The sequence below is a fragment of the Flavonifractor sp. AGMB03687 genome, assembly GCF_017811815.1.
GTDB lineage: Bacteria > Bacillota > Clostridia > Oscillospirales > Oscillospiraceae > Flavonifractor.
In genome coordinates this window covers 57,672-114,592 of record NZ_JADKZI010000004.1, presented here as the reverse complement: position 1 = coordinate 114,592, position 56,921 = coordinate 57,672, and the positions used below count along the sequence as shown (strand labels likewise).

Genomic DNA, 56,921 nt, shown 5'->3' with positions numbered 1-56,921 from the left:
GGTCTCAAAGTTGAAGGCGGCCAGAGCGCCCTGGGCCTCCTGCTGGAGCACCTGCTTTGCGTTGGAGAACATGTGCAGGTTCTCCTCGTCACCGGCAAAGACGCACTTGATGGGGCGCTCCTTCCAGCCGGCGGCGGCCAGAGCACGGATGGCAAACAGGCCGATGACCAGGCCGGGCTTCATGTCCAGCACGCCGGGGCCGTGGGCAAAGCCTTCCTCGTCCACCCGGAAGGGGTTTTTTGCCACGGTGCCGTCGGGGAATACCGTGTCCATGTGGCCCAGGAAGATGAGGGGAGCCTTGTCACTCTCCCAGTTCCACTCGCCCACCAGCACACCGGCGGCGTTATCTACCGGCAGCACCTTGGTGCGCATGCCGGTGGCCTCCATCTCCCGGCGGAGGATGTCGGTGACGGCGGCTACGCCCTCCAAGTTGCGGGAGCCGCTCTCGGTGTTGACCAGCTCCTCCCACAGCTTGAGCATGGCCTCGTGCTGGCCGTCGATGTACGTGTGAATGGTTTCAAAAATCGGTTCCATTTCAATGACCTCCTTGTGTTGGATCACAGCAGGCGCACCGCAACACCGGCCAGGATGACCGAGGCGATGGTGACGGTGACAAAGCCCGCCATCAGCATTTTAGGCAGCAGATAGTTGAGAATCGCGGTCTTCTCTTCCTGGGTGGTGCCCACAGCCTCGGCCACCTCCTGGGGGATGAGCATGGTGGTGGGGAAGCCGAAGGTGCAGCTGATGCCCAGGGACACCGCCAGGCCGAAGGGCAGGCGGAGGAGCTTGCCGCACACAAAACCCACGACCACCGTGCCGGCCACGCCGCCCACCGCCGCGATGAGCAGGGGGCCGATGACCGATACCACCTGGGCGGGGGTGGTGGTAGCCAGGTTGGAGAAGATGAGGATGGTGACAAAGAAGGTGATGAGTCCGGAAGACTGGGTCTTGTTCAGGATGTTCTTGTCCAGGAAGCCTAGGGCGAAGAAGAGGGCGCCCATCACCAGGCACATGACAAAGTAGTGGATGACGCCGCCGGTGAGGACGGAGGCGTAGTGGGCGACCACCGCCACCAGGCCCAGCTTGGCCAGGTAGACCGAGGGCCGGGCGAAGAGGGGAGGCAGTTGGAGGGGACGGCGGTGGCCGCCGGAGGAAGAACTCTGGGTCTCAGTCTGGCTGCCGTACTGGGCCACCAGCTCGGGCCGCTGGATGAACTGCCGGGCGGTGCGCCGCAGCAGCAGAGAGGCGATGGGTACGCCGATGAATTTCTGAGTCACATAGAGCGCGATGCAGAAGGTGCTGGCCAGAGCCAGTCCTTTCTCATTGAGAGCCGTGGTCATGATGAGGGTGGCGGCGCTGCCGCCGGCGAAGATGGGGGCGCTGGACAGGGCCATCTGGGGTCCCATGGTGGGGATGCCCACCAGGATGATGACCAGCACCGCGCCGCACACGCACAGGAAGGCGGTGACCACCACACGCCACTGCTGCTTGAGCTCCTGGAAGTCGATGGTGGTGCCCAGGGATACGATGAGCAGTCCCGCGATCACGTTGCCGAAGCCGGTGATCTGTGCATCCTCGATGATGGTGGCGGGAAGCAGTCCGCTCCAGAAGCCGGCCAACAACAGGATGGCCATACTGAGAACAGAGGAGAAAATGGCCTTTGTCTTTTGGGCGATGAGTTCGCCCGCGGCGTAAATACACAGTAAAACCGCCAGTGCAGCAACAGCGATCATGCACGGCACCTCCTTACGGGTGCAAGAATAGCGGTTTTAGCTATAAATGTCTAAGCTGAAAAAATTATAGCTGAGTTATAACCAGACGGAATGGCACTTTCCTACAACTGGACTGGGTGGTTTTTTGTGAGAATCCAACAAGAAGAATGCAAAAAAATCCACCTCCGACCGGATTGGTCAGAGGTGGATTTCCAATAACTAGTAAATATTCGTCAATTTATACAATTAAACGGGATAAAGTTTTTCTAACTCTCCCACGAAGGCCTGGGCCTCCCGGCTGAGCAATTCCCGCTTGCGCTGGATCCAGCCCACGTTGATCTGGACCTTGCAGTTGCGGATGGGGATGGTGCGGATGCCGTAGCGGGCGAAGTCGGGGGCGCTGAGGCCGGGGCCAAAGCGGAATACATCCGTACTTTGGAGCAGGGAGAGAATGGCGGCGGAGTCGCTGACATAGACCACCCGGGTGAACCGGTTGAGGGGTATGCCGTCAATCTCCAGGTAGAAGGTCAGGTTGGAGAAGTAGTCGTCGGGAAGCCGGACAAAGGGGTAGTCCAGCAGCTCGGTCATGGTGACCTCCTCCCGGTCGTACAGGGGGTGGTTGGGGCCCACGTTAACGTACCAGGTGTCGGTGCCCAGAGGATTGAATTTCAGGTTCTTATAATTGAGGGTGTGGCGCAGCTCCTTGACCTGTACGTTGTTGCTCATGATGAAGCCGATCTCGGCCTCGCTGTTTTCCACCCGCTCAATGACCCGCTGAATGCGGCACTCCAGCATTTTCAGGCTGATATTCTCGTCCCGGTGGTCCAGGTAGAACTGGCTCACCAGCCGCCCCATGGTCAGGATGGGGTAGGAGGCGATGGACAGCAGCCGGGGCGGCTCCTTGGGGGCCATGTTGTTGATGAGCTCGATCTGGTTGAGGATGGTGCGGGCGTACTGATAGAGCTTCTTGCCCTCTTCGGTGAGGGCCACGCCCTTGTTGGTGCGCAGGAAGATCTCCACATTGAGTTCCGCCTCCAGATTGCTGATGGCTTTGCTCAGATTGGGCTGGGTGACGAAGAGGGCCTCGGCGGCCTTGTTAATGCTGCCTCGCTCGGCGATCTCCACGAAATAGGTCAACTGCTGCAGCTGCATAGCGGCTCCTTTCCCCCTCTGCCGTTGTGATGCCTAGGCAGAGAAGCTTATTTTGACATTTTAGTATCTGCCTTGGGGGATGTCAATAAAAAGAAAAAAGGCGCGCCGCACACTGCGGCGCGCCCGGTGGTTGCGAATTAGTTGACAAACAGGGAAGCGCGCTTTTTAAAGTAGAGGTTGTTGACCAATATCATCACCACGGAGAGGATGGTATTGGTGGCGTACTGATTGATCGTATCGGAGGAGAGGAACCAGTCGCCTACGATAGCGGTGGCCAGAAGCAGATAAAGCAGGGAGACCACGGTGCTGGCCGCATAGAGCATCAGCAGGGAGCGGGGGCCGCTGCGCTGGAAGTGAGCCAGCCGCTGGCGGACCACGATATCAAACACAGCCAGAGCGATCATGGCAATGCCGATGATCAGGTCCACGATCCGCAAACCGCCGAATACCAGATAGACCAGCTCACGCCCGTCGCCGTAAATCAGGCCGGTCACCAGGCCGAGGCCGGAGAGGGCGTTGAGAACGCAGGAGGCGAACAGAGCGAAGTAGATCAAAAACTTGTACCAGCGCATGGAGTAGCCACCGAAATTGGGGGTATTTTTCGGGGTATAGTAGCCGCCGGTGGGCTGATAGCCGCTGGTGGGTGGGGGCGTGATGGGGGTGTAGTTGGGGTAGCTGCCCGGCTGGCTGGGAGGTACTTCCTGGGCGGAATCCAGGCGTTTTCCGCAGTTGGGGCAGAACACACTGTCCTCTGCCGCTTGATGGCCGCAATGCTTACAGAACATGATATGACCTCCTGTCCCTCACGAAATCGTCCCACATTGGGACTGTTATCATTTTAAACAATTTGACGAACTTTGTAAATAGGTGGGGAATAGGTTTTCGGAACGGGGGGAGGGGAGAATGAGCGTTGCCACGGCTGAGCGGCTGCGGTATAATAACCACAAGATAAACAGCGGTACAATAAATCTGTATCGAACGGGGAGGAAGGGCTATGAAGCTGGAACTGGTCCAGGGGGATATCACCACCCTGAAGGTGGACGCTATTGCCAACGCTGCCAACAGCACCCTGCTGGGCGGCGGGGGCGTGGACGGTTGCATCCACCGGGCGGCGGGGCCGGAGTTATTGGCCGAGTGCCGCACCCTGGGCGGCTGCCCTACCGGGGAGGCCAAAATCACGGGGGGATATCATCTGCCCAGCAAGTATGTGATCCATACCGTGGGCCCCGTGTGGCACGGCGGCAGCCACGGCGAGCGGGAAGCCCTCGTCAGCTGCTACCGCAACAGCCTGGCTTTGGCCAAGGAGCATGGCTGCGAAACGGTGGCCTTCCCTCTCATCTCCGCCGGGGTGTACGGCTATCCCAAGGAGGAGGCCCTGGAGGTGGCCATCACCAGCATCCGCAAGTTCGCCGGGGCGGACATGACGGTCTATCTGGTGGCCTATGACGCCCCCACCTTCCGGCTGGCACAGCAGGTGCTGGCCCGCCTGGACCAGGGCTGAAAAGTGACCTGGACCCGGTCGGAAAAGCGGCCACCACCCGGTCGGAAAACCGACCTGGACCCGGCCGGAAAAGCGACCCCTAACAACCTAAGGGAACAACAAGAGAGAACAACCTTTTGAACGAAGGACCACGAGAAAGCAGGAGAAGAAAAGACATGGCCAACATCATTGAGATCACCGACTATTCCGACCCTCAGCTGGACTGCTACGCCCGGCTCACCGAGGCCCAGCTGCGCAACCGGCTGGAGCCGGAGAAAGGCATCTTCATCGCCGAGAGCCCCAAGGTGATCCTGCGGGCCCTGGACGCCGGGTATGAGCCCCTGTCCCTGCTGATGGAGCGCAAGAAGATCGACGGCCCCGCCAAGGAGGTGGTGGCCCGGTGCGGCGACCTGCCCCTTTACACCGCCGACCGGGCGGTGCTGGAGGGCCTCACCGGCTATGAGGTGACCCGGGGCGTGCTGTGTGCCATGCGGCGGCCGGTGCTGCCCACGGTGGAGGAGCTGTGTGCCAACGCCCGGCGGGTGGCGGTGCTGGAGGGCATCGTGGACTCCACCAATGTGGGAGCTATCTTCCGCTCCGCCGCCGCCCTCCATATGGATGCGGTGCTGGTCACCCCCACCTGCTGCGACCCCCTGTACCGCCGGGCGGCCCGGGTGAGCATGGGCACTGTGTTCCAGATCCCCTGGACCCGCATTGGGGACGATCCCTCCCAGTGGCCCCAGCCGGGGCTGAGCCGCCTCAACGCCCTGGGCTTCAAGACGGTGGCCATGGCCCTCAGCGATACCGCCATCAGCATTGAGGACCCCCGGCTGCGGCAGGAGGACAAGCTGGCCATCGTGCTGGGCACCGAGGGAGACGGCCTGTCCGACCATACCATCGCCGCCTGTGACTACACCGTGTGCATCCCCATGTCCCACGGGGTGGACTCCCTCAACGTGGCGGCGGCCAGCGCCGTGGCCTTCTGGGAGCTGCGGGCCCGGTAAGAAATAAAAACGCCTGTGACCATCGGTCACAGGCGTTTTTTGAAGTGTCGATCCTTCAAGATGAGCCCTTTACCAGTTCTTTACCAATTCCTCAAAATGGTCGGATAGAATGCAGAGGGGGAAAAGAGTATCCTCCTATTAAAATGTGACGGTATTTTAATGAGGAGGGATATGGTGTGACTTCCTTCCGGCTGAAGCTGATAGCTCTGATTCTCATGGTCATAGACCATTTAGGGTATTTCTGGTATGACTTTTTCCCTATATGGTTCCGGTGGCTGGGCAGAGCGTCCGCCCCGATTTTTTTCTTTTGTATGGTCCACAGCTTCGATAAGACCAGTTCCCAACGCAGGTTTTTGCTGCGATTATATCTCTTCGGGCTTGGTATGGCGGCGGTCAGTACCCTGCTGATGTGTCTCGGTTATGTATGCATCGGAGACGGCGTTGCCAGCCTGGATGTGCGGTCGTTTTGTATCTTCAACACACTATTTGTGATCGCATTCATCATCCGTATCCTGAACATCAAGAATGTGAGGAAGAAGATGGTCCTGCTGGTTTGCTTCCTGTTGTGGCAGGTTGTGTGGTCGATCTTCCTTACCTATGCTGCGGCTTATCCGATACCTGGGCTGGAGCGGACTCAGTCTGGAATATTGGCCCTGTTTGTGCCGCTGCTTGCTTGCGCTACAGGTAATGTGCTGTGGGCCGAAGGTTCGATCGTCTATGTATTGTTTGACGTTCTGCTGTACCGGGCAAAGGAGAGCAGACGCAAGCTGATTCTTGTTTTTGCAGGATTCTCCCTGTTTTATTTCATATGCAGCCTGACAGACTGGAGCATGTATGCGGAAGCAGCCGTGGCAAACACAGTGCGGCTGCTGACGGGATCGGAGCTGTGGATGGAGCTGACCTACAATGCTCTTTATGCCGCTCAGCTGATCTTCACGGGGCAGGGGATCGAGTCGTTATTTTTCCAGGATTTCAATTGGATGATGTTAGGTGCGCATCCCCTTGTCCTGGCCTATAACGGCCAGCGGGGACGGCCCGTCAAGTACGGGTTTTATTGGTTCTATCCACTCCACATCTATCTGCTTTGGCTGCTGCGTCTGCTGACAAAATACGGCTAGATCCGGTGACCCTCCAGCACAAACTGCCCCATGCCCAGGGCGGTGGGGAGGGAGAAGGGCTTTACTGTGCCGTCGTCAAAGCGGACGGTGATCCGGTCCCCGTCCCGGGTGAGGAGCAGGCCGGAGCCGTAGCGGGCGTGGCGTACCCGGGTGCCGGGGATGTAGTCCTTGGCGGCAGCGGTGAGCCGGGCGGACAGGACCGCCGGATCGGGACTCTTCCGGGCGGGCGCCTTTTTCTTCTCCGGGGCCTCCTTCGGAGGGAAGAGGAAGGAGGAGAAGGTGGAGGCCAGCTCCGGGCGGCGGAAGGTCATGACCCACAGCTCGTGTCGGGCCCGGGTCATGCCCACGTAGAAGAGCCGCCGCTCCTCCTCCCGCTGGCTGATCTCCTCCTCGGTCTCGTCCTCCTTGGGGGTGGGGGGCAGCTTGGGCAGCAGACCGTCGGCCACGTCCATCAGAATCACCCGGTCGTACTCCAGACCCTTGCTGGAGTGGATGGTGGACAGGATGAAGGAGCGGTCCGGATGGGTGGAGCCACGGCGCACCACCTCCTCCAGCTCCTCCAGCCGGTTGAGTAGCCCGGCGGGGGTGGGCTCGTTGGCCCCCAGGGCCTCCAGAATGGCCAGCTTGCTGTTGTCCGCCCCTCGATCCTCCAGGTAGGCCCCGTAGCCCATGAAGTGGACAATGCGGTACACCGCCTTGCCCGCCCCCTCCTCCAGCAGGTTGTTCATGTGAGTCTGAAGGGCTTTACACTGCTTGCGGCTCCAGGGGGAGAGGGTTGAACAGCCCGCCAGATATTCCAGCAGGGTCTCCCCAGTGGGGGAGCACTGATTGACTGCCTCCTGGGCGGCGGCACGGCTGATGCCCGCCCCCAGCTTGTAGTAGAGGTCCAGGAACAGATCCCCGTTCCAGGGATTCTGGGCCAGCCGGATGATGTTGGTCACGTCCCGCACCACCCGGTGGGTGAAAAAGCCGCTGTCCACCTGACGGCAGCGGTATGGGGTGCCGGCGCGCTCCAGCAGGTCCATGAGAGGGAGGGCGCTGTCGTTGTCCCGGTAGAGCACCGCCGTCTCTTTGTCGCAGTTTTCCGCCACCTTGGCCAGATACTGATATTGCCGCTGCCGGTCGTATACCTCCACCTGCCGAATGGCGGGGCCGTCGCCCCCGGCGGCATGCATGGTCTTGGGGCGGCGTTGGGTGTTGAGCCGGATGAATTTGTCCGCCGCTGCCACGATTTGGCGGGTGGAGCGGTAATTCTGCTCCAACAGCAGTACCCGGGCGCCGGGGTAGGTGTTCTCAAAGGAGTGGAGGGCCTGGGGACAGGCGGCCCGGAAGCTGTAGATGCTCTGATCCTCGTCGCCTACCATGAAGAGCTGGACCTGGTCCCCCGCCAGCAGGCGGATGATGGCGTGCTGGATCTGGGAGGTGTCCTGGGCCTCGTCCACGCACAGGTAGGGGTAGCGCCCCTGCCACTCCTGAAGGATCTGGGGGTAGCGCCGTAAAATCTGCCAGGCGTAGCCCAGCTGGTCGTCGTAGTCCATGAGCCGCCGCTGCCGCAGAGCCTGGTTATAGGCCTTGTAGACGGCGGGGAACTCCACGCCCTCCACCTCCACCTCGTTCAGGTCGGTCTGGCCGGGGAGCCGGTTTTTCACGTAGGTGATGGCGGTCTGAATGGCCTTGATGGTGGCCTCCGGGGCGTATTCTTGGGTGAGATTGCGGCAGATCTCCCCGATGAGGGCGGCCTGCCGGCCGGTGTCGTCCAGCAGATCGAAGGCCTTCTGGCCCACCAGCTGTTCGCACCGGCGGATGATGGAGGAGCACACCCCATTGATGGTGCGGAAGGCCAGCTTTTCCGCCAGCTCCGGGCCGAAGAGGGCGGCAAAGCGCTGGCGCATATCCCGGGCGGCGGAGACGGTGTAGGTCATGGTGAGGATGCGCCGGGGGTCCACCCCCAGCCCCAGCACCAGGTAGCCGATGCGGCTCACCAGCACAGTGGTCTTGCCACTGCCGGGCACCGCCAGCAGTAGCACCGGGCCGTCCACGGCCTGGACAGCGGCCTCCTGCTGGGGATCCAGACAGAGGCCGTAGGTCTGTTTGAATTGGGCGAAGGTCATAGCGGTTTCTCCTGTGGCAGGTAAGGGATTTCCACGAAAAATGGCCGCCATCGGCGGCCATTTTTACGCGATAACAGGGGTACTCAGGGCTGGGAGATTCCGCCCTTGCCCATGGCGTGCTCCTTGATCTTCTGAAAGGTCTCCTCGCTGAGATCGTGCTCGATCTTGCAGGCGTCGGCGGCGGCCACCTCGGGGCTCACCCCCAGGAAGGTAAAGAACTGGGTGAGCAGCTGATGGCGCTCGTAGATGCGGCGGGCGATCTCCTCCCCGGCAGGGAGCAGGGAGATGAGCCCGTCCTTGTCCATCTCGATATAGCCGCTCTCCCGCAGCTTCTTCATGGCCACGCTGACGCTGGGCTTGGAGAAATGGAGCTCATTGGCGATGTCGATGGAGCGGACCATGCCGTGCCGCTCCCGGAGGCTGAGAATGGCCTCCAGATAGTTTTCCGAAGATTCGTAAATATTCATCCTAAGATCCTTCCCATCTGTGCCTTTTCTATAAGATTAGCACAGAAGCCTTTATTTGGCAAGGCGCGTCAGATGCCGTTTCCGTCGTTCCACTTCCAGTTTCGGATCTCGGGCATGTCCTGGCCGTAGGCGGTGATGTACTGCCGGTGCTCCACCAGCTTGTCCTTCATCAGCTGGATGAGGAAAGCGCCCCGGTTGCCCAGCTGGGGCAGGCGCTTGACGGTGTCGATGACCAGGTCGAAGCGGTCGATGTTGTTCTGCACCCGCATGTCGAAGGGGGTGGTGAGGCCGCCCTCCTCCTTGTAGCCCCGGACGTGGAGGTTCTTGTTGTGCCGCCGGTAGGTCAGCTCGTGGACCAGGGTGGCGTAGCCGTGGAAGGCGAAGATGATGGGCTTGTCCCGGGTGAAGAGCACATCGTAGTCCTCGTCAGTAAGTCCGTGGGGGTGCTCCGTGTGGGGCTGCAGCTTCATCAGGTCCACCACGTTGACCACCCGCACCTTCAGCTCGGGCAGGTAGCGCCGCAGAATGGTGACGGCGGCCAGGGTCTCCAGGGTGGGCGTCTCGCCGCAGCAGGCCAGCACCGCGTCGGGCTCGGCTCCCTGGTCGTTAGAGGCCCACTGCCAGATGCCGATGCCGTGGGTGCAGTGCTTGATGGCCTCGTCCATAGTGAGCCACTGGGGCCGGGGGTGCTTGGAGGTCACCATCACGTTGATGTAGTTGCGGCTTTTGATGCAGTGATCGAAGCAGGACAGCAGGCAGTTGGCGTCGGGGGGCAGATAGAGCCGCACCACGTCGGCCTTTTTGTTGGCCACATGGTCCAGGAAGCCCGGGTCCTGGTGGGTGAAGCCGTTCTGGTCCTGCTGCCACACGTTGGAGGAGAGGACGTAGTTGAGGGAAGCGATGTCCTGCCGCCAGGGCAGACCGCCCGCTACCTTGAGCCACTTGGCGTACTGGCTCACCATGGAGTCTACGATGCGGATGAAGGCCTCGTAGCTGTTGAGGAAGCCATGGCGGCCGGTGAGCAGGTAGCCCTCCAGCCAGCCCTGGCACATATGCTCGGACAGCATGCCGTCCAGGATGCGGCCGCTGGAGGACAGCCCCTCGTCGGAGGACAGCAGGTCGGCGTTCCACCGGCGGTCGCTGGCCTCCAGGGCAGCCCACAGCTTGTTGCTCATGGTCTCGTCAGGGGAGAAGATGCGGAAGTTTTTGGCCTTCTGGTTGAGCTTAAGCACGTCCTTGACGTACTTGCCCAGCTCGGCCATGTCCTCCGCCTCGGTCTCGCCGGGGGCGGGGACGGTGACGGCGTATTTGGAGAAGTCGGGGGTGCGCAGATCCCGCAGCAGCAGGCCGCCGTTGGCGTGGGGGTTGGAGCCCATCCGCCGGATGCCCTGGGGAGCCATGGCCCGCAGCATGGCCGACGGGGCCCCCGTCTCGTCAAAGAGCTCCTCGGGGTGGTAGCTGCGCAGCCACTCCTCCAGCAGGGGAAGCTGCTCGGGATGGGCCTCGTCCACTGCCAGGGGCAGCTGGTGGACCCGGCTGGTGCCCTCCAGGGCAATGCCATCCACCTCCCTGGGGCAGGTCCAGCCCTTGGGGGAGCGGAAGACCACCATGGGCCACCGGGGCCGCTCGGTCTCCCCGAAGGAGCGGGCGCCCTCCTGGATGCGCTGGATCTCACGCACCGCCCAGTCCAGGGCGGCCGCCATCTTCTGGTGCATCTGGGCAGGGTCGTCCCCCTCCACGAACCGGGGGGTCCAGCCGCAGCCCTTGAAGAAGTCCTCCACCTCCTCAGAGGAGATGCGGGCGAAGAGGGAGGGGGTGGCGTTCTTGTAGCCGTTCAGATGGAGGATGGGGAGCACCGCGCCGTCCCCCACCGGGTCCAGGAACTTGTTGCCGTGCCAGGCAGCGGCCAGGGGTGCGGTCTCCGCCTCGCCGTCGCCCACCACGCAGGCGGCGATGAGGGAGGGGTTGTCCATAACCGCGCCGAAGGCGTGGGCAAGGGAGTAGCCCAGCTCGCCGCCCTCGTTGATGGAGCCGGGGGTGTCGGGGGCGCAGTGGCTGCCCACGCCGCCGGGGAAGGAGAACTGATGGAACAGCTTGCGCATGCCCTCCTCATCCTGGCTCACGTTGGGGTAGATCTCGCTGTAGGTGCCCTCCAGGTAGGTCTGGGCCAGCACGGCGGCTCCGCCGTGGCCGGGGCCGCAGACGTAGATCATGTTCAGATCGTACTTGGTGATCACCCGGTTGAGGTGGGTGTAGATGAAATTCTGCCCCGGCACGGTGCCCCAGTGTCCCACCGGGGCATGCTTCAGATGCTCCGGCTTCAGGGGCGTGCGGAGCAGGGGATTGTCCTTTAAGTAGAGCTGGCCGGCGGCCAGATAGTTGGAGGCCCGCCACCAGGCGTCCAGTTTCCGCAGGGCGTCGGGGCTGAGAGGACCCTTTTTGGACATGCGGGCCGAGGTTTTTACGGTGACCTTGGTGCGTGGTCCGGAGGATTTTGCCAAAGGGATGCACTCCTTTTCAGAAAACTTCCTGCTGCCGGGGAAGGGGAGAAGATGGAGAAAGGGAACCGCGTCGGTTCCCTTTCCCATACCCGTTCCGGCGCGGGCGTCTTATTTCTCGTTCAGGGGCAGGGGCTCGGGCGCGGGAGGCGCGAACTCAGAGATGCAGTCCTGAGAGAGCTTATGCAGATGCTCGTCCTGGGTGTCGAAGTGGGAGGACAGCTGCTCCACCATCTGGCGCAGCTTGTCCAGCTCCTGGGTGGTGCGGGAGACCGCGCCCTCCATGTCGGTGCGCAGCAGGTCGTAGCCAGCCTGCACCTTGTGGAGCCACTGGGCCACCTCGGTGTGGGCCCGGCGGACCTTTTCCTCCGCCGCCTGCTGTACTTCCTGGGCCCGGCAGTGGGCCTCCAGCTCGATGCCGGCGGTGCGGTCCTTCACCTGCTCATAGGCCGCGGCGGCGGGCTCGGCCTGGGCCAGACGGGCCTGGGCCTGGGCCAGCTGGGCGGCGGCCTGCTCCAGCTGGGCCTTCTGGTTGTCCGCACCGGAGCGCAGGCTCTCCGCTTCCTTGCGGGCCTGGTCCAGCCGGGCGGTCAGCTCCTCCTTCTCCCGGGTCAGGGCCTGGACCTGCTCGCGGGCCTCTTTGGCCTGAGCCGCCAGCTCCTCCTTCTCCCGGGCCAGCTCATCCCGCTCCCGCTGGAGCTGTTCCAGCTTTTCCACGTGGGCCTGGTTGGAGGATTCAATATAACTCAGCACATCCTGCTTCTGAAAGCCGCCGAAGGTGGCGGTGCGAAACTGAAGCTCTGTGGCGCTCATGACGGACACCTCGTTTCCACAAATTCATAGCTATTTTATCACAGTTTTCCCCATCTGACAATCCGCTCTTTTCGTTGACTCGACATGGGTGGGATGATATAATAGGATGATTATGACAAGAATAACCGGGAGGATGACATATGTGGATCTCGGACGGATGGAAAGACTATGAACTGCTGGACTGCGGTGGGGGAGAGCGGCTGGAGCGCTGGGGCAAGCACATCCTGGTGCGGCCCGATCCCCAGGCCATCTGGCGGCCGGAGGGGAAGAACCCCGGCTGGCGGAAGTACGACGCCCGGTATCAGCGCTCCTCCACCGGCGGAGGCCAGTGGGTGAAGAAGGATCTGCCGCCCCGCTGGACGCTGGATTACAAGGAGCTTACCTTTAATATCAAACCCATGAACTTCAAGCACACCGGCCTGTTTCCCGAGCAGGCGGCCAACTGGGACTTTGCCATGGAGCGCATCCGCGCCGCCGGGCGGCCCATCCGGGTGCTCAACCTGTTTGCCTACACCGGCGGAGCCACCGTGGCCTGCGCCGCGGCGGGGGCCAGCGTGTGCCACGTGGACGCCGCCAAGGGCATGGTGAGCTGGGCCCGGGAGAACGCCGCTTCCTCCGGCTTAACCGACGCCCCCATCCGCTGGATCGTGGATGACTGCGGCAAGTTCGTGGAGCGGGAGATCCGCCGGGGCCGCAAGTACGACGCGGTCATCATGGACCCGCCCTCCTACGGACGGGGCCCCTCCGGCGAGATCTGGAAGCTGGAGGAGAACCTGTTTCCCTTTGTGGAGCTGGTGAGCGGGGTGCTGTCGGACGAGCCCCTGTTCTTCCTCATCAATTCCTACACCACCGGCCTGTCCGCCTCGGTGCTTACCTATCTGCTGGAGACCCTGGTGTCCCGCAAGTATGGCGGACATACCGACAGCCAGGAGCTGGGCCTGCGGGTGACCTCCACCGGTCTGGCGCTGCCCTGCGGCGCTACCGGCCGCTGGATCTGCGACTAAGAAGGAGTAACTATGGGACAAGCCATTCTTGAGACAAAGGACCTGCACTTCCGCTACGACGAGGAGGAAGGACCCTCCCCCGTGGTGCTGGACGGGGTGGATCTCCAGATCGAGGAGGGCACCTTCGTGGCGGTGCTGGGTCACAACGGGTCGGGGAAATCCACCCTGGCCAAGCATATGAACGCCATTCTGCTGCCCTCCGGCGGCAAGGTGTACGTAAACGGCATGGACACCGCCGACGAGGACAAGCTGCTGGACATCCGGCGTACCGTGGGCATGGTGTTCCAGAACCCGGACAACCAGATCGTGGCCAACGTGGTGGAGGAGGACGTGGCCTTCGCCCCCGAGAACCTGGGGGTGGAGCCCTCCGAGATCCGCCGCCGGGTGGACGACGCCCTGAAGGCGGTGGGTATGTACGAGTACCGGGAGCACGCCCCCCATCTGCTCTCCGGCGGCCAGAAGCAGCGGGTGGCCATCGCCGGCGTCATCGCCATGCAGCCCCGCTGCATCGTGCTGGACGAGCCCACCGCCATGCTGGACCCCATCGGCCGGGCGGAGGTTTTGAAGACCATCAAGCAGCTCAACCGCACCTCCGGCGTGACGGTGGTGCTTATCACCCACCACATGGACGAGGCCGCCCAGGCCGACCGGCTGGTGGTCATGTCCAAGGGCAAGGTCATTGCCGACGGCGCCCCCGGGGCGGTATTCCAGCAGGTGGAGGAGCTGAAGGCCGTGGGCCTCACCGTCCCCGAGACCACCGAGCTGCTGTGGGAGCTGCGCAAGGCCGGACTGGACGTATCCCTGGACGCCCTCAGTGATGAGGAGTGTGCCCAGGAGCTGTATCAGCTGCTGAACCAGGGCGTTACCCCGTAAGGGGAATGCACCATTGTGATAAAGGACTGAGCAAATTGGAACCGATCATACAGACGGAGCGCCTGAGCCATATCTACTCCGCCGGCACCCCCTTTGAGCATGGGGCCCTGGTGGACGTGGACTTTACCGCCTACCGCGGGGAGTACCTGGGCATCATCGGCCACACCGGCTCGGGGAAATCCACCCTGATCCAGCACCTCAACGGCCTTTTAAAGCCCACCTCGGGCAGAGTGCTCTTTGAGGGCAAGGATATCTGGGAGAGCAAGGAGCGTACCCGCCAGACCCGCTTCCAGGTGGGACTGGTGTTCCAGTACCCTGAGTACCAGCTCTTTGAGGAGACTGTTTACAAGGACATCGCCTTCGGCCCCGGCAACATGGGGCTGGACCCGGACGAGATCGACCGCCGGGTGCGGGAGGCCGCCCAGTTCGTGGGCCTGAAGGAGGAGACCCTGGAGAAATCCCCCTTTGAGCTCTCCGGCGGCCAGAAGCGCCGGGTGGCCATCGCCGGCGTCATTGCCATGGAGCCCTCGGTGCTCATTCTGGACGAGCCTACCGCAGGCCTGGATCCGGTGGGCGTGGACTCCATTCTGGGCAACATCCACGACTACCACGTGGCCAAGAACGCCACCATCATCATCGTCTCCCACTCCATGGAGGAGATGGCCCGGACGGTGGACCGCATCGTGGTGGTCAACGACGGCAAGATCCCCTTTTCCGGCACCCCCCGGGAGGTTTTCGCCAACGGGGACGAGCTGGAGCGCATCGGCCTGGGCGTGCCTGCCATGACCCGGGTGTTCCATCGCCTGAAAGCCATGGGCGTGGACATCGACCCCTCGGTGTATACCATCGAGCAGGCCAGAGACGCCATTCTGGCGGCCATGGCAAAGAAGGGGGGCAAGTGAGATGGCACTGAAAGACATCACCCTGGGGCAGTATTTCCCCGGTAAGACCATCATTCACCGGCTGGACCCCCGCACCAAGCTCATCGGCACCATCGCCTATATCGTGGCCCTTTTCCTGGCGGCCAACGTGGTGAGCTATGCCATCCTGATGGTGGTGCTGGCCGCCCTCATCGCCATTTCCAAGGTGGGGCTGAAGAGCATCCTGCGGGGCATGAAGCCCATCTTTGTCATCATCGTCATCACGGCGATCCTCAACCTGTTCTTTACCCCCGGACAGGGGGAGCCTCTGGTGGCCTTTGGCATCATTACCATCTATGCGGAGGGCATCCGGTCGGCGGTGTTCATGATCCTGCGGATCATGATGCTCATCACCTGCACCTTCCTGCTGACTTATACCACCTCTCCCATCATGCTCACCGACGGCCTGGAGAAGCTGCTCAGCCCTCTGAAGGCCATCAAGGTGCCCATCCATGAGCTGGCCATGATAATGTCCATCGCGCTGCGGTTCATCCCCACCCTCATTGAGGAAACCGACAAGATCATGTGCGCCCAGAAGGCCAGAGGCGCCGACTTCGACACCGGCAACCTGATCCAGAAGGCCAAGGCCCTGGTGCCCCTGCTGGTGCCCCTGTTCATCTCCGCCTTCCGCCGGGCCGACGAGCTGGCGGTGGCCATGGAGTGCCGCTGCTACCACGGCGGCAGCGGCCGTACCCGCCTGCGTCAGCTGAAGATGACCGGCATGGACGTGGCCGCTCTGCTGCTCTCCCTGGCCCTGTGCGTGGGTATCGGAGTGCTGGGCCACTTCGGCTGGTGAGGGGAGCAAACTTTTACCAAAATTTAAGGTGTGCTTAAAGATTTATGAGAAATATTGCTTTAAGGTTAATGTATGTGGGCACGGCCTACCACGGCTGGCAGGTCCAGAAGAACGCGGTTACCGTGGCCGAGACCCTGGAGAAGGCCCTGGCCACCGTAGTGGGCCACCCGGTGAAGTGTACCGGCGCGGGCCGCACCGATGCGGGGGTCCACGCGGAGACCTATGTGGCCAACTTCCGCACCACCTCCCGCATCCCCTGTGACCGGCTGCCCCTGGCGGTGAATACCCGGCTGCCCGACGACATTGTGGTGGTGAAGGCCACCGAGGTGCCCGACGAGTTCAACGCCATCGGCTCCTGCATCAAAAAGGAGTACACCTACCGCATCTATAACTCCCACATCCGCAACGCTTTTTATGTGGACCGGGCCTGGTTCTACCCCAAGCACCTGGACGAAACGGTCATGCAGCGGGCGGCCTCCCACTTTGTGGGCACCCACGACTTTGCCGCCGTCCGCAGCGTGGGCACCGAGACCCGCACCACCGTGCGGACGGTCCACTACTTTGACATCAGCCGGGACGGGCTGATGATCCAGTGTAAGGTGTGCGCCGACGGCTTTTTGTACAACATGGTACGGGCCATGGTGGGCACCTGCGTCTACGCCGCCGAGGGGAAATTCTCTCCCGACGACGTGCCCTCCATTCTGGAGGGCTGCAACCGAACCGCCGCCGGGCCCACGGTGCCCGCCGGCGGCCTGTACATGACCAAGCTTTGGTACAACGAGGATGTGTTGTAATGCCCCGCCACATATTTTCCAACCAGCCGCATAGACTGGAGAAGGACAAGGAGGGCCGGCAGGCCGGCAGGACGGAGAAACGGCCCAACCGCCTGCTTCGGCTGCTGGCCTTTCTGCTTACCGTGGCCCTGATGCTGGGCGCGGTGGTCCTCATCGTTAACTACGACAAACTGAATTTTGACTTTGTGAAGCGGTGGTTCTCCTACCGCAGTCTCAGCCGCACCGACAGCGGACAGGCCGAGTCCTTCCCCTTCGACGGGGACGGCACCAGCACCTTCGCCACCCTGGACGGGGACCTGCTGGTGTGCTCCTCCACCGGTGTGCGGCTCTACTCCGCCAGCGGTCAGGTGTACGTGGACCGCACGGTGGTCATGGAGCACCCGGTGGCCGTGTCCGCCGGGAATACCGCCCTGGCCTACGACGCCGGGGGACAGACCCTGCTGGTCTGCCGGGACCGGGAGGAGGCCTTCTCCCTGGAGCTGAGCAGCGACGAGCAGATCCTGTCCGCCGACGTGAATGAGAGCGGCTGGATGGTGGTGGTCACCCAGATCAGCGGCTACAAGGGCGTGGTCACGGTATACGACAGCCAGTTCCAGCCCAAGATGCAGGTGAGCCTGTCCAGCCGCTTCGTTATGGACGCCGCTCTGTCTGCCGACAACCGGACGGTGGTGCTGCTCACCATGGGCCTCACCGACGGCACCTTCTCCAGCACGGCGGAGTTCTATCCGGTGGGGGGGAGCACCTCTACGGAGGCTGCGCCCGAGACCAGCACCCTGGTGGGGAGCGAGGTCATCCTGGAGATGACTTGGGACTCCTACGGTATCTGGGCTCTGGGTGAGAGCAGCGTCTACCACCTGAACGGCGACGGCGAGCTGACGGGGAGCTGCTCCTACGCCGGCCGCTACCTGAAGGGCTATTCCCTGGACGGCGACGGCACCGTGGCCCTGCTGCTGGGCAAGTACCGGGCGGGCAGCTCCGCCCAGCTGGTGGTGGTGGACGACCAGGGCGAGGAGCGGGCCGTGCTGGCCATGGAGGAGCAGGTGCTCTCCATCTCGGCCGCCGGACGCTATGTGGGCGTGCTCACCGCCGACCGGCTGGACATCTATGACCAGGATCTGAGCCTTTACAACACCCTGGACGGTACCCAGAGCGCCCGCAAGGTGCTCCAGCGGTCCGACGGCAGCGCCATGCTCATCGACAACAGTACGGCGCGGATCTATGTGCCCCAATAATCTGGAGGAACCCTACCTATGGCAATTATCTTTGAAGTGATCGTGGCGGCAGTGCTCATCGCCTTTGTGGTGCTGGGTGCCAAGCGCGGTTTGGTCCTGTCCCTGTGCGGCCTGCTGGGTGTGCTGGTGGCCTTCACCGGCGCCAGCGTGCTGGCCCGCACCTTGTCTCCCATGGTGGCCGACGCCCTGGAACCCCGGTTCGCCTCCGCCATTGAGGAGCAGCTCAACGAACAGATCGCCCAGAGCGTGGAGGAGGGGACCGCCGGGGCGGAGGAACAGCTTACCCCCGACAACCTGCCCCTTCAGGACGTGCTCAACGCCCTGCGTGACATGGGCTTTTACGAGTCCCTGGTGGAGAGCGTCAACCATGCGGTGGAGAACGGCATGACCGAGGTGGCCGCCAGCGCGGCGGCCAAGGTGGCAGCCGCCATCGCCCAGTCGGTGGCCTATCTCATCCTCTTCCTGGTGGGCTTCGTGGTCATCCTCATTCTGTGGAAGGTGGTGAGCCGGGCCCTCAACCTGGTGGCGCGGCTGCCGGTGCTCCACTTCCTGAACAAGAGCCTGGGCGCCGTGTTCGGCCTGCTCCAGGGCTGCATCATCCTCTTTGTGGCCGCCTGGGCCATCCAGTTTATGGGGGGCCTCATTCCGGCGGAGACGGTGGAGCAGACGGTGCTGCTGAAATTCTTCATGACCACCAACCCCATGAGCCTGCTCTTCGGGCTGTAAGCAACCATTACCAAAGAGAGAAAATCAGGTGAATTGATATGACAGTCCCCAACATCCTATCCATCTTCCGGCTGATCCTGGTGCCGGTGTTCGCGGTGATCTTTTTCCAGCCGTGGCCCAACGCCCACCCCTGTGCGGCGCTGGTCTATCTGGTGGCCTTCCTCACCGACATTGCCGACGGCTGGATCGCCCGCCACTTCAACCAGGTCACCCGGCTGGGCCGCATCCTGGACCCCATGGCGGACAAGCTGATGACCTTTACCGTCATCATCTGCATCACGGTGGATGAGGTGATCCCCCTGTGGGCGGTCATTGTGTTTTTCTGCAAGGAGCTGTGCATGGCCATCGGCGGCTACATCATGTACCGCAAGCTGGGGGACGTGATCCCCTCCAACTGGCTGGGCAAGCTGTCCACCGGCGTGTTTTTCGTGGTGTGCGGCGGCCTGGTGCTGTTCCCCGGCCTGCCCAGACCCTGCCGGGTGGGCCTCATCGGCTTCGCCCTCGCCCTGACCCTGGCCGCCCTGTGCGGATACATCTACCAGTTTTGCAGGACATTGCGGGAAAGAAAGCCGGCCTGATTCATATCCAGTTCATAATTTCGGATTAGAATCATCTCTCCGGGGAGGAGGCCCATCCGGGGCCGTCCCCGCCAAAGGAGCTGAAACAGATATGCAACCCACACTTTGTTCCAGATGCCACAAGAATGTGGCCGTCATTTTTATTCAGAAGATGGAGGCAGGCACCACCAAGAGTGAGGGCCTGTGCCTCAAGTGCGCCAAAGAGCTGGGCATCAAGCCCGTGGAAGATATGATGCAGAAGATGGGCATCACCGACGAGGACCTGGAGGGTCTGACCAATGAGATGATGTCCGCTTTCGGCGGAGCCGAGGGTATGGAGGGCCTGGTCCCCAGCGAGGACGGTGAGCAGGACGAGGAGGACGAGGGCAAGACCGCCACCTTCCCCTTCCTGAACAAGCTGTTTGGCGGCGGCGCCCAGAACCCCCAGAACCAGAACCCCGAGCGGGAGAACGGTCGGTCTGAGCGGTCCGACAAGGACAAGAAGGGGGATAAGCCTCCCAAGCGGAAGTTTTTGGAGAACTATTGTATCTCCCTGACCCAGAAGGCCGCCGACGGCAAGTTGGACAAGATCATCGGCCGGGACGAGGAGATCCAGCGCACCATCCAGATCCTCAACCGCCGGCAGAAGAACAACCCCTGCCTCATCGGCGAACCCGGCGTGGGCAAGACCGCTATCGCCGAGGGCCTGGCCCAGAAGATCTACCAGCGGGATGTGCCCTACAAGCTGCTGGACAAGGAGGTCTACCTGCTGGACCTGACCGCCCTGGTGGCAGGCACCCAGTTCCGCGGCCAGTTTGAGAGCCGCATGAAGGGCCTCATTGAGGAGATCAAGAAGCTGGGCAACATCATCCTGGTCATCGACGAGGTCCACAACATCGTGGGTGCTGGCGATGCCGAGGGTTCCATGAACGCCGCCAACGTCCTCAAGCCCGCTCTGAGCCGGGGCGAGATCCAGGTTATCGGCGCCACTACCCTCACCGAGTACCGCAAGTACATTGAGAAGGACTCCGCCCTGGAGCGGCGGTTCCAGCCGGTGATCGTGGAGGAGCCCTCCATCGAGGACAGCGTGAAAATTCTTCAGGGCATTGCCCCCTACTACGAGAAGTACCACTTTGTCTCCATCTCCCCTGAAATGTGCCGCCTGGCCGTCACCATGAGCGAGCGGTACATCACCGACCGCTACCTGCCAGACAAGGCTATCGACCTTATCGACGAGGCCTGCTCCGACGTGAACCTCCACAACAAGGCCCTGGCCCGTGAGGTGGAAGTGAAGAAGGAGCTGGAGAAGCTGGGGCAGGAGCGGGAGAACCTGATGGTGGAGGCCAACGACCGGGACTACAAGCGCCAGACCGCCCTCAAGAACAACGAGGGCCGCCAGAGCGAGATCCGCCGGGAGCTGAACAAGCTCACCGCCGAGCACGACTCCCTCATGGGCAATCCCGCCACCACCGAGGCCCTGGGGGCCAACGAGCGGCGGCAGGCCAACTTCCGCCGGGAGCTGGACAACCTGGCCGCCGAGCGGGAGCAGCTGATGGCCGACCAGGGCAGCAGCAAGGACTACGAGCGGCTGGCCGCTATCAAGAGCCGGGAGATGCAGCTCCAGGACGAGCTGAGCAAGCTGGACGCCCAGAGCGCCCCGCCCCTGACGGTACAGCACCTGGCCCGGGTCATCGAGCTGTGGACCAAGATCCCCGCCAGCCAGATCCAGGAGGCCGAGTACGAGCGCCTGGCCAAGCTGGAGGACCGCCTGAAGGAGCATCTCATCGGCCAGGACGAGGCGGTCCACGCCGTGGCTGCCGCGGTCCGCCGTGGCCGGGTGGGTATCGCCTCCAAGCGCAAGCCTGTGTCCTTCATCTTTGTGGGCTCCACCGGCGTGGGCAAGACCGAGCTGGTCAAGCGGCTGGCCATGGATATGTTCCACTCGCCCGAGTCCCTCATCCGACTGGATATGTCGGAGTTCATGGAGAAGTTCGCCGTCTCCCGCATCATCGGCTCGCCTCCGGGTTATGTGGGCTATGACGAGGCCGGCCAGCTCACCGAGAAGGTGCGCCGCAAGCCCTACTGCGTCATCCTCTTCGACGAGATCGAGAAGGCCCACCCCGACGTGCTCAACATCCTGCTGCAGATCCTGGACGACGGCCACATTACCGACGCTCAGGGCCGCAACGTGAACTTCGAGAATACCGTTATCGTCATGACCTCCAACGCGGGCAGCGACGCCCGCACCTCTGCCGGCAGCGTGGGCTTTGGCCGTACCGCCGACGAGCAGGGAAGAGAGCGGACCATGAAGGCCCTGGAGTCCTTCCTGCGACCTGAGTTCATCAACCGAGTGGACGAGATCGTCTACTTCAACAAGCTGTCCGAGGACAACTTCAAGGCCATTGCCGCCATCATGCTGGGCGAGCTGCGGGACACCCTGAAGGAGAAGAGCATCACCTTCACCTGGGACGACGCCCTGCTGGACCACCTGGTGCGCAAGTCCTACTCCCAGACCTACGGCGCCCGCAACCTGCGCCGTCAGATCCAGAAGGACCTGGAGGACGACATCGCCACCAAGCTCATCGACAGCTACCAGCATCCCATTTCCGCCATCCACGCCACCTCCGACGGGGAGAAGGCCGTGGTCACGGCGGAGTGATCCCCTGTCGAACGAAGTTGACATAAGCGAAAAGAGCCTCAGGCATTCTGCCTGGGGCTCTTTTGATATTTTGTTCGCAAAATAAAAGAAATGGTGTCATTTTTGAAAAAATCTGAGAGTGACTTGTCGAATGGCCTGTTTTCTGGTATGCTATACATAATAGCCCCAAAAGGGGGCGGCAAAACCAGAGCACAGAAAGGAAATCCCATGGTGAAACACAGAAAAACAGCAACCAGGCTGCTGGCGGGCGTCCTGCTGGCGGCTGTCCTCCCGCTGCCTGTCGGCACTGCCAGCGCTGCCGGGTCCAGTTTTGACGACGTGGTGCCCGGCGCGTGGTACGCCGGTGCCGTCAGCTATGTGTATGATAACGGCCTGATGAGCGGTGTCTCCAGCAGCAGCTTCGCCCCGGAGCTGTCCATGAGCCGGGCCATGCTGGCCACCGTCCTCTACCGCATGGCGGGCAGCCCGGCGGTGAGCGGTCAGGATAACTTTACCGATACCGATAACAACGCATGGTACTCCGACGCGGTGCTGTGGGCCCAGCAGAAGGGCTACGTGACGGGCTACAACAGCCAGACCTTCGGCACCAACGACCCGGTGACCCGGGAGCAGGTGGCCACCATTCTGTGGCGCTACGCGGGCAGCCCCGCCGCCGGTGCCTCGGCAGGCTACGCCGATGCCGACCAGATCTCCAACTGGGCCACCGAGGCCGCCGACTGGGCCAAGGAGGACGAGATCATCAGCGGCAAGCCGGGCAACTGCTTCGACCCCGCCGGTCTGGCTACCCGGGCGGAGGCGGCGGTGATGCTGACCCGCTACGACCAGAACAGTGAGCCGGTGCCGGAGCCCACGCCTACCCCCACACCCACTCCGACCCCGACGCCAACTCCTACACCCACCCCCACGGCGTCGGTGGAGCCTACGCCGGAGCCTACCCCGGACCCCACGCCCACTCCTACCCCCAAGCCCACCCCCACGCCGCTGCCCATCCCCGCCAATCCCTATGACAGCAGCGCCTTCGTGGTCAACGAAAACGGCTTTCTGACCTATGAGGGGGACGCCTCCAGCTACATCGGCATCGACGTCTCCTCCCATCAGGGAGAGATCGATTGGGAGAAGGTGGCTGCCTCCGGTGTGGACTTTGCGATTATCCGGGCGGGTTACCGGGGCTACACCGTGGGTAAGATTGTCCAGGATCCCTATTTTACCAAGAACATGGAGGGGGCCATCGCCGCCGGGATCGACGTAGGCGTCTACTTCTTCTCTCAGGCTGTCAACGAACAGGAGGCAGTGGAGGAAGCCCTCCAGACCCTGGAGTGGATCCGGGATTATGACGTCACCTATCCCGTGGTGTTCGACTGGGAGTACGTCAGCGACAGCAGCAGCCGTACATACAATATGACCTATCAGGAGATCATCGACTGCACCCAGGCATTCAATCAGCTGGTGGAGGCGGCGGGATACCAGGGCATGGTCTATAGCAACCCCAATATGGTCAATAAGGGCTTCGATCTGTCCCAGCTGCAGGACTATCCCTTCTGGCTGGCCCATTATACCAGTGGTATGACGCCCACCACCTTCCCGTACTACTACGATATGTGGCAGTACTCCAGCAGCGGAACAGTAGATGGCATCTCCGGCCGGGTGGACCTGAACATCTGCCTGACCGATCTGAAGTCCCGCAGATAAGCAAAAAGCCCCCTCACCATGGGAGCCATCAAAACAGGGAGCGCCGCGTTTGCGGCGCTCTTTTTTTGCGCACGGGGCATTGACAGATGGGGGAAGGAGGGGTATGATAGTACCATAATAAATGGCATATGCCAAAAACGGCAGATGCAGAAAAGGAGAGACCGATTATGAAGATCGCGGTTGCCAGCGTTGGAACGGAAGTGGGTGGCCACTTCGGTCACTGTGAGCATTTCCGGATTTATACCGTGGAGAACGGCCAGGTCGTGGGGGAGGAGCTGGTGCCCAACCCGGAGCACAAGCCCGGCTTCCTGCCCAACTTCCTGGGTGACATGGGGGTAGAGGTAGTCATCGCCGGCGGCATGGGCGCCCACGCCGTGTCCCTGTTCCAGCAGCGGAACATCCAGATCATGATGGGTGTGCAGGGCGATGCCCGTACCGCCGTGGACCAGTACCTGAAGGGGGAGCTGAAGTCCACCGACGCCGTCTGCCACCACCATGACCACGAGCATGAGCATGGCCACGACCACCACTGCGGCGGCCATCACGAATAAGAAAAGCAGCAGGCCCCCGCCGGTTGATCCGGCGGGGGCCATTTTGTATGATGTGGTATGATTACAGACCATCGTGGCTGACTGCACGGTTGATGGCGGACAGGATGCCCTTCAGAGGGGCCAGATTGATGTTGTGGCTCATGCCCACACCGAACCAGTCTTTGCCCTCCTCGTCCTGGAGGTGGATGTAGGCCACGGCCTGGGAGTCAGAGCCCCGCTTGATGGCGTGCTCCTTGTAGTCCACGAAGGTGAACCGGTCCATCTTCTGGCCGTGGATGGCGTTGAAGAAGGCGTCAATGGGGCCGTTGCCGGAGCCCTGGACCTGGAACAGGGTGTCGGTGTGGCGGATGGTGCCGGCGAAGGTGACGTGGGAGTGGCCCTCCTCGTCGGTGAACTCAGCGAAGGAGTGGCGCACCATCTCGTAGGGCTTGACGGCGTCGATGTAGTGGGTCTTGAACAGGTCGTAGATGGCGTCGGCCTTGAGCTCCTTGCCCACCCGGTCGGTCTCCACCTGGACGATATGGCCGAACTCGGGGTGCATGGCCTTGGGCAGGTCGAAGCCAAAGGAGTGCTGCATGACGAAGGCGGCGCCGCCCTTGCCGGACTGGGAGTTGATGCGGATGATGGGCTCGTACTGACGGCCCACGTCGGCGGGGTCGATGGGCAGGTAGGGCACCTCCCAGTACTCGGTGCCGCTCTCCTCCATGTAGCGGGTGCCCTTGTTGATGGCGTCCTGGTGAGAGCCGGAGAAGGCGGTGAACACCAGCTCGCCTACGTAGGGCTGCCGCTCGCCGATCTTCATCTTGGTGACCTTCTCGTACACGTCACGGATCTTGTTGATGTTGGAGAAGTCCAGCTTGGGGTCCACGCCCTGGGTGTACAGGTTGAGGGCCAGGGTGACCATATCCACGTTGCCGGTACGCTCGCCGTTGCCGAAGAGGGTGGCCTCCACACGCTCGGCGCCCGCCAGCAGGCCCATCTCGGCGGTGGCCACACCCTCGCCCCGGTCGTTGTGGGGGTGGAGGGAGATGATGGCACACTCACGGCTGGGCAGCTTGTCGATGAAGTACTCGATCTCATCGGCGAAGTAGTTGGGCATGCAGTTCTCCACGGTGGTGGGCAGGTTGAGGATGATCTTGTTCTCAGGGGTGGCGCCGATGGCCTCGATGACGGCCTGGCAGATCTCCACGGCGGCGTCCATCTCGGTGCCCATGAAGGACTCGGGGGAGTACTGGTAGCGCAGGTCCATGCCCTTGTCGATGGCGGGCTGGCTCAGCTCCCGGATGAGCTGGGCGGCGTCCACGGCGATCTTGGTGACGCCGGCCACGTCAGTGTGGAACACCACCTTGCGCTGCAGGGTGGAGGTGGAGTTGTAGAAGTGGAAGATGACGTGCTTGGCGCCGTCAATGGCCTCAAAGGTCTTGCGGATCAGGTGCTCTCTGGCCTGGACCAGCACCTGGATGGTCACGTCGTCAGGGATGTGGCCGCCTTCGATGAGGGTGCGGATAAACTCGTACTCGGTCTCGGAGGCGGAGGGGAAGCCCACCTCGATCTCCTTCACGCCAATGTCTACCAGGGTATGGAAGAGCTCCAGCTTTTCCTCCACGTTCATGGGGTCGATGAGGGCCTGGTTGCCGTCACGCAGGTCTACGGAGCACCAGATGGGGGGCGCCTTCAGCTCCTTGTCAGGCCAGGCGCGCTTTTCCATTTTGAGGGGGACGAAGGGGATGTACTTTTCCTGTGCAGGTTTCATAATAGCAGTTCCTCCTTGGGGTCAGGGAATAAGAAAACGCCCCTGACCAGATTATGGTCAGGGGCGTAAGATACGCGGTACCACCCTGCTTCCGCCCGCCGTCACCGGCGGACGCTCATGGCCTCCAACAAGGCCCCGGCCGATAACGTGGCCGTGACGGCCTGCCCTACAACAGCGCTTCAGGCAGGCGGCTCCGGGATCAGTATGCGCACGCTTTCCTTCACCGGTTCGCACCAACCACCGGTTCTCTGAGAAGGACGGGACGTGCCTTCTTCCCATCATTGCCTGTTCTGGGATTCGATTGTTAATCATTCTAGCCGAACTGCCTGGTTTTGTCAAGAGGGAGTTTCCGACCAGTTCAGCAGGGGAGTGGTGACAACAGGGGGAAGCGTACAGACGGTGCTCTTGTTGGTCGCTATGTCATACTCTGTTTGGAGCACCGCCGGGATGGTCAGAGAGCTCTCGTAGGTACCCAGGTACGCCAGCCCATCCCCGGTATAGACGGAAATGTAGAAGTTATTCTCTCCATAATCGCCGTAAGCGTCCCGGATGGCCAGCCGGCCGTCGGCATAGTCCATGGACAGGGGACACAAGTAGGTATCCAACCAGGAGATGCCCTTCACACCCAAAGCGGCCTGTTCCGCCAGCGAGAAGGTGAAGTCGGGCTGCCAGCCCTGAGAATCGGCGGCTACCACCGCCAGCCGGTAGCTGTCGGGCCCCTCCCCGTAGAGCATGGGCACCAGGAAGTCGGCGCCTGCATAGGTCTGCATGTAGTGGTCCTCCTTACCCATGGGGAGCAGGTCAAAGGTATTCTGCAATGCAGCTCTCTCATCAAAGACCCGCAGGCGCAGCATCCCCTCCTCCCGGGTCAGCAGAAAGAAGGTGCTTTTGTCTCCGTCGGCCAGAAAGTCCAGGATCTCGCTGCCCTCCGGCAGGGTGTACACCGTCTCCAGCTGTCCGTCGGTATTGTCGCTGTTTAAGGTCAGCCGGTAGAGGCCCCAACCGGCGAGCAGCCTGCTGCTGTCTATGGGCACCGATTTGGTCAGCTGTCCGTCATAGTAGGTGTTGGGGAAGGTAAAGAGGTAGCCCTGGGGTGTCTCAAAGCTCCAGGCGTCACTTTGGAACAGATAGTGCTCCTCCTTGCGGCACACCACATGGTTCAGATCGCCTAAGCGGTTGGTGGCCAGTTCCACCTCCACCTGGTAATCCTGGGGGATGGGGACGGTAAAGTACTCGCTCATCCGCTGATTCAGTACCGAGGTGGGCAGGGGGCAGTCAGGCAGATAGGCTTTCAGCGGCCAGCAGTCCATATAGTCCGTCAGACGGACGGTGCGGGTGCGCTCTGTATCGGGCTCCATACCGGCAGCCAGCTGCTTCAGCATAGCAGTCAGTGCCGGCGGAACATCTTCCCATAAGGAGCCGCCCAGCAGATAGATGTCAGAGTAGCTGGTGGAGGCCAGCAAAAAGTAGACAGAGGCCTGGTCATCGGTGTCGGAAGGAGATTCCGCATCGGGATCGTAGCGAAATTGAGTGACGGCCTGTTCCGGTTGGTCAGCGGGGAAAGAGATGTCCCAGAACAGACAGCCTCCCATGATCAGGGGAAAATTCACCGTCAGCCCCTCCGCTGCCGACGGGTCCCCCGCCAGGGCGTGGGTGGTGATGGTGACCTGATCGCCCTTGCTGTCCAGAGCCAGGGTACTTCCCGTCAGTATGCCGGCGGCCAGCAGAGCCAGAAGGAGGATCAGGGTGACGCTGCGTTTCATGGGGCGCCTCCTTCCTCAGACGTGCTTTGCCAGCAGATGCTAGGGGACAGGGTATCGAAGGGGACCTCTCCAAACTCCATGCCGATGCCGTTTTTCAGCAGAGGTTTCTGACCGACGGGGTGAAGGGAGGAGGAATAGCGCCCCAGATAGGCCAGCCCGTCCTGATCGTATACAGACAGGTAAAAGCCGGGTTCCAGATCAAAGTTGGTGGCGCACACCGCAAGCCGCCCCTGGGCGTAATCCACTCCCAGCACATTTGCTTCAATGCCGTCTCTGGAATAGAAGGGATAGCCCAACTGTTCCTGTGTCAGAGTATCGGCGGAGAGGGCAGTGATCCATGCTCCGTTCTCTCGGGCCACCACCGCAAAACGGTACCGGTCCTCATCGGCGACGATGGCCGCAAAGAAGTCTTCCCCTTGTACCAGATCGTAGAAGGACGCTTCCGGTCCCAGAGGCAGCAGATCCACCGTGTACAGCAGGTTCATGTTCTCATCAAAGACCCGCAGACGGAGGACACTCTCCTCTTCGGTCAGCAGGAAGAGGGCGGAGTGATCCTGGCTGGCCCAGAATCGCCGGGCCACGCTGCCCTCGGGCAGGGAGAAGAGGGTCTCCAGCTTGCCATCGGTGTTATCCTCGTTGGTGGTCAGCCGGTATACGCCCCATCCGCCGGGGATGGCACTGCCGTCAGCCGTCCACTCATGACCATCGATCCAGCTGAAATATTGGACTTTCAGGATAAAAAGAATGGAGTCGTCCATTTCTACGGTGTCATAACTGCATTCCAGGCCATAACGCTGGTCTGCCTCGATGTCGACATCGGTCACATCGCCGTCCCCATCTTTTTCAATTGTGATATTGGCCTGATAGTCCTGGGGGAAGGGAATGGAAAAATAGTCCTCAAATACCTGGCCAAGTGGATCAAACCATATGCCGTTTCCGTGCACATAGACCTGCATGGGCCGGGCGTCGTATATCTCCGCCAGGTTGACCTGCTGGGTGTGGGTTTCGCCGGGATCGGTCTCGTCCGCCACCAGTTGGACAGCCTCCTGCCACTGACTGTTGCTGTTCAGACTATGGGCAGATGAGGAAGAGCTTCCGATATAGACCCGGAGAGGTTCCGGGTCCACCGTGACAGAACGCACCATTGGATAGGGGTCAAAAAGGGAGAAAAGGTTAAATTGAGCGTTGCGCAGTCCAAAGGAGGAGCAGGCAAAGCGGGCAGCCGTATCCTCCGGCCGGGCGGCGGGTACGGTCATGTCCCACAGCATGGCGTTCTGGCAGTAGATGGGCAGGGAGAGCTCCAGCCCTTCCGCTGCCGACGGGTCTCCTGCCAGGGTCTCCGCCTCCACAGTGACACGGTTTCCTTCCTGTTGAATGGCCACAGCGGCACCCGCCAGCACCCCGGCGGACAGCAGGGCCAGTACCAGGACCAAAAGAGACATACGTTTCATATCCTCACTCCTTCTGGTCGGTCAGCTGGTCCAGGGTCCGGCTGACCCGGTCGGACTGATAGTGGTAGGTCTCCTTTACATAATCGATGAGGCTGCGGCCCTCATCCTCCAGCTGGGAGGTGGTCATGTCGCCTGCCACGGTGCCCTGGTGGAGCAGGACAGCCCGGCCAATGAAGTGCTGGACCTCCTCCAGCAGGTGGGTGGAGAGCAGAATGGTCTCATTGGGCTCCAGAATGCCCAGCAGCACCTTGTAGAAATCCTCCCGGTTGAAGATGTCGTTGCCGGCGAAGGGCTCATCCATCAGAATGTAGTCCGCGCCCTGGCTCAGGGCCAGGATGACCTCAAACTGGTTCTTCTGACCGGTGGAAAAGCTCCGGATGGTCTTGTTGAGGGGCAGCTGGAAAAAGTCCATCAGGGCGGTAAACCGCTTGTCCCGGAAGGTGGGGAAGTGTTCCCGGAAGAAGTCCCGATGACCGGCGGCGGTGAGAGCGGGGAAGTAGGAGTGCTCACAGGTGGCAAAAGACAGACGGGCGATGTTTTTGGGCGTGATGGGCTGCCCGTCCAGGGTGATCTCTCCCTCGTACCGCAGCAGACCCAGAATGCACTTCATCAGGGTAGTCTTGCCCGCTCCGTTCTCCCCGAACAGGCCCACGATCTCCCCGGGGCCCAGGGACAGGCTTACCCCGGCCAGGGCCTGGGTGCCCTGACGATAGGTCTTCTTCACGTCGCTCAGAACCAGCATAGAATACCTCCAATTCCGGCCCACGGGTCCTCCGGCAGATGGCCCGCCGGGGTGAGGGTCTGATACAGCAGCATACAAAGGAGCACGATCAGGGCGGCGGCTGCCACCGTTATTGCCAGCAGTACCGCCGGACCTGCCAGACAGCGCCGCCACAGCTCGCTCCGCCGGGGAAGCCGGCGCATCAGATAGATGCTCTTGCTCCCCTGCCAGTGCCAGAGATAGTGGAAGAGGGGGAGCAGCACCACACACAGAGCCACGATCCAAAACCCCAGCAGGCCCCGGCCGAAGATATGGACAAAGGGAACAATGTGGGTGCCCTGCTCCAGGATGCGGTCGGCGAGGGAGGCGTAGAGGGGTATCTTGGCCTGTTCAAAGTGAATCAGAAAGAGAAGAACGGTGGAGCAGCAGGCCACCAGCAGAGCGCACAGGGTAACTTCTACAGTGGTTTTCCAGGGCCAGCCGGCGGGGAAGAGCCGGGACAGACGCCGGGCCAGCTTACTCCTCATCCTCATGCACCCCCGTCAGGCTCTTCCAGAAATACAGGCAGATCAGCAGGAAAATCACGATGGCGCTCAGAGAGAGATAGGGATTGCCCGTGTAAATGGGGAAGCACAGGGCGGCTACCACGGCCAGAGGCAGAATGAGGACGGATGTGCGGCCGTGCCGCCGGTGGTGGCAGAAGGCGGAGGAGGCCAGACCCAATACCAGACACCCGCTCAGGTTGCGCAGCAGCACCGCCCAGTCGGCCAGGGGCAGCAGGGCGTGGAGGTAGGGGCTGCGGTAGCAGGCCAGGAAGAGAGACTGGTGGCTCACCGTGGTCGGATCAGCGGTAGCCAGGAAGTACTTACTGAGCATCAGCAGGGCAATCAGCTGGATGGTCCAGTAGATCAGGAGCAGCAGGGCGTTCTGCACACCCAGCAGCCGGGAGAATTTCCCCTCATTTACCGACAGGCGACGGAAGGTGTAGGCGGTTTTGGAACCGCGGTCCCAGCCGGGCAGGGCCAGGGCCCCGCATACCAGCAGCAGCCCTACGCCAAAGACCAGGGACAGACGGCCGTTTTGGATCAGGGATTCCAGGATGGGGGGCGCGTCTCCGATCCAGCGGGACAGGGCCAGGAAGAAGAGCGCAGCCTGGACGGCGGTGGCTCCCAGGGAGATGAGCAGGGTCTTCCAGACCGTCAGCCGGGCGAACGGGGACAGAGCGGACAGATAGGCCTTCATGGTGTTTCCTCCTTTGTTTCCTCCCAAAGTCGTTCCAACAGGGCAAATGCGGCCGCCTTGTCCAGTCCCGCCTGCCGCAGGGAGCGGACTAGCAGCCCCGCCTCCTGCTCCAGAAGCTGGCTGCGCACCTGCTCCACCGTGCCGGGGGTCAGGGCCACCTCACTCTTGGCTCCCGAGCGGGAGGTGATGAGCCCCTCCTCCTCCAGCTGGCGGTAGGCCTTCTGCACCGTGTTGGGATTCACCCCCAGCCGGGCGGACAGCACCCGGCGGGAGGGCAGCTCGTCGCCCGCCTGCACCGTTCCGGCAGCGATCCCCCGCTTCACATACCGGATGATCTGCAAATAGATGGGCAGACCCTCCTCCGGCAGGAAAGCGTCAAAGGAAAGCATGGCGGCTCACCTCCTTCGAAGTGTATTAGTCAACTAATACGGTTTGCAACTGTATTATAAGACTAATACGGTTGCCTGTCAAGCGGGGCAGGGCCTTTTCTTTTTGGCCGGTTTCCGCTATACTATACGAGATATAAGTAAAGCGAGGGAACCATATGCTGTTATCGGCGGAACAACTGACTAAAACCTACGGGACCCGCAGCCTGCTGGACGGGGTCTCGTTTTATCTGGAGCCGGGAGACAAGGTGGGCATCATCGGTGTCAACGGCTGCGGAAAATCCACCCTGCTGCGGCTGCTGGCCGGGGCGGAGGAGCCGGACGAGGGCTTCGTCCGGCCCGATCCTAATGTGCACCTGGCCTACCTGCCCCAGAACCCGGTATTTCCCGGGGAAAACACCGTGCTGGAGCAGGTGCTGCTGGGGCTGGACGGGGACGCGCGCACCCTGGCGGAGTATGAGGCCAAGACCATCCTGAACCAGCTGGGGGTATCCCGGTTCGATCAGAAGGTGGGGGAGCTGTCCGGCGGAGAGCGCCGCCGGGTGGCCCTGGCGGCAGTGCTGGCCCGGCCCTGCGACGTGCTGCTGCTGGATGAGCCCACCAACCACCTGGACGACCGGATGGTCAACTGGCTGGAGGACTTTCTGAAAACCTGGAAGGGCGCCCTGGTGATGGTCACCCACGACCGGTACTTTCTGGAGCGCATCGTCACCAAAATGGTGGAGGTGGAGGGGGGCAAGCTCTACACCTACCAGGGCAACTACGACAAATATCTGGAGCGGAAGGCGGCCCGGCTGGAGAGCGAGAAAGCCAGCGAGCGCAAGCGCCAGGCCATCCTCCGCCGGGAGTACCAGTGGGTGATGCAGGGCCCCACCGCCCGGGGCACCAAGAGCCGGGAGCGGCTGGAGCGGTACGAGGCCCTGAAGGCCCAGACCGGCCCCACGGAAAAAAGTACCTTGGAACTGTCCGCCCGTGCCAGCCGTCTAGGGAAGAAGACGGTGGAGCTTGCGGGGGTTACCAAGACCTTCGGGGACCGGACGGTGGTCCGGGACTTTGACTGCATGCTGCTGCGGGATGACCGCATCGGTATCGTGGGCTCCAACGGCAGCGGCAAATCCACCCTCCTCAACCTGATGGCGGGGGCCCTCACCCCTGACTCCGGTACCGTGGAGGTGGGGGAGACCGTCCGCTTCGGCTACTTCCGCCAGGAGGTGCCCGACATGGACGGGGACCGGCGGGTCATTGACTATGTGAAGGACATCGGCAACAACATCGAGACAGCGGAGGGTATGCTTACCGCCTCCCAGCTGCTGGAGCAGTTCCTCTTCCCGGCAGAGGTCCAGTGGTCTCCCATCTGCAAGCTGTCCGGCGGCGAGAAGCGGCGGCTCTATCTGCTGGCGGTGCTGGCCGCCGCCCCCAATGTGCTGCTGCTGGACGAGCCCACCAACGACCTGGATATCCAGACCCTCTCCATTCTGGAGGACTACCTGGACACCTTCCCCGGCGCAGTGGTGGCGGTCTCCCATGACCGCTATTTCCTGGACCGGGTGGTGCGGCGGGTGTTCGCCGTGGAGGGGGACGGCTCTGTGAGGGCCTATCCCGGCGGCTACACCGAGTATCTCACCGCCCAGCGGGCGGAGGAGAAAGCAAAAGCCCCCAAGACGCCCGTCCCTGACAAGGGGAAGGAGCGCCCCGCCGCCCCCAAGAAGCTGAAGTTCAGCTACAAGGAGCAGCGGGAGTTTGAGACCATTGACGACGATATTGCCGCCCTGGAGGAGCAGATCGCCCAGGTCCAGGCGGAGCAGGCGGCCAAAGCCACCGACTATGTGGCCCTTCAGGAGCTGCAGGAAAAGCAGACCCAGCTGGAGGCCGCCCTGGAGGAGAAGATGGACCGCTGGGTCTACCTCAACGACCTGGCGGAGCAGATCGCCGCCCAGGAGAAATAGTTCGTCGTCTCAGAACCAAAGCAAGGAGAATCCCATGGCAAGAGTATGGAAATTTGTGGTGGCCATTGTGCTGGTGTGCGGCCTGGCCCTGGCAGGCATGGCCATCCGCACCCAGACCAGTGCCGGAAAGGACGAGGTGAAGAACCCCAACCAGTTCCGGGCGGTATGGGTGAGCACGGTGTACCGGCTGGACTATCCCAGCAAGGCCACCACCGACCCGGCAGTGCTCAAGGCCGACGCGGACAAGATCTTACAGACCTGCGCCGACATGGGCATGACCGCCGTGATTTTACAGGTGCGGCCCTCCGCCGACGCCCTCTATCCCTCCAGCTACTACCCCTGGAGCGCCGACCTCACCGGGCGGCAGGGCCAGGCCCCGGCAGACGGCTTTGACCCGCTGGCCTACTGGGTGGAGAAGGCCCACCAGCTGGGGCTGGAGCTCCACGCCTGGATCAACCCCTTCCGGGTGACCAAGGGCGGGCAGAGCGAGTACGACAGCCTCACCGCCGACCACCCGGCCAAGGTCCACCCGGACTGGGTGGTGGAGTACGACGGCAAGTACTACTTTGATCCCGGCCTGCCCGAGGTGCGGGAGTACATCATCCAGAGCGCCGAAGGGCTGGCCCGTAATTATGACATCGACGGCATCCATCTGGACGACTATTTCTATCCCGGCGCCAACTTTGACGACGCCGATACCTATGCCCAGTACGGCAGCGGCTTCTCCGACATCGGAGACTGGCGGCGGGACAATGTGAACCAGCTGGTAAAGGAGCTGGGGGAGCGGATCCACGCCATCGACCCCGACCTGTCCTACGGCATCAGCCCCTCCGGCGTGTGGGCCGACAAGAGCAGCCAGTCCCAGGGCTCCAACACCACCGGCGGCTTTGAGAGCTATTACGCCTCCTACGCTGACAGCCGCAAGTGGGTGAAGGAGGAGTGGATCGACTACATCTGCCCCCAGGTCTACTGGTACATCGGGCACCCCTCCATGGACTATGAGACCATCGTCCAGTGGTGGGCTGACGTGGTAAAGGGTACAGGAGTTTCCCTTTACATCGGTATGGCAGACTACCAGGCGGGAAACAGCGATCCCTCCAGTCCCTGGTATGGGGTGGAGGCCATCCGGCAGCAGCTGGAGCTCAATGAGACCATTGCTCAGGTGGACGGCGAGGCCCACTTCCGGTATCAATTTCTGGCGCAAAACCAGGAGTTACAGGCCCTTTATCGAGAGTTTTATACCAAAGAGCCGGAGGTGGCCCTGAACACGGCGGACCATACCGCCTACATCCAGGGCAGCGGCGGACAGTTCCATCCGGACAGCTCCCTGAGCCGGGGAGAGGCGGTGACCATGCTCACCCGGCTGACGGTTGATAGTAATGGAAAACCACTTTACAGCTATGAGGAGGGAACCGGCGGCTTTTCTGACGTAAGCCCTGGCGACTGGTACAGCTCCTACGTCCACTTTGCCCAGAAATACGGCATCGTGCAGGGCTATGCCGACGGCAGCTTTCGGCCCAATCAGCCGGTGCGCCGGGCGGAGCTGGTGAAGATGGTGTGCGCCTTCTTCGCCGTCACCGGTGGCAGCCACCCCTTTCCCGACGTGTCCGCCAGCTACTGGGCGGCCCGGGAGATCGCCTTCGCGGCCAGCCAGGGTTGGATCTCCGGCGGCTCCGACGGCACCTTCCAGCCGGGGCGCAATGTGACCCGGGCCGAGGCGGTGAAGATCCTCAACCGTGCCATGGACCGACAGGCGGGGGAGCGGGAGACGGTCCTCCCCTTCATCGACGTGGCCCGGGACCACTGGGCCTACCATGAGATCCTGGAGGCCTCGGTGACCCACGACTATGAGAAGAACAGCCAGGGCGAGGTCTGGCTGTAAGACAGAAAAAGGCTCCCGGCTGTGCCGGGAGCCTTTTTACAGCGAAAAGAAACTTTACAGTCTTTTACCAAAAGCTGATGGAAAGCGCGCGGGCGGGGCGGTACAATGGGGACAGTGGTCCGGGGCAGACAAGCCGGACCGCCAAGGGATCCATTCCGGCAGGGAGAAAGGGGTTTCCGCCATGCTTCCATGTCAGCAGAGTTGTTCCAGTTATTGTGAGGGCTGCCACAAGCACTGTCTGCGCTGGGCCGAGTTCCAGCGGCAGAAGAGCCGGGAGCGGCAGGCCAAGAAAGATTATCTGAAGTACTATAATGAGCTGTGCGGGGCAGTGGTCCGCCAGTTCAGCGCCATGGGCGCGGTCCGATGACCCTTGGGCGGCGGGAGACACTCCCGCCGCCTTGCTTTTTTCCGGCAGACGATTATAATAATGCGAGAAAGAATTTACCGAAGAGAAAGGGAACCTTATGCTGCGTTATGTTTCGGATTACCATACCCATACCTATATCTCGGGGGACAGCAAGTCCACGCTGATGGAGAATGCCCGGGCGGCCCAGGCCGCCGGAGTGGCGGAGCTGTGCATGACCGAGCACTGGAACCTGCTGGACCAGCAGGGCAACCGGCTGCCCACCAGCTATGACTTTGTTCCGGTGCTCCAGCAGTGGCGGCGGCTGCGCAACCGGCTGGCCGGTCAGGTGGAGCTGCGGGTGGGCATCGAGGTGGGCAACAGCACGGTGGACACCCAGGCGGTGGACCGGTGCCTGGAGCTGCCCCAACTGGATTTTGTCATCGGCTCCCTCCACTCCACCAGCCTGTCCTACGGCGGCATCGGCATCTACACGGCGGCCAAGGCCTGCACCAGCCGCCAGGGGGCGGAGGCCATTCTGGAGGACTACATCAGCCAGCTGGAGGAACTGGCCGTCACCCGGAGCTACGACGTACTGGGCCACATCATCTACCCCCTGCGCTACCTGCCGGCGGAGTACCAGCTGACGCTGGAGCCCTGGGAGGACCGGCTGGCCGCCCTGCTCCGGCAGGTCATTGACTCAGGCCGGGGCATTGAGCTCAACACCACCCAGGGCACCACGGTGGAGGGGTGGCAGTGGCTCCTGAAGCTCTACCGGGACCTGGGCGGCGAGATCATCACCCTGGGCTCCGACGCCCACCAGGCCCGCTACATCGGGGCGGGCTTCCCTCAGGCTCTGGCCATGCTGGAGACCTGCGGTTTCCGGTGGGTGGCCACCTATCGCCGTCACACCCCCTGTTTCCACGCCCTCTGAGGGTTGGGCAAAAAATGACAGGGTCGGGGCAAGGATGTCGCTTTCCATCTGGGATAGGGCAGGGTATACTTTTGGTATCCTGCAAATACTGTCCCTTGAGGGAAGGGGAGGACTGCCGCCATGCTGATCCTGACCAGAGAAAATCTGCCGACCTATCTGCGTGCCCATGATCCGTCCTTTGTGGAGGAGGGGCCCCTGGAGATCCGTATCATCGGGGAGCAGGAGGAGGATTCGGCGGGACTAATCAACGACATCTTCCAGGTCAGCAACCCCAAGCGGTCCATCATCGTCAAGCAGGGACAGGAGAACATCCGCTCTGCCCGGGAGTCCAGCTACCGTCTCCCGCCCTCCCGCAATCAGCTGGAGGCGGCCAGCCTGCGGCTGCGCCGGGCCATTGTGCCCCAGTATGTGCCCGAGGTCTACTGGGTGGACCGGGAAAACAACGTGTTCGCTATGGAGGACGTATCCTACCTCCACCCCTGCCGCAGCGGCCTGGCCCGGGGGCAGATCTTCCCGGAGCTGGGGCGGAACTGCGGCGCGTTCATGGCCTCCATCGCCTTTTTCACCTCAGAATTTTACCTGTCCCGGGAGAAGTTCCGGCAGCTGGCCCAGACCTTTACCAACAACGGCATGCGCCGGGTCATGGAGGAATGGAGCATGCTCCACCGCTCGCCCTTCCCGCCCGCTCCCGAGACCATGCACCTGCGGGCCGGGCTGGAGGAGCCGGCGGTGCAGACGGAGACCTACCTGCTGCGTCACCGGTATATGAGCCACGCAGAGGCCCTCATCCACTCCGACCTCCACCCGGGCAATATCTTCATCGACGGTGACCGGATGAAGGTCATCGACATGGAGTATACCTTTGCCGGTCCCTGCGCCTATGACCTGGGCTACTTTCTGGGCAACACCCTCAGTGTCTATGCCGCTTCCTTCTTCCACCCCCTCTCCGGGCCGGATGAGGAGGAGCGGTTCCGCCGCTATTTGCTGGACACCATCGAGCAGCTCTTCCAGTCCTATCGCCAGACCTTCGGAGCCCTGTGGGACGGCTATGCCAAGGCGGAATACCGCCAGCAGCAGGGATTCCGGGAACGCTTCCTGGACGGCCTGCTGACCGACGCGGTGGGCTACGCCTCCCTGATTTCCCTGACCCTGGCCATTCACGGCTCTGATGTGGCCGAGTTCAAGATTATCAGCGACCCGGTGGCCCGGCATCACGCCATGCAGCTGTACTACGCCACCGCCAAGAGTCTGCTGCTCACCCGGAACAGCCTCACCAGTGTGTCGGAGCTGTTGAGCCGTGTCCAGACCTGCGCCAAACTCTACCTGACCCGGCAGCTGGGCATACGGCCCCCCATTCTGCGCTGAAAGAAAAACGTCCCCCGGATCCATGATCCGGGGGACGTTTTTTGTGTATGTAGGTCAGGCCTCCAGGCCCACAAGGGCGGACTGGGCCAGCAGAGCGGCGGCCAGAGGGAGGGCGGAATCATCGGTGCGGAAGTGCTCGTTGTGCCAGCAGGGGTTGAACTGGCCGGGGAAGCCGGAGCCCAGCCAGTAGAAGAAGGCGGGCACGTCCTGGCCAAAGACGGCAAAGTCCTCGGAGCCCATGTCGGGGGCGGGGGAGACCACCTGTGTCTCGTCCACCAGGGCCAGGGCGGCCTTCCGGGCCAGAGCAGTCATGGCGGGGGAGTTGACGGTGGCGGGCACGCCGGGGTGGAACTCCACCTCCGCGGTGCAGCCGTAGGCGGCGGATACCCCCAGGGTCAGCTCCTTTAGCCGCTCCTCGGCGTGGCGATGGGCGGCGGTTCCGTGGGCCCGGATGCTGCCCGTCATGGTGAGCACGTCGGGGACGAAGTTGTCCGGGGTGCCGGCGTGGATGGACAGCACGGAGCACACCAGGCTTTCCAGGGGATCGGTGTTGCGGCTCACCACGGTCTGGAGGGCGTTGACCACCGCCGCACCGGCCACAATGACGTCAGTGCACTTGTGGGGGGAGCCGCCGTGGCCGGAGATGCCGTGGAGGGTGATGACAAAGTGGCTCTTGCCCGACATCACCGGCCCCTCCATGACGGCGATCTGTCCGGCGGGCAGCTCGGGCCGGTTGTGGAGGCCGAAGAGACAGTCGGGTTTGGCGGGCAGCTTGCCCCACAGGCCGTGGTCGATCATGGCCTGGGCACCCTGGGTGACCTCCTCGGCGGGCTGGAAGAGGAAGACCACGTTGCCTGCCAACTCCTCCCGCCGCTGGGCCAGCAGGCAGGCGGCGCCGTACAGACCCACGGTGTGAAAGTCATGGCCGCAGCCGTGCATCAGCCCGTCGCATTGGGACATCGCCCCGTCGTGGGCGGCCTCCTGCTGGGCGATGGCGTCGATATCCGCCCGGAGGGCCACGGTCTTGCCGGGGCGGGCCCCCCGCAGAACGGCCACCACGCCGGTGTCCATGCCCAGATCAATGAGCTCCAGACCCAGGGCGGTCAGCTTTTCCTTCAAAATCCCGGTGGTGCGCACCTCCTGGAAGCTCAGCTCGGGGTGGCGGTGCAGATCGTCCTTCATGGCCCGCAGCTGGGGCTCCAGGGCCTTGGCCTGCTCCAACAGTGTCAAAGAAATCATACCCTTTCCATTGCCTGTACTTTAGGACTGTAGTATAATAATCTATTATGCCTCCGCCTCTTACGTAGGACGGAGCTTTGGGTTCCCTATAGGTATACCCCAAAAACATCCAAATTGCAAGAGAAGAGGTGACCGGCCACGCAAGTCAAGACCCAGAATGATTTCTCCAAGGGCAGTATGGCCCGCAATATCGTCTCCATGGCGGTGCCCATGACGATGGCCCAGCTCATCAATATTTTATATAACGTGGTGGACCGGATGTACCTGGGCCGCTTGCCCGGCCACCTGGCCCTGACAGGGCTGGGTCTGTGCCTGCCCATCATCTCCATCCTGATGGGCTTTGCCAACCTGTGCGGCATGGGCGGCGCCCCGCTGTGCTCCATCTGCCGGGGCAGGGGAGAGAATGAAGAGGCAGAGAAGATCATGGGCAACTCGTTTGCCCTGCTGCTCCTCTTCGGCTCCGCCCTTACGGTGCTCTGTCTCATCTTCCGCCGGCCCATCCTCTACCTGTTCGGCGCCAGCGACGTGACCTTTCCCTACGCCAACGACTACCTGACCATCTACATCCTGGGTACCCTCTTCGTCATGATCAGCCTGGGTATGAATCCCTTCATCAATGCCCAGGGCTTCAGCCGTATGGGCATGATCACGGTGGCGGTGGGCGCGGTGGTCAACATCGTGCTGGACCCCATCTTCATCTTCCTCCTGGGCATGGGGGTGCAGGGGGCCGCCTTGGCCACCGTCATCTCCCAGGCCTGCTCGGCGGTGTGGGTGCTGAAATTCCTTACCGGCAAGCGGGCTCTTCTAAAACTGCGGCTGTCCGCCCTCCGGCTGCGGGCGAACCGGGTGAAGCGGATTCTGAGTCTGGGTACCTCCGGCTTTGTCATGTCCATGACCAACAGCCTGGCCCAGGTGCTGTGCAACGCCTCCCTGGAGGCCTACGGCGGCGATTTGTACGTGGGCGTCATGACGGTGATCAACTCCATCCGGGAGATCATCACCATGCCGGTCCAGGGCATCACCAACGGCAGCCAGCCGGTGCTGGGATACAACTACGGCGCCGGCCAGTATGAGCGGGTGCGCCAGGGCATCCGGTTTACCACCGTGCTGACGGTGGGGTACTCCATCGCCATTTGGGCGGTGGTGATGCTGCTGCCCGGGCCCCTCATCCGCATCTTCAACAACGAGGCCGACCTCATTGCCGCAGGTATCCCCGCCTTCCGCATCTATTTTGCCACCTTCTTCTTCATGGCCTTTCAGTTTATCGGCCAGTCCACCTTTGTGGGCCTGGGCCGGTCCAAGAATGCGGTGTTCTTCTCCCTGCTCCGCAAGGCCTTCATTGTAGCGCCCCTGACCCTCATCCTGCCTCTGGTGGGCTTCGGGGCCGACGGCGTGTTCCTGGCCGAGCCCATCTCCAACGTGCTGGGCGGTCTGGCCTGTATCCTCACCATGTATTTCACGGTCTACCGGCGGTTGGGCCGGGAGTAAATTTTGGGGCGTCGTACCGGCGCCCCAAAATTTTTTTGTTCCTTGTGAGATTTTTCGCTGCCCTGAGGGATATTCCTGGTGAAAGGCCTTTCAAACCAACCCACAGAAAGGGAGTAGTCATGACCGACGAGACATTTGAACAGGCGGCCCGGACCTATGGGGAACATGCTCTACCGGGTGGCCTACCACGCCCTGCGGACCCGGGCGGACGCGGAGGATGTGGTGCAGACCGTACTCCTCAGGCTCTACCAGCAGGACGGCTTTGAGAGCGAGGACCACCTGAAGCACTGGCTGCTGCGGGTGGCGGTCAACGAGAGCCGGAAGGTACTGCGCTCCTTCTGGCGCCGCCGGGCGGTGCCGCTGGAGGAGTGGGACTAGGCCCCGTTCCCCGTGGAGGACCGCCGGGAAGAGGTGTTTCAGGCGGTGATGGCGCTGGATGGGAAGTAACGCCTGACCATCTATCTCTACTATTACGAGGGCTGCTCCGTCAAGGAGACGGCGGCGGCCATGGGGGTCAAGCCCTCCACGGTACAGACCTGGCTCCAGCGGGCCCGGGCCCGGCTGCGCCAGACGCTTTTGGAAGAAGAGGAGGGGAACGATGATGTTCGACCACAACGCGTACCGTGAACGATGCTCGGAGCTTCACGTCTCCGAAGAAGCCCTACAGGAGGTCATTGAAATGGCAGAACAGAAGCAGAAGAAACCGGTTCGCCGCCCGCTGCGGGTGGGCCTGATCGCCGCCGCGGTGACCGCGGCCCTGATGGTGACCGTAAGTGCCGCCAACCCGGAGGCGCTGCAGGGCCTGCTGGCCACCATCCGCACCTCTACCGCCATGGGAGAATATCGGGAAGAGATCGTGATGGATGACACCGGCGAGACCGTCACCGCCCTGCGCCTGCCCGACACGGCGGTGGAGGAGAAGGACGGCCGCATCATCCTCACCGTGGACGGGGAGGAGACCGATATCACCGACGCCATGGAGCAGGACGGCAGCTACCTCTGGACCCGGGAGGATGAGGGGGCCAAGGTCTCCGTCCAGGTCACCCTGGATGAGGAGGGGAAGCCTGTGGCCATGACCAACGTGGCTCTGCCCGACGGCGCCGGTGCCGATGCCGGTATGGCCATGGTTACCGAGACGGATAAAGAGGACTGAGAAAGAGAAAGACCCGAGCGGCAGCCGCCGCCCGGGTCCTTTTTTATTGTCCGGCCAGAAAAGCTCTCACTTCATCCAGTCGTTCTGTACCCTCGTCGTAGCCGTCCTGCCACAGGGCCCGGATCTTGGCCACGTCCCGCTCGGTGCGGCTGAAGCCCTGGGTGTTGTGGGGGGCGAAGAGGAGCACCTTGCCCTCCTTCTCCAGCTGAAAGAGCTTCTCCCGGGCTTCGTTGTAGGTGTCCGCCCGGCGGCGCATGGTGTCGCAGAACTTGGGGTACTTCCGGTAAAACCGGTCGATGAGGGGCTGGAGCTTCTCCGGCTGCCGCCGGAAGCTCCGCTCCCGGGTGAGCACCACGATGACCCGGTCGCAGCCCTTGGAAAAGGCCCGGTCAAAGGGAATGGCGTCGGCGGCCCCGCCGTCCAGATAGGGCTTGCCGTCGATGTGAAAAATAGGGAAGAGGAGGGGCATGGCGCAGGTGGCCTGGAGGATAGTGAAGGTCTTGTCACTCCGGTCCACCGGCAGATACTCCGCCTTGCCGGTGTTCAGGTTGGTCACCGCCGCCTCCACCTCACCGGGGTAGGCATTGAAGGTGTCGTAATCGAAGGGAATGAGCTGGTTGGGAATGGTGTCAAACACGAATTCCAGCCCAAAGTAAGCCCGGTTGTCCCGGCGGAGCAGGTTGCTTATGCCCATGTACCGCTTGTCATTGGCGTAGTTTACCATAATGTCAAGATTGCGGCCGATCTGTTTGGAGACATAGCTGACGCCGTAGGCGATACCGGCGGAGACGCCAATGACATAATCCGTCATGATATCGCCGGTAAGCAGGGCGTCGCACACGCCGGAGGAGAAGATGGTGCGAATGGCGCCTCCCTCCAGAACAATCCCGGTCTTCATGGACAACACATCCTTTCTTACATGGACAGTACGTTTTTGCGGCACCAGGCCCGGCTGCGCCACCGCAGCAGGAAGAGCACCGCACGCAGGCACTCGTCACAGGCCATGGCGATCCACAGACCCGCCAGACCCAGACCCATGGGCACCGCCAGCAGGAAGCCGCCGCCCACGGCGGTAAGCCAGGCGCTGAAGATGCAGATGGTGATGGGGAAGCGGATGTCGCCGCAGGCCTGGAGGGCCCGGCACATCACCATGTTCACTGCCCGGCCCAGCTCCAGGGGGATCTCAATGATCATGATGATGCGGAAGAGCTCCAGTACCTGGGGGTCCTGGGTGAAGAGGCTCAGCAGGGGCTGGCAGAACACCAGCAGTATGACCGCCATCAATCCGGAGATGGCCAGGGAGGCCAGAAGGGTACGCTTCACCAGCCGCTCCACGTCGGGAATGCGGTCAGCGCCCATCAGGTGGGCCACCATGACCTGGCCGGCCTGGGAGATGGCGGAGCCGAACATGTAGGTCAGCATGGCAAACATGTTGGCATACACCCGGGTGTTGATGACGTAGATGGCGAACAGGTTGCAGATGGACTGGATGGCCACCTGGGACAGGTTGTAGGAGATGGACTCGCCGCCGGCGGGGATGCCGATGCGCAGCAGCCGCCGCAGCTGGTCGGCGGGGAAGGGGCGCAGCAGCTTGAGGGAGAGCACCGGGCCGAACTTCCGGCGGAAGAGAACGGCGATGAGGATGACGCCCACCACCCGGGAGATATCGCTGGACAGGGCGGCACCCGCCACACCCAGGGCGGGCAGGCCAAAGGCTCCGCCGATGAGTACCGCGTTGCCTCCGATGTTGAGCAGGTTCATGGTCACCGCCACGATCATGCTCTCCTTCATCATCTGGTTGGAGCGGAAGAAGGCGGTGAAGGTGAGGTAGATGGCCTGGAACACCATGCCGCCGCCGATGATGCGCAGGTACAGACAGCCGCGGTCCATGATCTCCGCCGGCATCTGCATCAGGGTGAAGATGGGGCGGCACAGGCCGATGAGGATGGCTCCCACCGCCAGTCCGAAGATGGCGTTGACCATCAGAGAGAGGGTATAGGTCTCGTTGACCCGCCGCTTGTCCTCGGCCCCCAGGTAGCGGGAGATGAGAATGGTGGAGGCGGTGGAGATCACGGAAAAGACCAGCAGCACCAGGTTGGTGATCTGGTTGGCGTTGCCGATGGCGCCCACGCCGTTGGGGTCGAAGTGGCCCACCATGACCTGGTCGGCGTTGCCAACCAGCATCTGAAGCAGCAGTTCAATGAAGATGGGCCAGGTGAGGGACAGAATGCCCGGCTCACGCCGGCGGAGTGGGGCTTGTTGTTCCATGGGACGGCATCCTTTCGGTACAGAGATAAAGAAAGTACCGTATTAGTATAGTGTCTCCATCCCAAAATGCAAGGGGGAAAAGCGCCGTCTTTTCCCGGTCGTATGGGCTGTCCCTCTGTGGATTTTAGCAGAAGGGGGTCAGATCAGGGCGAAGGATTTGAGCAGATAGAGCCACAGGGTGAGGGTAAAGGCACTGAAGGCGGTGGTGAGCATAACGGTGCTGGAGGTGAGGGTACCCTCGTGGCCCATGTTGCGGGCCATAACGAAGCAGCTGACGGTGGTGGGGCTGCCCAGCATGGTGAGGGCTGCCACCAGCTTGTCGTCCCGGAAGCCCATAGCCACGGCGATGGGCAGGAAGAGAGCCACAAAGACCACCAGCTTGAGGGTGGTGGCGGTAAGGGCGGGCTTGATACGGCCAACGGCCTTCTTCCAGTCAAAGGAGGCGCCCAGAGCCATGAGGCCCAGCGGAGTGCCGGTGGCCGAGATGCTGTTCACCGTCTTGGTGAGGATGGTGGGCTGGGGGATGCGCAGCAGGGTCCAGGCCAGGCCCACGACGATGCCCAGGATGATGGGGTTGGTGATGACGCCTTTGGCTACCTTCTTCAGTGCCCCCTTGGAGAGCCCCTTCTGGCTGGGGCTGGTGAGGGAGAGTACCGTCACCGCTGCTGCGTTGTACAGGGGTACCGCGCCGATGATGATAAGGCTGGCGGCCCCGGCGCTGCCGTACAGATTCTCCAGAAAGGCGGCTCCCAGCAGGGCCACGCTGCTGCGGTAACCCACCTGGATGAACTCGCCCCGCAGGGGAGGCTCCTTCAGCAGGCGGCTGAGCAGGGCGGTGAGCAGGATGGAGGACAGGGTGGCCAGGAAGCAGAAGATGACGAAGGAGGTGTCCCACACCTCAAAGAAGTCGGAGCCCGTCAGATCCTTGAACATCATTACGGGCAGGCCCACCTTAAAGACATAGCTGTTGAGCTTGTCGGCAAAGGCCTGGCTGAAAAAGCCCATTTTGCGGAAGGCGACTCCCAGCAGCATGAGCAGGAAAATGGGAATGGTACCATTGAGACAGTAGGTCAGGTTGTCCAGCATGACGCTCTCCTCCACACAATAACACTTTAGCTTATTATATTCTTCTAAGTTGCATGGTGCAAGATTACCAAACGGTAAGTATACTGGGTCAACCTGTGGGGCGCATAGAGATAGGAAAAAGGGGGGACGCCCGATGGAATGCCGGGGATATGAGCTGCGCTGCAAGGAAATCATCAATATGACGGATGGCAGCCGGGTAGGCTATGTGGGAGACGTGGTGGTGGATCTGGAGGAGGGGAAGGTGACCGCCCTGGTGGTGCCCGGGCGGCTGCGGCTGTTCGGGCTGCTGGGCCGGGAGCCTGACGTGATTTTCCCCTGGTCGGCGGTGCGCCGCTTTGGGGCGGATACCATTCTGGTGGAGGGGGCGCAGGTCAAACAGAGGGACCGTCGGGAGCGGACCTAATTTCGGCCGTTCTGCCATTGTTTTACCAACGTTTTCGTGCTATAATCCTAATTTAAGTACCATAGATCGACCACGTCAAACCCATCAGGAGGAGCGCTATGTGCGGGATCGTTGGATTTGTAGGAAGGGATGAGGCCGCCCCCATTTTGCTGGATGGCCTATCCAGACTGGAGTATCGGGGGTATGACTCCGCCGGTGTAGCCGTATACGGAGCAGAGGAGGGCATGCAGGTAGCCAAGGCCAAGGGCCGGCTCCAGGTGCTCCACGACATGGTCCAGGGGGGCGCCACCCTCCATGGCTCCATCGGCGTGGGCCACACCCGCTGGGCCACCCACGGAGCTCCGTCGGACATCAATTCCCACCCCCAGGTCAGTGAGAACGGCCGCTTTGCGGTGGTCCACAACGGCATCATTGAAAATTACGCCGAGCTGAGGGAGTTCCTCCAGTCGGAGGGGGTGCAGTTCGTCTCGGACACCGACACCGAGGTGGTAGCCCAGCTGCTGGGGTACTATTACCAGGGTGACCTGCTGGATGCGGTGGTGCGCACCCTCCACACCATCCGGGGCGCCTATGCCCTGGGCATTCTGTGCGCCGACTGTCCCGACCGGCTCATCGCCGCCCGGAAGGACAGTCCTCTGATCCTGGGCTTTGGCGACGGGGCCCACTATCTGGCCAGCGACGTCACCGCCCTCATCAAGTACACCCGTGAGGTGTGCTGGCTGGAGGACGGAGAGATTGCCGAGCTCACCGCCGACCACATGTGGGTGTACGACTCCTACCTGCGCCCGGTGGAGAAGGAGCGCCGCCACGTGGATTGGGAGATCTCTGCGGCGGAGAAGGGCGGCTACGAGCACTTCATGATCAAGGAGATCATGGAGCAGCCCGAGGCCGTCCGCAAGACCATCTCCCCCCGCATCAGGGACGGACGGGTGGTGCTGGACGACTGGCGGCTCACCGCCCGGGAGCTGGAGGAGATGGACCGGCTGTATATCATCGCCTGCGGCTCCTCCTATCACGTGGGTGTGGCGGCCAAGTATATCCTGGAAAAGTTGCTGCGCAAGCCGGTGGAGGTGACCCTGGCCTCCGAGTTCCGGTACTGCGATCCCATCGTGTCCGAGCACACCCTGGCCCTGGTCATCAGCCAGTCCGGCGAGACCATCGACACCCTGGCCGCCATGCGGGAAGCCAAGCGGCTGGGGGCCAAGGTGGTGTCCATTGTCAACGTGGTGGGCTCCACCATTGCCCGGGAGAGCGACACCGTGCTCTACACCTGGGCCGGTCCTGAGATCGCCGTGGCCACCACCAAGGCCTACTCCACCCAGCTGGCGGTGATCTATCTCATCGGCCTGTACTGTGCCGACCTGCTGGGCACCCTGGACCGGGCGGCCTACGACGCCATCTTGACTGAGCTGCAGCGCATTCCGGACAAGCTGGAGGAGATCCTGGCCGACCGGGAGGACGTGCAGTATTATGCCTCCCTGTACTTCAACCGCCACTCCATGTTCTTCATCGGCCGCAATCTGGACTACGCTGTGGGCCTGGAGGGCTCCCTGAAGCTGAAGGAGATCTCCTATATCCACTCGGAGGCCTACGCTGCCGGCGAGCTGAAGCACGGCACCATCTCCCTCATTGAGCCGGGTACCCTGGTGGTGGCCCTGGCGGGTTGCGCACCCCTGTTTGAGAAGACGGTAAGCAACGCCGTAGAGGTAAAGAGCCGGGGCGCCGATGTGCTGGGCCTCACCACCCGGGACAAGGCGGCCCACCTGAGCCGGACGGCGGACCACGTCATCGCCATCCCCGCGACCCACCCCATGCTGCTGCCCTCCCTGGAAGTGGTGCCCATGCAGCTGTTTGCCTACTATACCGCCCTCCAGCGCGGCTGCGACATTGATAAGCCGAGAAACCTGGCCAAGTCTGTGACGGTGGAATGAACAGAAAACGGTCGCAGCCGCGCCCCGCGCCGGAGGCGCGTCCAAGCATTTTTTCGAAGAAAAAATCTTGATGCCGGGCGGATCCACTCCGCCCGAGCAGATCAAAGAAATGGGGTCCCCGCCGGCCCGTGGGCCGGTGGGGCTGGCTGCGACATCGATAAGCCGAGAAACCTGGCCAAGTCTGTAACAGTGGAATAAAAAAGAGAAAGAGAAGGACGGAGGAACGACATGAAACGACTGATCGCATTGCTGATGGCAGCCGTTCTGGCCCTGGGCCTGACGGCCTGCGGAGAAAAAAAGGAACCGACTGCGGAGCAGATTACGGGGCGCTACGGCCTGTCCAATGCTTGGGATTCCCTCATGCCCTATAACAGCCCTTCGGGCAGCAACTACACCCGCATCATCTGCGACAAAATCTATGACCGGCTGGCCTATGTCCACGCCGACGGCACTCTGGATCCCAGAGGGGCAACCAGCTGGGAGAGCGCCGATGACGGCATGGCGGTGATCTTCCATCTGGACGAGAAGGCCGCCTTCCATGACGGCACCCCGGTGACCGCCCAGCACTGGGCGGATACCATCACCCTGATGACCGATCCCAACTGTCCCGCTCTGGGCCGCTCGGTGTTCTCCGTGCTGGCCGGCACCGATGAGAACGGTGTGGCCCTGGAAGGGGAGCAGCTGGGCGCGGAGGCGGTGGACGACCACACCCTGAAGCTTACCTTCAAGCGTCCCACCACCCCGGAGGACTTCCTGCTGGATAAGAACCGGGAGTTCTATGTGCTGCCCACCCATCTGATGGAGGGGGTGGACCCCGCCCAGATCATGGAGCTGGACCTGTGGGACGCCCCCGTGGGCTCCGGTCCCTGCAAGTTTGTGGAGGAGATCCCCGGCAGCCAGCTGGTGCTGGAGATCAACAAGGACTACCAGCTGGGCTGTCCCGACTTTGACCAGCTGGTCATCACGGTGATGGATAAGTCCAACCTGCTGCCTTCCCTCATTTCCGGGGACCTGGACTATTACGCCTTTGGCGGCAATGTGTCGGTGGAGGACGCCGAGACCGCCCGCGCCTCCGGCCTGGAGGTGGTGGAGGGCGAGGTGCCCAACACCTTCTATGAACTGATGCTCAACTGCGAGACCATCCCCAGTGCTGAGGTGCGCCGTGCCATCGATCTAGCCCTGGATAAGGAGGCCCTGTGCCTCCAGTCCACCCAGGGTCTGGGCGAGCCCACCGCAACCGACGTGACCCCCGGCACCGAGTACACCTGCTCCCTCACCTGGGAGCGGGATGTGGACCAAGCCCGTACCCTGTTGGAGCAGGGGGGCTATGACGGGCGCACCTATACCCTGGCCTGCACCTCCAACCGCTCCGGTCTGGCCTCCCTCATGCAGCAGGAGCTGGCCGAGGTGGGCATGAATGTGACCATTGAGACGGTGGACTCCGCCGCCCTCTTCTCCGGTATGGCCGACGGCAAGTACGACATGGCCATTGCCAGCCACACCCCCGGCGCCCTGCCCCTGTGGTTCACCGAGAGCCGCCTCAGCGAGGGCAACAACATCTTCCACATCGCCGATCTGGAGCCCTACACCTATTATATTGAGCAGATCAGCGCCGCCTCCGGCTGGGAGACCCGCCAGGTGCTGCTGGATAAGCTCCAGGAACTGCTGGCCGATCAGCGGCCCTTCATCCCCCTGTGGTTCGGCCGCACCCTCCATGTGCAGTCCCCCACGGTGGACAACATCGACTACCCCTCTTCCAGCTTCTCCAACGAGAATATCTGGGCGTGGAAGATGAAGGAAGCCTGACCGGCTGACCAAACCAACGAGAAATAACCTCCGTAGGGCCGCCGCCCATAGCGGCCCGTGCCCCGTCCGGGGCCGGAAGTGCAGGAGGAAGCGAGAATTATGGGACGATATCTCCGCCGTCGCCTGCTGACGGCTATCCCCGTGTTTTTCGGGATCACCATTCTGGTATTTTGTATGCTCAACCTGGCCCAGGGCTCCATCCTGGACCTGATGGGGGAGGGGAGCGGCGCCACCGACGCCGACCGGGCGGCCCTGGCGGCCTCCCTGGGTCTGGACCTGCCTCTGCCTCAGCGCTATCTGATGTGGCTGGGCGACCTGCTCCGGGGAGACCTGGGAGTCTCCTACGCCAACGGCAAGCCGGTGGCTGGCCTCATCGCCCAACGGGTGGGGCCGTCCCTGCTGCTCACCGGCACCGGTGTGGTGCTGGCGGTGGCCATTGCCCTGCCTCTGGGGGTGCTGGCGGCCTGGAAGCCCCGGTCCGGCTGGGACAAGGCGGCCTCCGCACTCAGCCTCATCAGCTTCGGCGTGCCCGGCTTTTTCCTCTGTCTGGCCGGCATCTTTCTCTTTTCCGTCACCCTGGGCTGGCTGCCCGCCAACGGCATGTATGCCGCCGGACGCTTTTCCGGTGTGGCCGACCTGATCCGCCACCTGATCCTCCCCGCCGGGGTGGTATGCCTGAGCAGCGTGGGCGAGCTGGTGAAGCAGACCCGGGCCGCCTGTCTGGAGGCCCTGGGGGAGGACTACATCCGTACCGCCCGGGCCAAGGGCCTTACCGATGGTGCCGTGATGGTACGCCATGCCTTCCGGGGGGCCCTCATCCCGGTGCTCACCACCATCCTCAGCCATATCCCCCACATCCTGGGCGGCTCTGTGGTGGTGGAGCAGATCTTTGGCTGGCCCGGCATGGGCAGTCTACTCTTTTCCGGCATCTCGGGCCGGGACTATACCGTGGTGATGGGGGTCACTGTCGTGATCGCCCTGACGGTGCTCCTGACCAACCTGCTCCTGGACCTGGTCTACGGACTGGCGGACCCCAGGGTGCGCTATGGAAAGGAGTAGGGCCATGGGAGAAACGCGTTTGGACCGGAGCCCCTGGGCCCGGTTTCGGGTGGACCGGCGTGCCATGGCCTGCCTGATCGTCCTCTGTCTGGAGGTGCTGGCGGTGCTCCTGCTGCCTCTGGTGCTGGATCTGGAGCCCAACGTCAGCGACCTGGAGGCGGGCTTCTGGGCCCCGCCGTCGGCGGAGCATCTCCTGGGCACCGACGACGTGGGTCGGGATCTGCTGGCCCGGCTGTTTAGCGGCGGGCGGGTGTCTTTGTTCATCGGCCTGACCTCCGCCGCCATCAGCGCGGCCGTAGGCGTGCCCCTGGGTCTGCTGGCGGGTTACCGCCGGGGTGCCTGGGAGTTCTGGATTATGCGGCTGGCCGACATTTTCCAGACCTTTCCTTCCATCGTGCTGGTGCTCTGCCTGGTGACGGTGGTAGGTCCATCGGCCAGCAATATCGTGCTGGTGCTGGGCCTGCTGGGCTGGACCGGTATCGCCCGGCTGGTGTACGGCAATACCCTGGCAGTGCGGGAGCGGGAATATGTGCTGGCGGCCAAGGCGCTGGGCGCTCGGACGGGCACCATCCTGCGGCGCAACGTGCTGCCCAATGTGGTATCCCCGGTGTGGTGTTCCATCCCCCTGCGGGCGGGGCGGGCCATCCTGTCGGAGTCCAGTCTCAGCTTTCTGGGATTCGGCATCCGTACCCCCCAGGCCTCCTGGGGCAATATGATCCAGTACGCCAGTAATCTGACGGTGCTCACCACCCGGCCCTGGGTGTGGGTGCCGCCGGGCCTGTGTATTATTCTGACGGTGCTCTGCCTGGCGGGGATCGGGGATGGCCTGCGGGACGCTCTGGACCCCCGGTTTGACAGCAGACGCTCCCGACCGTAATTTTCACGGATCGATACAGCAGCTCCGGCCCAAACAGGACCGGAGCTGTTTTCTCAATGAGAGGAGGAAATGGATGGTATATATGCTGCTTTTTTGTGGTGTGGTGCTGGTGGCCTGTATCTTGGCCAGCCGCTTTTCCCAGCGGGCGGGGGTGCCGGCTCTGCTGCTGTTCATGGCCCTGGGCATGCTCTTTGGCTCCGATGGGCTGCTTCGCATCCCCTTTGATGATTTCAAGGCGGCAGAACAGATCTGCTCGGTGGCTCTCATCTTCATCATGTTCTACGGCGGCTTCGGCACCCGGTGGGAGGCGGCCAAACCGGCGGCGGCCCGGGCGGTGGTGCTCTCCACCCTGGGCGTGGCGGTGACCGCTCTGCTGACCGCCCTCTTCTGCTTTTTTGTGCTGGGCTTTCCCCCTCTGGCCAGCTTCCTCACCGGCGCGGTGATCAGCTCCACCGACGCGGCGTCGGTGTTCTCCATCCTGCGCTCCAAGAAGCTGAGTCTGCGGGATCACACCGCCTCTCTGCTGGAGCTGGAGAGCGGCAGCAATGACCCGGTGTCCTATATGTTGACCATGATCGCCCTTTCCCTCATGGGAGTGGGGGAGAGCGGCAGCCTTATTTGGATGGTCTTTGCCCAGGTGGTCTTTGGCGCAGCTCTGGGACTTGCAGTGGCCTGGCTGTCCATTCTGGTGCTGCGGCGGCTCACTTTGTCTGACGGTCTGGACTCTATCTTTGTGCTGGCCGCCGCTTTGTTGGCCTACGCGCTGCCCGCGGCGGTAGGAGGCAACGGCTACCTGGGGGCCTATCTGGCCGGTATCCTGCTGGGCAACGCTAGGATCCCCCACAAGGCCGCTCTGGTCCACTTCTTTGACGGACTCACCGGTCTGGCCCAGATCCTCATCTTCTTCTTGCTGGGTCTGCTGGCTTTTCCGCGGCAGATGCCCCAGGTACTGCTGCCGGCGGTGGCCATCGCCCTTTTCCTCACCTTGGTGGCCCGGCCTGCGGCGGTCTTCCTGCTGCTCAAACCCTTCCGGTGCTCCCTGCGGCAGTGCCTGCTGGTGTCCTGGGCCGGTTTGCGGGGCGCGGCCTCCATCGTGTTTGCCATTATGGCGCTGGCCAGTGGGGCGGAGATCGGTCACGACCTGTTTCACATCGTGTTCTGTATCGCCCTGCTGTCGGTGGCCGTTCAGGGCTCCCTGCTGCCTCTGGTGGCCCGGCGGCTGGACATGGTGGATACCGAGGACAGTGTCAGCCGTACCTTCAACGACTACCAGGACCAGCGTCAGCTCCATCTGACCCGGTTCCGTATTGGTCCCGGACACCCCTGGGAGGGGAAGCCGGTGGGGGAGTGCCACCTACCCGCCGACGCCCTGGTGGTTACCATCCGCCGGGGGGAGGAGAGTCTCATCCCCAACGGCAGCACGGTGATCCGTGCGGGGGACCTGCTGGTGGTGAGTACGCCGGTCTATCAGGACGACGGCGGCGTCAGCCTGCGGGAATTGCCGGTAGCGGAGCATAAAGACTGGATCGGCCGCACCATCCGGGAGCTGAACCTGCCGGCGGAGGTGCTCATCGTGCTGGTCCGCCGGGCGGACGGTACCACCGCCGTGCCCAAAGGGGGCACCGTGCTCCATCCGGGAGATACGCTGGTGGTCAGCGAGGCGGATAACGGCAAACCGGCATAAACCGGAAAAAATGTGCCCGGAAAGGCAAAACCTCTTGCCATTACCAAACGGTAAGTGTTATCATAATTGTTGGAATGATAACAAAGGCCGCGTCATATATCGAGAGAATATAGGCGGCTTGACGGTAAAGGGGGACCACGTTGGTGGATTATACGATCGACCTCACAGAAAAGAAGCAGTTCCGGGTCATGCTCAATCCGGTGCGGCAGGAGATGATCCATCTGCTGCGGCTGGTGGCAAGGCCCCTGTCGGCCAACCGGGTGGCGGAGCTGATGCAGCTTTCGCCCAACGCAGCCCACAGTCACCTGAACAAGCTGGTCAAAATGGGGCTGGTGTCCGCCCAGGAGGGAACCCGGTCGGACGGCAGCAAGACGACTTATTACCAGATGCGGGATGTGAAGCTGCGGCTCTGCCTGGGGCGGAAGGACGCCTTCCAGGGGGAGCGGGAGGCCCTGGCGGCCAACCTGGTGGACAGCACCTTCCGCAGCATGCTGGAGAATGTATACCGCTATGACGAGGAGCAGCTGCACGACTACGGCGCTCTCCGGTTCGGCGCCCTCCATCTGGATACCGCCCAGCGGAAGGAACTGATGGAGCTGGTGGAGCACTATCTGGAGGAGCACAGCGTCCCCCGGCCCGAGGCGGAGGAGCACTGGGAGTACGTGGTGCTGGCCTACCGGGCGGGTGAAGAATTGTAAAACAGAAGCGGACGGAGAGGGGAGACCTCTTTCCGTCCGCTTTTTGGTTACAGATAGATGATGTCTAAGTCCAGCTCCTGCTTCATGGCGTAGCTGATGGTGTACATGGTACCCCCCAGCATGCCGTCATAGATGGCGATGAGCCTGGAAGCGTGGTCCACCAAGTAGCGATTGCGCCGGAGCATGCAGCCCTTGTCGTAGTGGCGCTGCACCATGGTCTCTCCATCGCAGGCGGCCACCAAGGCATAATAACGGTCCCGGTCCCGCTCGCTCCAGCGGGCGGCCTGCTCCTCGCAGGGAATGACCGCCTCCAGGGTAATTCCGGGCCGCCGTTCCCGCAGGTCCAGCACTGCCTCGCAGAAGTAGAAGTCCGCTCCACGGGCCATGCCGCACAGGAAGTGGCGGCAACCGGCCTCATAGGCCGCCTCCACGGAGGCCGCCAGCTTGTCCTTGATCTCCAGACAGCGGGGGTCCCGCTCATCTTCCCCCCAGGGCAACTTCTCCGGCCGGTGCCCGGTGAAGCAGCAGCTGATGTCCCGTCGCATGGCGCACCTCCTTGTCTGTTCTTTTGCCTATTGTATGATATTCAGCGGAACAAGTCAATGGAAATTCGAACATTTGTTTTTCTGCGAAAAGCGGTTGCAAATTCCGCCGGAATGTGTATAATAGAGAACGACAACTGAATGGACTGTCTTCAGGGCAGGGTGAAAATCCCGATCGGCGGTAAAGTCCGCGAGCCAGTATGGCCGACCCGGTGGAACTCCGGGACCGACAGTGACGCGCGCAGCGCGAAGTCTGGATGGAAGAAGATGTGTTGAAATTGCGCACGCTCCTTTGATTTTAACACCTGGAAGACAAGCGTTTCAGGGGTTATTCCATCAAGAGGAGTGTTTTTTATGACCAGTTCTGTTTCCACCCGGCGGAGAGTCGGGGCACGGCCCATTACCGTGACCGCCATGTTTTCCGCGGTGGCCTTCGTGCTCATGTTCCTGGAGTTTTCTCTGCCCATCATCCCCAGCTTTGTGAAGATGGACGTGTCCGAGCTGCCCGCCCTGCTGGCCGCCTTCGGCCTGGGCCCGGTGTACGGCGTGGTGGTGTGCCTGGTGAAGAACCTGCTCCATCTGCTCATTACCACTACCGGCGGCGCCGGTGAGCTGGGCAACTTCCTGCTGGGCGCCTGCTTCGTGTTCCCGGCGGGCCTGATTTACAAGCTCCACAAGTCCCGCAAGAGCGCCATCCTGGGTTCCCTGGTGGGTGCGGTGATCATGGCTCTGCTGTCCATCCCCCTGAACTACTACATTACTTACCCCGTGTACGCCAACTTTATGCCCATCGACACCATCATCAGCATGTATCAGGCCATTCGTCCCTCCGTGGACGGCCTGCTGGAGTGCCTCATGGTGTTCAACGCTCCCTTCACCCTGCTGAAGGGCCTGCTGGACGCGGTGCTCTGTTTCCTGATCTACAAGCCGCTGTCCCCCCTGATTCACGGAAAACGGTAACAAAAAAACGACCGCCGAGAGGCGGTCGTTTTTTTATTTGGTTTCCGTCAGGGAGATGACCCAGTCCAGGTCCACCCAACGGCTTACCAGGCCATCGTCCATGTCGTCGTAAGCGTAGTAGATGCGTCCGATGCGCACGGCGGTGATGGGGCCGGTGTCCTGGGTGAGCAGGATCTCCTGTGCATATCCCGCCCCATCCGTGCCCCCCGGACGGCGGGGGAGACCTGGATGGCTGGTACCGTCCGTCTCCATAAACTGGACCCCATCGATATGCTCGGCCTGCAGCTCCACCAGAGACTTCCACCACTCCTCCTCCTTGGCCATGGTGCCGTAGAGGGACAGGCGGCGGCCGTCCGCCGAGACCAGGGCGGTGACCTGGATCTCGCCCACGGTGCGCTGCTCACAGATGGCCGATATCTCCTCCGGCGGGGCCAGGGCCAGCTCCACCTCCATGACCTGATCGGTCAGATAGTCCTCCACCCGCAGGGTATAGCGTTCGGCCGGATTTGCCGCCTCATAGGTAAAGACGGCTTGGGCGTAGCTCTGATAGCCCTCCGGCAGGTAACGCCAGCCCAGATACTGCTCCTCTTGCAAAGGAGAGAAGGGGATGCGCTTGCGCGTCAGGGCGGTATATTGTCCCGCAGCGTAGGAGCCGTTGTCCGACAAATCGAGGAAGGGATTGCTGCCCGCCAGAACCTGCCCGTCCTGGCTGATCTCCAACTTGACGTACAGATTTTGATAGTCATTTTTGTTGAGCCGCTCCTCCGACCTGGATACGACCTCCAGAGGGACGAAGAGGAAGCCGTCCCGGGCATAGGCTCCGGAGAAGAGATAGGTGCGGCCGTTGAGTTCAAATTCCAGTTCACCCTCCTGAATACGGAGATCCGCCCCTGTTTCCGCCGCACCCACCCCGGAAAAATAGCGGATGAGGGTCTGAACCCCAGTGGCCAGGGCCTGATAGTTGGTCAGGCACAGGATGAGGGCCAGACAAGCCGCCAGGGCCCCCAGCCGCCGCCAGGAGAGGGGGCGGGCCGGTTTGGGGGTGAGGGCCTCCTCCGTCAGAGCCAGCATATCCTCCGTGTCCAGAAGCTGGTCCCAGTCATAGCATTTCATGGTCCGTCCTCCTTTCCGCTCCAGCCCAGTCCCTGCCGGGCCAGCAGGTCTTTCAGCTTCCTGCGCAGGCGGACCACCCGGGCGTCCACGCCGTTGGCCGACAGCCCCAGGGTATGCCCGATCTCCGCCGAGGGCCACTGATAGAGAAAGCGCAGGGTGAACAGCCGCCGCTCCGCCGGACTCAGCTCCGCCAGGGCCCGGCGCAGTCCGTCCCGCAGGGCGGCCTCCTCGGTGTGGTCCTCGGCACGGAGGGTCTCAGCATGGTCCTCCAAGGGCTCCTCCCGCCGGGCAGCCAGCCTGCGCCGGCGGTCCATGGCCCGGCTGCGCACCAGCACGCACAGGTAGGTTTTTTCGCTGCCCTTGGCCGGCTCCCACTTCTCCGGGGCGTCCACATAGGCCCACACCACGTCCTGCACGCACTCCTCCGCGTCCTCCGGATGGCCGGGCAGCAGGGAAGCGGCCACGGTGTGGAGCAGTTTCCCGTACATCTCCCAGATCCGTTGGGCAGCGCTGTCCCGGTCCAGCGTCATATCCATGGGCGTTTCCCCCTTTCACTTAACAATACGATAGGATAGAGCCTATCCTGACGCCAGTGTACCAATTTTCTGCTTCAAATGCAAAAAAGACCCGCCTCCGGCTGTGCCGGAGGCGGGCGTTGGTTATTCCTGAGGC

53 protein-coding genes, 1 pseudogene, 1 riboswitch and 1 other annotated feature (2 of these 56 cut by a window edge) are annotated in these 56,921 nt (G+C 62.3%); of the genes and pseudogenes, 31 read left to right on the top strand and 23 right to left on the bottom strand.

Going from position 1 to position 56,921, the window contains the following annotated elements:
* From J9789_RS09675 to J9789_RS09660, 4 genes are all read right to left on the bottom strand, one after another.
* Positions 1-534, bottom strand: partial view of a M20 family metallopeptidase gene (locus J9789_RS09675; protein WP_209344855.1) — the 5' end (the start) only. 645 nt of this gene lie to the left of the window's left edge; the window shows 534 of its 1,179 coding nt (coding positions 1-534); it begins with the start codon at positions 532-534; the stop codon falls past the left edge of the window.
* A 23-nt stretch (positions 535-557) separates the two neighbouring features.
* Entirely contained in the window at positions 558-1,733 is a 1,176-nt protein-coding gene (locus J9789_RS09670; protein WP_209344853.1) for a hypothetical protein, read from the bottom strand.
* A 225-nt stretch (positions 1,734-1,958) separates the two neighbouring features.
* Positions 1,959-2,864: a LysR family transcriptional regulator gene (locus J9789_RS09665; protein WP_209344851.1), complete on the bottom strand. Its 906-nt coding sequence runs from the start codon at positions 2,862-2,864 to the stop codon at positions 1,959-1,961.
* 137 nt (positions 2,865-3,001) lie between these two features.
* Entirely contained in the window at positions 3,002-3,649 is a 648-nt protein-coding gene (locus J9789_RS09660) for a zinc ribbon domain-containing protein (protein ID WP_209344849.1), read from the bottom strand.
* Positions 3,650-3,858: 209 nt separating this feature from the next.
* Between J9789_RS09660 and J9789_RS09655 the strand changes: the two are divergent.
* The 3 genes and pseudogenes from J9789_RS09655 to J9789_RS09645 all read left to right on the top strand — a co-directional run.
* Positions 3,859-4,353, top strand: a pseudogene (locus J9789_RS09655) (O-acetyl-ADP-ribose deacetylase); the annotation flags it as partial.
* Between the two features lie 167 nt (positions 4,354-4,520).
* Positions 4,521-5,348, top strand: a complete 828-nt coding sequence (locus J9789_RS09650) for an RNA methyltransferase (protein WP_209344844.1) — start codon at positions 4,521-4,523, stop codon at positions 5,346-5,348.
* Positions 5,349-5,524: 176 nt separating this feature from the next.
* On the top strand, positions 5,525-6,466 hold the full coding sequence (locus J9789_RS09645) for a TraX family protein (RefSeq protein ID WP_209344842.1): 942 nt from the start codon (positions 5,525-5,527) through the stop codon (positions 6,464-6,466).
* Here the strand turns inward: J9789_RS09645 and J9789_RS09640 are convergent.
* The 4 genes from J9789_RS09640 to J9789_RS09625 form a co-directional block, all read right to left on the bottom strand.
* On the bottom strand, positions 6,463-8,577 hold the full coding sequence (locus J9789_RS09640) for an ATP-dependent helicase (protein WP_209344840.1): 2,115 nt from the start codon (positions 8,575-8,577) through the stop codon (positions 6,463-6,465). The two genes, J9789_RS09645 and J9789_RS09640, sit on opposite strands and share 4 nt — an antisense overlap.
* Positions 8,578-8,660: 83 nt before the next feature.
* A complete protein-coding gene (locus tag J9789_RS09635) occupies positions 8,661-9,044 on the bottom strand; it encodes a metal-dependent transcriptional regulator (RefSeq protein ID WP_209344838.1) in 384 nt (127 codons plus the stop codon).
* Positions 9,045-9,112: 68 nt separating this feature from the next.
* Positions 9,113-11,491, bottom strand: coding sequence for a phosphoketolase family protein (locus J9789_RS09630; RefSeq protein WP_209345489.1), 2,379 nt, complete (start codon positions 11,489-11,491; stop codon positions 9,113-9,115).
* A gap of 162 nt (positions 11,492-11,653) precedes the next feature.
* Positions 11,654-12,355 carry a hypothetical protein gene (locus tag J9789_RS09625; RefSeq protein WP_209344836.1) on the bottom strand — a complete coding sequence of 234 codons (702 nt, stop codon included), beginning with the start codon at positions 12,353-12,355 and terminating at the stop codon, positions 11,654-11,656.
* A gap of 140 nt (positions 12,356-12,495) precedes the next feature.
* On the opposite strand from J9789_RS09625, the gene J9789_RS09620 reads away from it, so the two are divergent.
* From J9789_RS09620 to J9789_RS09570, 11 genes are all read left to right on the top strand, one after another.
* Positions 12,496-13,359, top strand: a complete 864-nt coding sequence (locus tag J9789_RS09620) for a class I SAM-dependent methyltransferase (RefSeq protein WP_209344834.1) — start codon at positions 12,496-12,498, stop codon at positions 13,357-13,359.
* A gap of 12 nt (positions 13,360-13,371) precedes the next feature.
* Complete coding sequence (locus tag J9789_RS09615) at positions 13,372-14,232, top strand: energy-coupling factor transporter ATPase (protein ID WP_209344832.1); 861 nt, start codon at positions 13,372-13,374, stop codon at positions 14,230-14,232.
* Between the two features lie 35 nt (positions 14,233-14,267).
* A complete protein-coding gene (locus J9789_RS09610; protein ID WP_209344830.1) occupies positions 14,268-15,134 on the top strand; it encodes an energy-coupling factor transporter ATPase in 867 nt (288 codons plus the stop codon).
* A gap of 1 nt (position 15,135) precedes the next feature.
* Entirely contained in the window at positions 15,136-15,948 is an 813-nt protein-coding gene (locus J9789_RS09605) for an energy-coupling factor transporter transmembrane component T (RefSeq protein WP_209344828.1), read from the top strand.
* Between the two features lie 44 nt (positions 15,949-15,992).
* On the top strand, positions 15,993-16,742 hold the full coding sequence (gene truA, locus J9789_RS09600; RefSeq protein WP_209344826.1) for a tRNA pseudouridine(38-40) synthase TruA: 750 nt from the start codon (positions 15,993-15,995) through the stop codon (positions 16,740-16,742).
* Positions 16,742-17,974, top strand: a complete 1,233-nt coding sequence (locus tag J9789_RS09595) for a DUF5711 family protein (protein ID WP_245185195.1) — start codon at positions 16,742-16,744, stop codon at positions 17,972-17,974. The genes truA and J9789_RS09595 overlap by 1 nt, the downstream gene beginning before the upstream one ends.
* A gap of 18 nt (positions 17,975-17,992) precedes the next feature.
* Complete coding sequence (locus tag J9789_RS09590; RefSeq protein WP_209344824.1) at positions 17,993-18,700, top strand: CvpA family protein; 708 nt, start codon at positions 17,993-17,995, stop codon at positions 18,698-18,700.
* Positions 18,701-18,738: 38 nt separating this feature from the next.
* Entirely contained in the window at positions 18,739-19,278 is a 540-nt protein-coding gene (locus J9789_RS09585) for a CDP-alcohol phosphatidyltransferase family protein (RefSeq protein ID WP_209344822.1), read from the top strand.
* Between the two features lie 91 nt (positions 19,279-19,369).
* Entirely contained in the window at positions 19,370-21,916 is a 2,547-nt protein-coding gene (locus J9789_RS09580) for an ATP-dependent Clp protease ATP-binding subunit (RefSeq protein WP_209344820.1), read from the top strand.
* A 207-nt stretch (positions 21,917-22,123) separates the two neighbouring features.
* Positions 22,124-23,605 (top strand): GH25 family lysozyme, encoded by a 1,482-nt coding sequence (locus tag J9789_RS09575; RefSeq protein WP_209344818.1) that lies wholly within the window; start codon positions 22,124-22,126, stop codon positions 23,603-23,605.
* Between the two features lie 167 nt (positions 23,606-23,772).
* Positions 23,773-24,156 (top strand): NifB/NifX family molybdenum-iron cluster-binding protein, encoded by a 384-nt coding sequence (locus J9789_RS09570; RefSeq protein ID WP_209344817.1) that lies wholly within the window; start codon positions 23,773-23,775, stop codon positions 24,154-24,156.
* Between the two features lie 61 nt (positions 24,157-24,217).
* Here J9789_RS09570 and leuA read toward each other — a convergent pair whose 3' ends face one another.
* The 7 genes from leuA to J9789_RS09535 form a co-directional block, all read right to left on the bottom strand.
* The gene (gene leuA, locus J9789_RS09565) at positions 24,218-25,909 is read right to left on the bottom strand and encodes a 2-isopropylmalate synthase (protein WP_209344815.1); all 1,692 of its coding nucleotides are present in this window, start codon (positions 25,907-25,909) and stop codon (positions 24,218-24,220) included.
* A 56-nt stretch (positions 25,910-25,965) separates the two neighbouring features.
* Positions 25,966-26,200 (bottom strand) — a binding site (T-box leader).
* Positions 26,201-26,244: 44 nt separating this feature from the next.
* Complete coding sequence (locus tag J9789_RS09560; RefSeq protein ID WP_209344814.1) at positions 26,245-27,672, bottom strand: hypothetical protein; 1,428 nt, start codon at positions 27,670-27,672, stop codon at positions 26,245-26,247.
* On the bottom strand, positions 27,669-29,123 hold the full coding sequence (locus J9789_RS09555) for a hypothetical protein (RefSeq protein WP_209344812.1): 1,455 nt from the start codon (positions 29,121-29,123) through the stop codon (positions 27,669-27,671). The genes J9789_RS09560 and J9789_RS09555 overlap by 4 nt, the downstream gene beginning before the upstream one ends.
* A 4-nt stretch (positions 29,124-29,127) precedes the next feature.
* On the bottom strand, positions 29,128-29,865 hold the full coding sequence (locus J9789_RS09550; protein WP_209344810.1) for an ABC transporter ATP-binding protein: 738 nt from the start codon (positions 29,863-29,865) through the stop codon (positions 29,128-29,130).
* Positions 29,853-30,371, bottom strand: coding sequence for a hypothetical protein (locus J9789_RS09545; protein ID WP_209344808.1), 519 nt, complete (start codon positions 30,369-30,371; stop codon positions 29,853-29,855). Before J9789_RS09545 ends, J9789_RS09550 begins: the two co-directional genes overlap by 13 nt.
* On the bottom strand, positions 30,361-31,086 hold the full coding sequence (locus J9789_RS09540; protein ID WP_209344807.1) for a hypothetical protein: 726 nt from the start codon (positions 31,084-31,086) through the stop codon (positions 30,361-30,363). The genes J9789_RS09545 and J9789_RS09540 overlap by 11 nt, the downstream gene beginning before the upstream one ends.
* On the bottom strand, positions 31,083-31,475 hold the full coding sequence (locus tag J9789_RS09535; protein ID WP_209344805.1) for a GntR family transcriptional regulator: 393 nt from the start codon (positions 31,473-31,475) through the stop codon (positions 31,083-31,085). Before J9789_RS09535 ends, J9789_RS09540 begins: the two co-directional genes overlap by 4 nt.
* A gap of 155 nt (positions 31,476-31,630) precedes the next feature.
* Between J9789_RS09535 and J9789_RS09530 the strand changes: the two genes are divergently transcribed.
* The 5 genes from J9789_RS09530 (at position 31,631) to J9789_RS09510 (ending at position 37,942) form a co-directional block, all read left to right on the top strand.
* Entirely contained in the window at positions 31,631-33,418 is a 1,788-nt protein-coding gene (locus tag J9789_RS09530; protein ID WP_209344803.1) for an ABC-F family ATP-binding cassette domain-containing protein, read from the top strand.
* A 34-nt stretch (positions 33,419-33,452) separates the two neighbouring features.
* Positions 33,453-35,300: a family 10 glycosylhydrolase gene (locus tag J9789_RS09525; RefSeq protein WP_209344801.1), complete on the top strand. Its 1,848-nt coding sequence runs from the start codon at positions 33,453-33,455 to the stop codon at positions 35,298-35,300.
* A gap of 181 nt (positions 35,301-35,481) precedes the next feature.
* The gene (locus J9789_RS09520) at positions 35,482-35,667 is read left to right on the top strand and encodes a hypothetical protein (protein ID WP_209344799.1); all 186 of its coding nucleotides are present in this window, start codon (positions 35,482-35,484) and stop codon (positions 35,665-35,667) included.
* Between the two features lie 97 nt (positions 35,668-35,764).
* Positions 35,765-36,577, top strand: coding sequence for a histidinol-phosphatase HisJ family protein (locus J9789_RS09515; protein WP_209344797.1), 813 nt, complete (start codon positions 35,765-35,767; stop codon positions 36,575-36,577).
* Positions 36,578-36,697: 120 nt separating this feature from the next.
* Positions 36,698-37,942: a phosphotransferase gene (locus tag J9789_RS09510; RefSeq protein ID WP_209344795.1), complete on the top strand. Its 1,245-nt coding sequence runs from the start codon at positions 36,698-36,700 to the stop codon at positions 37,940-37,942.
* 54 nt (positions 37,943-37,996) lie between these two features.
* Here J9789_RS09510 and J9789_RS09505 read toward each other — a convergent pair whose 3' ends face one another.
* The gene (locus J9789_RS09505; protein ID WP_209344794.1) at positions 37,997-39,181 is read right to left on the bottom strand and encodes a M20 family metallopeptidase; all 1,185 of its coding nucleotides are present in this window, start codon (positions 39,179-39,181) and stop codon (positions 37,997-37,999) included.
* A gap of 177 nt (positions 39,182-39,358) precedes the next feature.
* Here J9789_RS09505 and J9789_RS09500 point away from each other — a divergent pair, with 177 nt between their 5' ends.
* From J9789_RS09500 to J9789_RS09490, 4 genes are all read left to right on the top strand, one after another.
* Positions 39,359-40,669, top strand: coding sequence for an MATE family efflux transporter (locus tag J9789_RS09500; RefSeq protein WP_209344792.1), 1,311 nt, complete (start codon positions 39,359-39,361; stop codon positions 40,667-40,669).
* A 156-nt stretch (positions 40,670-40,825) separates the two neighbouring features.
* A complete protein-coding gene (locus tag J9789_RS17060; RefSeq protein WP_245185194.1) occupies positions 40,826-41,047 on the top strand; it encodes a sigma factor in 222 nt (73 codons plus the stop codon).
* A gap of 72 nt (positions 41,048-41,119) precedes the next feature.
* Positions 41,120-41,296, top strand: a complete 177-nt coding sequence (locus J9789_RS17055) for a sigma factor-like helix-turn-helix DNA-binding protein (protein ID WP_348633676.1) — start codon at positions 41,120-41,122, stop codon at positions 41,294-41,296.
* Positions 41,297-41,348: 52 nt separating this feature from the next.
* The gene (locus tag J9789_RS09490) at positions 41,349-41,822 is read left to right on the top strand and encodes a hypothetical protein (RefSeq protein ID WP_245185192.1); all 474 of its coding nucleotides are present in this window, start codon (positions 41,349-41,351) and stop codon (positions 41,820-41,822) included.
* Positions 41,823-41,865: 43 nt separating this feature from the next.
* Here the strand turns inward: J9789_RS09490 and J9789_RS09485 are convergent, their stop codons facing one another.
* From J9789_RS09485 to J9789_RS09475, 3 genes are all read right to left on the bottom strand, one after another.
* Entirely contained in the window at positions 41,866-42,720 is an 855-nt protein-coding gene (locus J9789_RS09485) for a patatin family protein (protein WP_209344790.1), read from the bottom strand.
* Positions 42,721-42,737: 17 nt separating this feature from the next.
* Positions 42,738-44,090, bottom strand: a complete 1,353-nt coding sequence (locus tag J9789_RS09480; RefSeq protein ID WP_209344788.1) for an MATE family efflux transporter — start codon at positions 44,088-44,090, stop codon at positions 42,738-42,740.
* 138 nt (positions 44,091-44,228) lie between these two features.
* Entirely contained in the window at positions 44,229-45,176 is a 948-nt protein-coding gene (locus J9789_RS09475; protein ID WP_209344786.1) for an AEC family transporter, read from the bottom strand.
* 133 nt (positions 45,177-45,309) lie between these two features.
* Here J9789_RS09475 and J9789_RS09470 point away from each other — a divergent pair, with 133 nt between their 5' ends.
* The 7 genes from J9789_RS09470 (at position 45,310) to J9789_RS09440 (ending at position 53,634) form a co-directional block, all read left to right on the top strand.
* Positions 45,310-45,579: a YlmC/YmxH family sporulation protein gene (locus J9789_RS09470; RefSeq protein WP_209344784.1), complete on the top strand. Its 270-nt coding sequence runs from the start codon at positions 45,310-45,312 to the stop codon at positions 45,577-45,579.
* Positions 45,580-45,677: 98 nt separating this feature from the next.
* Complete coding sequence (gene glmS, locus J9789_RS09465; protein WP_209344782.1) at positions 45,678-47,510, top strand: glutamine--fructose-6-phosphate transaminase (isomerizing); 1,833 nt, start codon at positions 45,678-45,680, stop codon at positions 47,508-47,510.
* A gap of 228 nt (positions 47,511-47,738) precedes the next feature.
* Positions 47,739-49,316 carry an ABC transporter substrate-binding protein gene (locus J9789_RS09460; protein ID WP_209344780.1) on the top strand — a complete coding sequence of 526 codons (1,578 nt, stop codon included), beginning with the start codon at positions 47,739-47,741 and terminating at the stop codon, positions 49,314-49,316.
* 99 nt (positions 49,317-49,415) lie between these two features.
* Positions 49,416-50,375 (top strand): ABC transporter permease, encoded by a 960-nt coding sequence (locus J9789_RS09455; RefSeq protein ID WP_209344778.1) that lies wholly within the window; start codon positions 49,416-49,418, stop codon positions 50,373-50,375.
* 4 nt (positions 50,376-50,379) lie between these two features.
* Positions 50,380-51,252, top strand: coding sequence for an ABC transporter permease (locus J9789_RS09450; protein WP_209344776.1), 873 nt, complete (start codon positions 50,380-50,382; stop codon positions 51,250-51,252).
* 73 nt (positions 51,253-51,325) lie between these two features.
* On the top strand, positions 51,326-52,936 hold the full coding sequence (locus J9789_RS09445) for a potassium/proton antiporter (protein WP_209344774.1): 1,611 nt from the start codon (positions 51,326-51,328) through the stop codon (positions 52,934-52,936).
* A 143-nt stretch (positions 52,937-53,079) separates the two neighbouring features.
* Positions 53,080-53,634, top strand: coding sequence for a winged helix-turn-helix domain-containing protein (locus tag J9789_RS09440; RefSeq protein WP_209344771.1), 555 nt, complete (start codon positions 53,080-53,082; stop codon positions 53,632-53,634).
* 47 nt (positions 53,635-53,681) lie between these two features.
* Here J9789_RS09440 and J9789_RS09435 read toward each other — a convergent pair whose 3' ends face one another.
* Entirely contained in the window at positions 53,682-54,179 is a 498-nt protein-coding gene (locus J9789_RS09435; protein ID WP_209344769.1) for an SLOG family protein, read from the bottom strand.
* A 141-nt stretch (positions 54,180-54,320) separates the two neighbouring features.
* A riboswitch (FMN riboswitch) is annotated at positions 54,321-54,449 on the top strand.
* Between the two features lie 81 nt (positions 54,450-54,530).
* Here J9789_RS09435 and J9789_RS09430 point away from each other — a divergent pair.
* Complete coding sequence (locus J9789_RS09430; protein ID WP_209344766.1) at positions 54,531-55,136, top strand: ECF transporter S component; 606 nt, start codon at positions 54,531-54,533, stop codon at positions 55,134-55,136.
* 33 nt (positions 55,137-55,169) lie between these two features.
* Here J9789_RS09430 and J9789_RS09425 read toward each other — a convergent pair whose 3' ends face one another.
* The 3 genes from J9789_RS09425 to J9789_RS09415 form a co-directional block, all read right to left on the bottom strand.
* Positions 55,170-56,249, bottom strand: a complete 1,080-nt coding sequence (locus J9789_RS09425; protein ID WP_209344764.1) for a hypothetical protein — start codon at positions 56,247-56,249, stop codon at positions 55,170-55,172.
* Positions 56,246-56,785, bottom strand: a complete 540-nt coding sequence (locus J9789_RS09420) for a sigma-70 family RNA polymerase sigma factor (protein WP_209344762.1) — start codon at positions 56,783-56,785, stop codon at positions 56,246-56,248. Before J9789_RS09420 ends, J9789_RS09425 begins: the two co-directional genes overlap by 4 nt.
* Positions 56,786-56,908: 123 nt before the next feature.
* A protein-coding gene (locus J9789_RS09415) for a hypothetical protein (protein WP_209344760.1) crosses the window boundary here: on the bottom strand, positions 56,909-56,921 show its final stretch. The gene runs 1,031 nt beyond the window's last position; only the last 13 of its 1,044 coding nucleotides appear in the window; its start codon lies off the right edge, out of view; the stop codon is at positions 56,909-56,911.

Bases quoted from the DNA above. Each gene is read 5' to 3' on its own strand.
- J9789_RS09430 (WP_209344766.1), top strand. From the start codon at position 54,531: ATGACCAGTTCTGTTTCCACCCGGCGGAGAGTCGGGGCACGGCCCATT.
- J9789_RS09425 (WP_209344764.1), bottom strand. From the start codon at position 56,249: ATGAAATGCTATGACTGGGACCAGCTTCTGGACACGGAGGATATGCTG.
- J9789_RS09605 (WP_209344828.1), top strand. From the start codon at position 15,136: ATGGCACTGAAAGACATCACCCTGGGGCAGTATTTCCCCGGTAAGACC.
- truA (WP_209344826.1), top strand. From the start codon at position 15,993: ATGAGAAATATTGCTTTAAGGTTAATGTATGTGGGCACGGCCTACCAC.
- J9789_RS09530 (WP_209344803.1), top strand. From the start codon at position 31,631: ATGCTGTTATCGGCGGAACAACTGACTAAAACCTACGGGACCCGCAGC.
- J9789_RS09540 (WP_209344807.1), bottom strand. From the start codon at position 31,086: ATGAAGGCCTATCTGTCCGCTCTGTCCCCGTTCGCCCGGCTGACGGTC.
- J9789_RS09555 (WP_209344812.1), bottom strand. From the start codon at position 29,123: ATGAAACGTATGTCTCTTTTGGTCCTGGTACTGGCCCTGCTGTCCGCC.
- J9789_RS09510 (WP_209344795.1), top strand. From the start codon at position 36,698: ATGCTGATCCTGACCAGAGAAAATCTGCCGACCTATCTGCGTGCCCAT.
- J9789_RS09520 (WP_209344799.1), top strand. From the start codon at position 35,482: ATGCTTCCATGTCAGCAGAGTTGTTCCAGTTATTGTGAGGGCTGCCAC.
- leuA (WP_209344815.1), bottom strand. From the start codon at position 25,909: ATGAAACCTGCACAGGAAAAGTACATCCCCTTCGTCCCCCTCAAAATG.
- J9789_RS09630 (WP_209345489.1), bottom strand. From the start codon at position 11,491: ATGTCCAAAAAGGGTCCTCTCAGCCCCGACGCCCTGCGGAAACTGGAC.
- J9789_RS09670 (WP_209344853.1), bottom strand. From the start codon at position 1,733: ATGATCGCTGTTGCTGCACTGGCGGTTTTACTGTGTATTTACGCCGCG.
- J9789_RS09650 (WP_209344844.1), top strand. From the start codon at position 4,521: ATGGCCAACATCATTGAGATCACCGACTATTCCGACCCTCAGCTGGAC.
- J9789_RS09665 (WP_209344851.1), bottom strand. From the start codon at position 2,864: ATGCAGCTGCAGCAGTTGACCTATTTCGTGGAGATCGCCGAGCGAGGC.
- J9789_RS09575 (WP_209344818.1), top strand. From the start codon at position 22,124: ATGGTGAAACACAGAAAAACAGCAACCAGGCTGCTGGCGGGCGTCCTG.
- J9789_RS09450 (WP_209344776.1), top strand. From the start codon at position 50,380: ATGGGAGAAACGCGTTTGGACCGGAGCCCCTGGGCCCGGTTTCGGGTG.
- J9789_RS09545 (WP_209344808.1), bottom strand. From the start codon at position 30,371: ATGAGGAGTAAGCTGGCCCGGCGTCTGTCCCGGCTCTTCCCCGCCGGC.
- J9789_RS09620 (WP_209344834.1), top strand. From the start codon at position 12,496: ATGTGGATCTCGGACGGATGGAAAGACTATGAACTGCTGGACTGCGGT.
- J9789_RS09625 (WP_209344836.1), bottom strand. From the start codon at position 12,355: ATGAGCGCCACAGAGCTTCAGTTTCGCACCGCCACCTTCGGCGGCTTT.
- J9789_RS09595 (WP_245185195.1), top strand. From the start codon at position 16,742: ATGCCCCGCCACATATTTTCCAACCAGCCGCATAGACTGGAGAAGGAC.
- J9789_RS09470 (WP_209344784.1), top strand. From the start codon at position 45,310: ATGGAATGCCGGGGATATGAGCTGCGCTGCAAGGAAATCATCAATATG.
- J9789_RS09485 (WP_209344790.1), bottom strand. From the start codon at position 42,720: ATGAAGACCGGGATTGTTCTGGAGGGAGGCGCCATTCGCACCATCTTC.
- J9789_RS09585 (WP_209344822.1), top strand. From the start codon at position 18,739: ATGACAGTCCCCAACATCCTATCCATCTTCCGGCTGATCCTGGTGCCG.
- J9789_RS09560 (WP_209344814.1), bottom strand. From the start codon at position 27,672: ATGAAACGCAGCGTCACCCTGATCCTCCTTCTGGCTCTGCTGGCCGCC.
- J9789_RS09550 (WP_209344810.1), bottom strand. From the start codon at position 29,865: ATGCTGGTTCTGAGCGACGTGAAGAAGACCTATCGTCAGGGCACCCAG.
- J9789_RS09455 (WP_209344778.1), top strand. From the start codon at position 49,416: ATGGGACGATATCTCCGCCGTCGCCTGCTGACGGCTATCCCCGTGTTT.
- glmS (WP_209344782.1), top strand. From the start codon at position 45,678: ATGTGCGGGATCGTTGGATTTGTAGGAAGGGATGAGGCCGCCCCCATT.
- J9789_RS09580 (WP_209344820.1), top strand. From the start codon at position 19,370: ATGCAACCCACACTTTGTTCCAGATGCCACAAGAATGTGGCCGTCATT.
- J9789_RS09635 (WP_209344838.1), bottom strand. From the start codon at position 9,044: ATGAATATTTACGAATCTTCGGAAAACTATCTGGAGGCCATTCTCAGC.
- J9789_RS09535 (WP_209344805.1), bottom strand. From the start codon at position 31,475: ATGCTTTCCTTTGACGCTTTCCTGCCGGAGGAGGGTCTGCCCATCTAT.
- J9789_RS17060 (WP_245185194.1), top strand. From the start codon at position 40,826: ATGGGGAACATGCTCTACCGGGTGGCCTACCACGCCCTGCGGACCCGG.
- J9789_RS09570 (WP_209344817.1), top strand. From the start codon at position 23,773: ATGAAGATCGCGGTTGCCAGCGTTGGAACGGAAGTGGGTGGCCACTTC.
- J9789_RS09525 (WP_209344801.1), top strand. From the start codon at position 33,453: ATGGCAAGAGTATGGAAATTTGTGGTGGCCATTGTGCTGGTGTGCGGC.
- J9789_RS09505 (WP_209344794.1), bottom strand. From the start codon at position 39,181: ATGATTTCTTTGACACTGTTGGAGCAGGCCAAGGCCCTGGAGCCCCAG.
- J9789_RS09500 (WP_209344792.1), top strand. From the start codon at position 39,359: ATGGCCCGCAATATCGTCTCCATGGCGGTGCCCATGACGATGGCCCAG.
- J9789_RS09435 (WP_209344769.1), bottom strand. From the start codon at position 54,179: ATGCGACGGGACATCAGCTGCTGCTTCACCGGGCACCGGCCGGAGAAG.
- J9789_RS09660 (WP_209344849.1), bottom strand. From the start codon at position 3,649: ATGTTCTGTAAGCATTGCGGCCATCAAGCGGCAGAGGACAGTGTGTTC.
- J9789_RS09420 (WP_209344762.1), bottom strand. From the start codon at position 56,785: ATGGATATGACGCTGGACCGGGACAGCGCTGCCCAACGGATCTGGGAG.
- J9789_RS09590 (WP_209344824.1), top strand. From the start codon at position 17,993: ATGGCAATTATCTTTGAAGTGATCGTGGCGGCAGTGCTCATCGCCTTT.
- J9789_RS09640 (WP_209344840.1), bottom strand. From the start codon at position 8,577: ATGACCTTCGCCCAATTCAAACAGACCTACGGCCTCTGTCTGGATCCC.
- J9789_RS09490 (WP_245185192.1), top strand. From the start codon at position 41,349: ATGGCAGAACAGAAGCAGAAGAAACCGGTTCGCCGCCCGCTGCGGGTG.
- J9789_RS09515 (WP_209344797.1), top strand. From the start codon at position 35,765: ATGCTGCGTTATGTTTCGGATTACCATACCCATACCTATATCTCGGGG.
- J9789_RS09475 (WP_209344786.1), bottom strand. From the start codon at position 45,176: ATGCTGGACAACCTGACCTACTGTCTCAATGGTACCATTCCCATTTTC.
- J9789_RS09460 (WP_209344780.1), top strand. From the start codon at position 47,739: ATGAAACGACTGATCGCATTGCTGATGGCAGCCGTTCTGGCCCTGGGC.
- J9789_RS09445 (WP_209344774.1), top strand. From the start codon at position 51,326: ATGGTATATATGCTGCTTTTTTGTGGTGTGGTGCTGGTGGCCTGTATC.
- J9789_RS09480 (WP_209344788.1), bottom strand. From the start codon at position 44,090: ATGGAACAACAAGCCCCACTCCGCCGGCGTGAGCCGGGCATTCTGTCC.
- J9789_RS09615 (WP_209344832.1), top strand. From the start codon at position 13,372: ATGGGACAAGCCATTCTTGAGACAAAGGACCTGCACTTCCGCTACGAC.